The organism is Ochrobactrum sp. XJ1, assembly GCF_024701725.1.
Lineage (GTDB): Bacteria > Pseudomonadota > Alphaproteobacteria > Rhizobiales > Rhizobiaceae > Brucella > Brucella anthropi.
Map to the genome: position 1 here is coordinate 226,568 of NZ_VDGD01000003.1, position 55,764 is coordinate 282,331.

The following is a 55,764-nucleotide window of genomic DNA, read 5'->3' on the forward strand; positions in this document are numbered from 1 at the left end:
TCGGTTATCATATGCCATTTCCGGCACTGGCCTATCTCAAGCGGGAAGGCGAGGGCTATCGCTACGTTGCGGAAACCTATCAGCTGCGCGAGAAATAGGTCGAGGCGGTTTAGTACTAACGCCCACCGGCAACGTCGATGAATGTTCCGGTTACATAGGTGGGGGCGTCGTTGAGCAGCCAGAAAATGGCTTCCGCGACTTCCTCTGCCTTGCCGGCGCGTCCGACAGGCGTACCGGCGCCCAACCTCGCCGCGCGATCCGGATTGCCGCCACTGGCATGGATGTCGGTATCGATCAGGCCTGGACGCACGGCATTGACGCGAATGCCTTTCGGCGCCAGCTCTTTCGACAGGCCAGTGGTCAGCGTATCAAGTGCGCCTTTCGCTCCGGCATAATCTACATATTCAAACGGCGATCCAAGTCGCGATGCCATCGATGACACGATGACGATGGCACTGTCAGGCTGCAAGCGCCGGGCTGCTTCGCGGGCGCTTAGATAGGTGCCGTAAACATTCACGTCGAACATCATTTTCAGACGATCAGCACTCATATCCGCAAGCGGCATGGTCTGAGCAACGATACCGGCATTCAGGACGACGCCTTTCAGCGGACCAAGATCGGCCTCCGCCTTGTCGAACATGGTGATTACGTCCTGTTCTCTGGATATGTCGCCCCGGATCGCAAGCGCTTTCGCACCAAGCTTCGCTGCTTCGGCCACCGTTTGCTGCGCAGCCTGTTCGTTCCCCGCATAGTTCAGAGCCACAGACCAGCCTTGCGCTGCGCTGCGCAGAACGGTAGCGCGACCAATGCCGCGACTGCCACCAGTGATCAGGGCGTTCTTCATACTCTCCTCCATGCAATCATGGCAGAGCTAATCCGATTTGCACGTTGTGTGCAAAGGAAAGATCGTATGAAAATAAAGGTTTGGGGAAGAAAAATGGTCGGAGCGGCGGGATTCGAACCCACGACCCCTTGACCCCCAGTCAAGTGCGCTACCGGGCTGCGCTACGCTCCGAGCCGAGGAAAGCCGTAGATTATAACGACTTGGCACGCAAGGGATAATTTCTCGAAACTGGCAAATTGCACATAACATTCATGCATGGTTCTGAGCATCAGGATCGCGGTGCGAAAAGGATGATGCATGTGCCTGCGAAAGCCGTGCATGCGCCGACAACATCCCAGCGATCGGGGCGTGCTCCTTCGGCAAACCAGATCCATAAAATCGACGCGATGATATAGATGCCACCATAGGCTGCATAAGCGCGACCGGCCACGTTGCTTTCAATCAGGGTGAGCAGATAGGCGAACAATGCGAGGCACACCATGCCGGGTGCCAGCCAAAGCGGTGACTTGTCGAGCTTTAACCATGCCCAGAAAGCGAAGCATCCGGCAATTTCAAAGAGGGCTGCTGCGGCGTATATCGCGAATTGCAAGTTTCTGCTCTCCTGAGCGTTCTCTGAGTTTGAGCGAAAGCTGATACTTGTATTCCAGCCCTGCGCAACCCCAGATGATCCCGAAGAGCAGATAAAAGTGGCGCCAGTGATCGGTGTCGATGACATTGCCGATCAGGACATGCCCGAGATAGGTTGCGTAAGCGACCAGAAGATAAGGCTGCCAGGGGCGATTGCGAAGTACAAGCTTGAAGCCAATCCCGAGTGTCAGGAATGTCAGCGTCAGAAAGGCGATGAAGCCGATCCAGCCATAGTCGAGGACGGCTTTGAGCCAGACATTGTGTGTATCCTCACCGAACATCGGCCCGAACTCGAGCGGCCCGATGCCAAGCGGATGCTGTGTTGCAAGGATCATTCCAAGCCAGTGCCGCGCAAAGCGCCCAAGCCTTGCACTGTCATAGCTCTGTTCGAGACGCGCGCGCTCACGGAAGAAATCGCCGACGCCGGGGATTTGCAGAATAATCAGGATCGCGAGAGTAATTGTTAAAACTGCAAGCAGACCAATCACTATCAGGCGTAACCGAAAACGATTGCTGTTGCTTTGCAGGAAGAGCACGCCAAACAGAACGGCAAAGGAGAGGGGAACCATCGCCCAGGCCGCGCGCGAGAAGGATACCAGAACGCCGAGCGTCAGCAGGCAGCAGAAAGGCAGATAGACGGCCATATCGCGAAAGCCCCCGCGCATGATGCGGTAAAGCGTCCAGGTCAGTGGCAATATAAGGAAAGGTCCGTAGACATTGGGGTCCTGAAATGCGCCCTGCGCACGTCCGTAGCGCGTGAAGATTTCTGCGCCCGGAAAGAGGCTGAGATAACCGGCAATGCCAAGGACGGCAGAAAGCACGCCGACAAGAAGATAGGCGTTGAAGATGGTCTTCAGACGCCGGTGGTCACCTTCGATGACAGCGGCGAAGAATACCGATGTGAAAGCCAGAAACAGCGAGACGGCGATATAAAGCGGTGCTTTCTTGACGTCAGCCATCTGCATGACCGAAATCATGCCGCCGAAATTGAAGACAGCAAGCAGGGCGAGCAGCACAAGACTTGTGCGGGGCAGCCGCAATCCGAACAATAGTGCCAGCGCAATCAGGCCGACCATATAGAGTTCATAAGGCGCAGGCTCGCTCATCACGAAGCCGAGCAGAAAAACGCCGAAGCCGATTGCGATATTGGCGATGAGGCGGTTGAGTGCGCGCTTGCGCGCCACATCTGCCGGCAGCATCAGGGCTGGACGCGAACTACCGTCAAACCGTTGCGCCACGCTGGTCAATAGGCGTTTTCCGTATTGAGAAGTCGCATCGGTGTCAGGAACAGGATTTTCAGATCGAGCCAGAGCGACCAGTTTTCGATATAGTAAAGGTCGAACTCTGTGCGCATGCGGATCTTGTTCTCATTGTCGATTTCGCCGCGCCAGCCATTGATCTGCGCCCAGCCGGTGACCCCCGGCTTCACGCGGTGACGCGCGAAATAGCCATCGACCACCTCATTATAGAGCACATTGTGCGAATGGGCGGCGACTGCATGCGGGCGCGGGCCGACGAGCGACAGGGAACCGGCGAGAACATTGAAGAACTGCGGCAGCTCATCAATCGAGGCTTTGCGAATGAAGCGTCCGACGCGGGTGACGCGAGGGTCGTTCTTGGTAACAGCCTGCTTGGCGGTGGGGTCGCACATCTCAGTGTACATGGACCGGAACTTCCAGACATTGATAACTTCATTATTGAAGCCATGCCGCTTCTGTTTGAAGATCACAGGGCCCTTGCTGTCCAGCTTGATGGCAATCGCCGTGCCGATCATGATCGGCGACAGAAGAACGATGCCAACAATGCTGAAGGCAACGTCGAAGATGCGCTTGGCAACAGAATCCCAATCGTTGATAGGCTTGTCGAAAATATCCAGCATCGGCACCGCGCCGACATAGGAATAGGAGCGCGGGCGGAAGCGCAGGTGGTTGTTGAGCGCTGACAGCCGGATATCGACCGGGAGAACCCATAGCTTCTTGAGTAGTGCCAGCACGCGGGCTTCGGCGCTGATCGGCAGCGATACGATCAGCATGTCGATGTGGGCGATACGGGCAAATTCGATCAGTTCGTTGATATTGCCGAGCTTGGGATAGCCAGCAACGATGGGTGGTGAGCGCTTGTCATCACGGTCATCGAAGATGCCGCAGATACGGATATCGTTGTCAGGCTGCTGTTCGAGCGAGCGGATAAGCGCTTCTGCATTGGGGCCACCGCCGACGATGACAGCGCGGCGCTCCATTGTGCCATTGCGTGCCCAGCGCTTGATTTTCCAGGCGACGAAGATACGGGCAATTAAAAGCAGGACGCAGGCGCTGAGCGCCCAATAAAGGAACCAGCCGCGCGAGAAATCGGACGAAGCTTTCAGCAGAAAACCGGCAATGGCAAGGGTGCCAAGCACGGCTGCCCAACTAATGAAAAGCCGCCGCAGATAGCGACCGGGACTACGCAATATATTGATCTGGTAACCGTCGTTGATTTCCATCAGCAGGACAAAAAGCGCACCGCCCACAACCATGATAAGGGGATAGTAGAAAACCAGATGTGTGCGGATGCCGACATAAAGCAGAAAGCTCAGAATGCCGGAGCAAAACACAAGCCCGAACTCTACCATGCGCATGACGCCGCTCAGCATCAGCGGCGAAAACGTATCGTGCTGATATTGTTCAGCCATCTGGCGCGCCAGTGGGCTAAGCTTCACCGGGCCTTTCGGCTTGGAATCTTGTCCGGACTCCTGCTTGCTGCTGGCTTCTATGGCTTTGCGGCCAAAAGGAGAAAGCGCATCATTATCTCGCACAACATTGCCCCTGATCGTAAAATGACAGCGTAGTAATTAGACCGAGAATCCTAAGCAGAATATAAATGTCGCGTGACAAGCTTTTGACTTAGGTAAACACTCAATTAAATACTCGGTTGAAAGCTGTTACTGTTAGTAACGGCTAAAATAGCATGATCTCCGTCCGTATTGATACAGCATTGGCTGCAGGAGCCGATACGCGCCAGTTGTCGCAAGCCAAGCCAGTGCAAGGCTTGCCTTGTCTAATTATATTGCCTAGGACGGTGATATGAAACCGTTGGAAGATAAAGCTGCGGGCGGCATTTTGCCGTCAAACTGTTCGGCACATGTTGCCGCCAACAGACCAGCTTTGTTTCCGCTCCTGATCGGCACCAGATCAGACGATGTCATGGGGTTGCTGCGCGCCTGACCGCTCAGCGACCCAAAAAATCCTGATGACAGCAATTCACGCTGCGATCTTTCAAGGTCGCATTAACTGTTTGTTTTAAGGCGCTTTATCTAAACCGTTCTAGTGTTTTGGAGGGCGCTCTAGGGTTGATCATGACTATCTGGGCCGAACTGGCTAGAGCGGGCAATCATGCCGGCGATGAAATTTTGTTGCGAAAACGCGATCACATCTATGAAATTCGCTATAACGGCCTGGAATTGATGTCCAACGTCAATTTCCAGTCCGAAACCGTGCTGGCTGAAAGGTCGCTTCGCTTGCACGGACGGAAAGTGTCACATATGCTTATCGGCGGACTTGGCATGGGCTTCACGCTTCGGGCGGCACTTGATTTGCTCGGCCCCGATACGAGGGTAACAGTTTGCGAGCTCGTCCCCGAGATCGTGGAGTGGAACCGGACCCATATCGGTCATCTGGCCAACCATCCATTGAACGATCCGCGTGTCGATGTTCGGGTCGCCGACGTGATGGATGTTCTTAGCGCAGAGCCTGGTCGATATGATGCCATATTGATGGACACGGATAATGGACCGGATTTTACCGTCCGCGATGCCAATGGCGCAATCTATGAAGATGACGGTCTGAGGCTGGTGAAAAGGGCACTGAAGCCTAATGGCATTGCTGCTTTCTGGTCGGCAACCATATCAGACCCATTCGAAGACAAGCTCGACATGCTACCCTGGGAATGGCAACGCGAGGATATTTCGCTCATCGGCGGGCGTGCCGACGCATTCCACTATGTCTATTTTGCGGCGCGTGGCGGGTTTCGGTCACAGTTCGAGCGGTCGGTATCTGCGTCCGAACCCTTCGCTGCGATGGTGGGCTGAGGGAAGTATCCGTCAGTCTTCCGGGATGGCTCGATCCGGATGCGCCTCGTAATAGATTGTCTCGATCGAGTGCGCCATGGATTGCTGGCTGAAGCGCTCGTGCAGCCGGGTCACATCCGGCATCGCGGCTCGAAACGTTGTGAGATCATCTGCAGCGTCCAGCATCCTGTTCGCAAGTGCCTCCTCCTCGGGCTCCACCAGCGCCGAGGAACGAGGTCCGAACACCTCGGGAATGCCGCCGACATTGCTGGCGATGACAGGCTTTCCGGCGGCGAGCGCTTCCAGCACGATATAGGGAAATGCTTCGGCACGCGATGGAACCACCATTATTCGCCCCAAAGCAAAAGATTCTCGCGCAGCCATTCCGGGCAGAAAGCGAATTTGTCCGGAAATTCCCAGTTCGTCGGTCAGGTTGATGAAATCGGGCTTTTCCGCACCATCTCCCACCATCGTCGCCGTGAAAATGCGCTGGTGCTGGTCGCGCAGGCGCGCAAGGGCACGGATCAGGAGGTCTGGTCCCTTCAGTTCACGCATCGTGCCGACAAAGAGAAAATCGCTGGCATCGGGCGCATCGGCAACCGGGATGAACTCGTCCTCGGCCAGGCCGTTATAAACGACGGCGTGGAGGCCATAGGGCCGCCCTACCTTTTCTTCGTAGATACGCTTTTCGAAGTTGGAAACGAACATCACTGCATCGGTCATGGGAGCCAGCATTCTCTCAACCAGAAAGACAGCGCCGCCGCGGCGCGTCTTCCGGTCGAAATGCAGACTACCGCCATGCGGTGAATAGATACGGGCTACGCGAGACCTAAAAACCCGTAAGACTGAGCCGAACAAACGTGCATAGACGCCACCTTTGGCGCCATGTCCGTGCAATATGTCCGGCTGCAATTTCTTGATGATGCGATATGCTTTGTACGCTGCCGCTGCGTCGCCCAGTCCGACATGGCGCTGCATAGCAATGCGATGAAGGCCGAGCGTGAGCTTTGGCCGTAATTCTTCCAGAAGCGCGTCTTCGCGCGGGCCGCCTGTCGTGGCATCGCAGACGATGCCGACTGCGTGGCCTTTTTCCGCCTGCAGGCCCACGAGATCGCGAACATGACGGAAGAGCCCGCCGGTCGGTTCGCGGAAACAGTGGATGATACGCAGTGGGGAGGCATTGGTGTCATCAGCCATCAATCGCCATCAAAACAGACGTTCGCGCACATAGATCGTGTCGCCCGGCAGGATTGGATCGGAAATCAGCACGCGACCAGTCAGAACCTTGCCGTTGAACTGGCGCGTGATGTCGACATTCTCCTGATTGGCGCGTGGGCTGAAACCACCAGCAGCGGCGATTGCCTTTTGCGCGGTCATGCCCGGAACATAGGAATACTGGCCAGCGGCGCCGACTTCACCCATCACAAATATCGGGCGATAGCGGTCGATTTCCGCGCTGACGTCGGGGTCGCGCAGATAACCGCCACGCAACTTCGATGCGATGATGCCTTCGAGCTGCTTGGACGTCTTGCCGCGTGCCGGAATGCTGCCGACGAGCGGGAAGGCGATATAGCCAGCCTGATCGACGCTATAGGTATTTGTGAGGCTCGGCTGCTCGAACACCGTAATACGTATGCGATCACCAGCATCCAGCATGTAAGGCTGGTTCAGCGCCTCGTGGAACGCAGGCGGGGCAGGGCGATAGCTGGAGCAGGCGGAAAGCGTCATGGCGGCAAGGCCGAGCGCCACGAGCAGAGCGTGGCCTTTGCGCTTGTTATGAATTGTCTTCGCCGTCATCTTCCGCCTCGGTTCTTCCGAAAAGCAATATTTCTTACGAACGCAATCGACGCGGTACTGACAGCGCGATTACGAATATCGGTTGCAAGCGTTATCGATTGATTAGGGTTAATGGCTGGTAAAGAAGACGGGGTTCGGCGCAAAAACTTTGTAGCTCGCCAACTGTTGGGAACTTATCCTGCTTAACCCTCTGGTTACCTTGTTCCTTTACCTTCCGGCCAGATTCGGGGGTGCATTACCCCACGCGGGCGAGAGCGATTACGCGCGCAAGCGCACTCGCGAAGTCCATGGAGAATGGGGAATGGCAGAAGTCGATCCGTTATCAAGGGACGCAGATATTGATATCGGCGCGCTGTTCTCCAGCTTGCTCCGTCACTGGCTGTTCATTGTCGTTGGTGCGCTTCTCATGGCGGCAGCAGCGTGGGCCATCTGCCTTCTTCTGACGCCGGACTATCGCGCTGAAGCGCGCATCATGATAGAGGCCCGCGAATCCGTCTATACCCGTCCCAATGGCGAAACAGCAGCTGAGCGGCCTGTCTTCGACGCCGAAGGCGTGAAGAGCCAGGTCGAGGTATTCTCCTCCGGCGATCTTCTCAAGAAAGTTTCCGACGAACTCAAGCTGACCAGCAACGAAGCCTTCACGACGACGGAAGTGAAGCCGTGGACCCGCGTTCTCATCATGCTCGGCATGCGGACCGATCCCGCACGGCTGACCCCGGAAGAGCGCGTTCTACAGAAGCTTCGCAAGAACATGCAGGTTTTTGCTGTGACCGCCTCGCGCGTCGTCGTGGTGCAATATAATTCGGCAAGTCCTGAGACGGCGAAGACCATCGCCAATGCGCTTGCCAATCAATACATCCTGTTTCAGCAGGCCGCGAAGCTGGAGTCGAATGACGATGCCACCGGCTGGCTCGCACCCGAAATTGACGACCTGCGCAACCGCGTCCGCGATGCGGAAAAGAAGGTTGCGGATTATCGTGCTTCGCGCGGGCTTTTGACCGGGCAGAGCAACAGTACGATTGCGACACAACAGCTCTCGGAAGTCTCGACCGAACTGACACGGGTCCGCACCAGCCGCGCTTCCGCAGAAGCAAAGGCGGAAAGCATTCGTAAATCGCTGGCCTCCGGTGCTCCCATCGATACGCTGCCGGATGTAATTGCTTCCGGTATGATGCAGCGCCTTGCGGAAAGACGCATTCAGCTCAACGCCCAGATCGCCGACCTTTCGACGACACTTCTGGAGGGGCATCCCCGCATCAAGGCACTACGCTCGCAGCTTGCCGATCTCGACCAGCAGATCAGGATTGAAGGCCGCAAGCTCGTTGCGAGTCTTGATAATGAAGTCTCAACGGCAAAGCTGCGCGAAGAAGAACTCAATCGTGAACTCAACCGCGTGAAGGCACAGGCGGCGCAAGCGGGCGATCAGGAAGTTGAGTTGCGCGCATTGGAGCGCGAGGCGACGGCACAGCGCCAGCTTCTCGAAACCTATCTGACGCGCTATCGCGAAGCTGCGTCGCGTACCGACCGCAATTATGTGCCGGTTGATGCTCGGGTTTTCTCTTCCGCCGAAGCACCCGCAGTTCCCTATTATCCAATGATATTGCCGATTGTCGGTTCAACCTTTGCGGCTGGCCTGCTTTTGCTGTCGATTTTCGTTCTCTTGCGTGAATTGTTCAGCGGACGTGCGTTCATGACGACGGATGGTCAAAGGGTTGCAGCGGTCGAGGAAATCGAAATGCCGGTTATTGCTGCTGCCGCTGAAGCGGCTGCCGTGCCGCCGTCGAGATTCGAACGGCCTGATAGCGTTTCCGAGGAAACAATTCTGGCGCGACGCCGTTCATGGACTATGCCGTTTGCGGCGAAGCCGCCGGTTTCCGAAACGAGGAAATCCGTGGAGGAGTTTCCCATGATAAAGCAAGGTGAGACCAAGCAACGCGAGATGAGACCACGCAATCCCAATGGTGTGGAGGCTGTTGCCGATCTGCTGTCCGGCGGAAAGCTGAAACGTATCGTGGTCGTGTCTCCAGAAGGCGATAAAGCATCAGCGGGAGCGGTGCGTCTGCTGCGTGAATTTGCCGACCGTGGCAAACGTGCAATTCTCGTGGATATGACCGCGCAAGGGACTGTTGGGCTTGCCATGCTGGACGGTACTCATCTGCCGGGCATTACCGATCTTCTGTCCGGCGAGCGCCGCTTCAATGAGGTCATCCACAGTGACCGGTTCTCGCAGGCTCATGTCGTTCCGCTGGGCGAGGCCGATCCTGAAACCGCCATGCGTTCTGCTGATCGCCTGCCGCTCATTCTGGATGCGCTGGAAACGGTCTATGATTTCGTTGTGGTGGAATGCGGTCCGTCATCTTCGGAGCAGATTCGACGCATTGCCGATGGACCTGCGTCCGTCGTGATGAGTATCGTCGATCCGGATGACAAGGGCGTTGCGCTGGCTGCTCTCGATCTCGATCAGGGTGGTTATGAAGACGTCGTCATTCTGATGGACGAAACCGTCTGATTGCCAAATACGATTCTTGAACAGCGTCTTAGACCTTGTTTCTGAATCAGATTGCTAAGCACCTCTACCTTCTTGCGAACCTGCTGCGCAGTGTCTTGGCAAGGCCCCAAAGACGCGGATTGCGCTTGAGACTTCCGGCAATGGCATTGCGGACTGATTGCAGCGCCGTGAAAAGCTTTCCTTTGGCGGAAAGCGGTACCAGCGTGTCATAGATCGTGAGCTCGATGTCGCACCATTCGCGCTTGTACGGCTCATCACCGATACCGAAACTGTAGATCGAACGGCCTTCGTCGCAACTGCGGCTGATATCCTCGAAGAAGAGAAATTCACCCGGACTGGCGGAAGTCAGTTCGTCTTCTGCGATCGCGGCGAACTCGACGGTAGGGCCTGCATCGCCAAACAGCTTTCCGATGATCGAACGCAGGGTTCCGCCAACTTCAAGAAAGCGCAGCTCATGCAGATTCCGCCCCTTCGCCAATCCTTCGCCGAAGAAAGCTTTGAAGAAATTGCGCACATTCTCATCGGCGAAAGGATCACGGATTCCCATCTTCCGGAAGCGCTGGGCCTTCATCGCAAAATAAAGATCGAGAACCGTGTTTGCTTCCGCTTGGTTCTGAGGCTCAGCAATTCTCCAGCCACCGCTTTCTTCGTAGCGACGACTGTGCTGGCGATGCTTTTTCAGCTTTCGCTTGCGATTGGCGCGATCAAGCACGGCATCGAAGCCACCACCAAGCGAGGCGGCGAGAACCGGATTTGGGTTGGGCGCTTTTCTAAGAGTGAGCAGCGGGTTGGTCACGCCTTGCAGTTCCGATAGCTGGCGTGTCAGTGACAGTGCGTCGATGTCGGGCCGTGCTTTGCGGATTTTCTCGATCAGTTGCCGGACCATCTCGGGTCCGAGGAGGCCGTCATATTCCTTTCGCAGCCACGGGAAATTGCAATTGGCGTGGCTCCCGCCGGGATAGCGCGCAATTTTCGCGCCGCTCTGGCTTACGACTTCCAGCGGCACGAGCAGGATTGGACCATCGCCGTCAAAGAGCCCGATGACGAAACTGTCGGCATTGACGATTGCGCGCCAACTATCGATCCATGCGAACGATTGTGGCGCACCGTGAATAGCCGCGGGATCGCTCCAGAGCCGGCTAATATCGCTGAAATCTGTAAGAATGTATGCTGCAACTTCACCCGCCATCGTCTGCAGCATCCTCAAATGGGATTAATGTTGCTTCTTGCGTGGCGGTTGCGCCATCCACCAGATGATGCCCATGGCTGGCAGAACCCAGAGAATGCCGGTCACGAAGAAATAAAGGAGGTGCACCCATGCGCTCGATTCAGCGAGATGCGCCACGGCGATAATGGTCGCGAACACCGCATAGATGATGACCAGTGAAACCAGCAAAAAAGTACCGATCAGTTTCTTCAGCCGAACGGGCATGGCGCAGTTCTCCTTTTCCCGGCACATCACTAGCGCGTGAGAAGGGGTAGCGAAAGGGCAAAAACGCGGCGGCATGTCGCGTGGTGGCAACTTGTAACGGGTTCGCCTATGCGGCATGTATCCTTCGGCTCAATATTGAAGGGTGAATGGCATGACGGCAGCAACGGCGCAGCGTGTAGGGCAGGGTTCCAGGTCATCGAAAGAGGACCACGACCGTCGCCTTGTGCGTTATTGGCTTTATGCGGTGTTCGTCGTGCTGATTGCCATCGTGATGGTCGGCGGGGCTACCCGCATGACGGGATCAGGTCTGTCGATCACCGAATGGAAGCCCATTCATGGTGTCATTCCGCCGCTTAACCACGCCGAATGGCTGGAGGAGTTCGACAAGTACCGCCAGATTCCGCAATACCAGCAGATCAACAAGGGCATGTCCCTTGAAGCTTTTCAGTCGATCTTCTGGTGGGAGTGGGCGCACCGTATGCTGGCGCGCTTTGTCGGCTTTCTGGTTGCTGTTCCGCTGGCTTTCTTCTGGGTGACAGGGCGTCTCAAGGGCGGCCTCAAATACCGCATGCTGGGCCTGCTTGCACTCGGCGGCCTGCAAGGCGCTATCGGCTGGTGGATGGTCGCTTCCGGTCTCAGTGAGCTGACAAGTGTTAGCCAGTATCGTCTGGCGATCCATCTGACGACAGCCTGTATCATCATCACAGCGGTGTTCTATATTGCGCGCGGGCTTGTCACCTACAGTGAGCGACCGGCAGAAAGGTCGATCCAGCGCTTTGCCGGATGGATCGTGTTTGCCGTACTAGTGCAGATTTATCTGGGTGGTCTGGTGGCCGGGCTTCATGCCGGCCTGACCTATAATACCTGGCCGCTGATGGATGGCGCCGTCATCCCGTCCGACCTGTTCATCCAGTCGCCATGGTGGCGCAACCTGTTCGAAAACCCGAAGACGGTGCAGTTCGTGCACCGCATGTTCGCCTACACGGTTCTGGTTCTGACGGTCCTGCATTCCTTGCAGGTTTGGAAGCAGGCCCCGGGTACGACCCATGCGCGCCGCACTATCGTTCTCGTCGCACTGGTTCTCATGCAGGCTGTCATCGGCATTGCCACGCTTCTGATGAGCGTTCCACTGCATCTGGGCCTGACGCACCAGTTCTTTGCGCTGATCGTGCTGGCTTTCGCGGTTGCGCACTGGCGTGCAACCAAAGGTGCCTATGAAGGATAAACCGTCTGGCGCAGGTGCCTGAGCGCGGAAGCGATCTTCAGTTCCCGCGCTTCGTCTGCGTCATTGCCGTCTTCGCGGTGCCACGCGGCTGAGAGACAGCCATAGGCGAAGGCATAATCCAGAATGTAGGCGGGTTCGCGCCCGATGATCGGCGCGAAATGCTCTGCCATGTGCCGGGCGCGCTCAAGGTCGAGGCAGAGATCATCCCGGTCGAGCGGATTGTAGAATATATTTGCTGCATCGAAGGCGGCATCGCCGACAAGTCCGTGCGGGTCGATGGCGAGCCAGCCGCGTGGTCCCCTGATGATGTTCTCATGGTGAATATCGCCATGTAGCGGAATGGCCTCGTGCGGCGTTGCCAGCAGGTGTTTCGCGACCGCCGTGCCTTCCGCATAGATCGGACTTTCATTCGTCACGGCGAAGAGACCAGAAAAATGCCTGTCCAAGGGTTGTAAGTCAGCCGGTATCGGAGCAGGAGAGGGCGTATGCAGCGCGTTCAGAACCTCGCCGAATATCAGCAGACATTCGGCATCCTTGCCGCGTTTCAGGTGCTCATCAAGGTGATAGTCGCCCGCATGTTCGAGCAACATCGATGTACCATTGAGGTCGTATAATCGCGCCGCACCATGGCCGTTCTGCCAGTCGAGATAATGCGCGCCGCGCAGCTCTTCCATTCCGGCCGGTTTCAACTGCTTGATGACAAAAACCTCGCCTGGATGATCAGTGCGTTCGACCTTCCAGACGAGGCTTGAATGCGTATCCGCCAGAGGCTCGAATGAGCCGATACTCCATTCGATAGGAAATACCGGCTTCTTCATCATCAGACTTTGCCGAGCATGAGATTCATGTTCTGAACGGCTGCGCCCGATGCGCCCTTGCCGAGATTGTCGAGCAGCGCCACCAGATTGACCTCTCCATCGCCTTCAGTGCCGAAGACGAAAAGCTTCATACCGTCCTTGCCGGCAAGCTCTTCCGCATCGACACGCGCCAGACTGGTGCTTTCTTCAAGTGGCACGACTTCGACGATGTCCTGACCGGCATAATGCTCTGTCAGTGCGGCATGAACCTTTGCAAGCGACGGCGTTCCCTCTAGTCCGGTCAGGAACAGAGGGACCTGCACGATCATGCCCTGCGGGAAGCGTCCGACGCTGGGGCTGAAGATCGGGCGGCGATCCAGACGGCCATGCAATTGCAGTTCCGGCACGTGCTTGTGCTTGAGCGGCAGGCCGTAGAGGAAATTGTTTGCAGCAAGATGCTCCGGATGGTTCTTGTCTTCCATCTGCGCGATCATCTGTTTGCCGCCGCCCGTATAGCCCGAAACGGCGTTGACGCTGACGGTATAGTCGGCAGGCAGCAGGCCCGCATCGCGCAGCGGGCGGACAAGCGCGATTGCACCCGTCGGATAGCAACCCGGATTGGCGACCAGGCGGGCGCCGGCGATACGTTCACGCTGGCCCTTGGCCAGTTCGGCGAAACCATAGGCCCAGTCCGGGTGCACGCGATGAGCAGTCGAAGTATCAATGATGCGGGTCGAATTGTGGCCTTCGAGCAGGGAAACCGCTTCCTTGGAAGCATCGTCCGGCAGGCACAGGATCGCAATATCGGCTGCGCGCAGATAGTCGGCGCGCAAGTCCTTGTTGCGCCGCTCGGCTTCCGGAATGGAGATCACTTCAAGATCGTCGCGTTCGGCCAGACGGGTGCGGATCTGCAAGCCAGTGGTGCCGTGTTCGCCATCGATGAAGATTTTCGGTTTCATGCATTTTGCCTTTGAATTCAGAAAGTTACGACAATATTCGGAATCAGTTTTCGAGCTGCTTGAATCAATTTATGAACAAGCGGCTCATCGTCGTTCTTTCTTCTCAGCCAGAAGGCCCAGATAATACATTGCGATCGTCGCTCCCGCGATTGCTGTTATATCGGCATGGTCATAGGCCGGTGCAACCTCGACCACATCTGCGCCCACAAAGTCAAGAGCCGTCAGCTTGCGCAGGACAGACAGCATTTTTGCAGACGACGGTCCGCCTGCGACCGGTGTACCGGTTCCTGGTGCGAAGGCCGGATCAAGGCAGTCGATGTCGAAGGTCAGATATGTCTTCCTGCCATCGGTGCGTTTCAGGATTTCATCGGCAATCGCTGCGGCCGGCATGTCCTCGACCTCATGGCCATAAATGATCTTGATGCCGCAATCTTCTGGCGCGTGCGTGCGGATACCGATCTGGATCGAGTGAGCGGGATCGATAATGCCATCGCGCACCGCGCGGGCCACGAAAGAGCCGTGATCGATGCGCTTGCCATCGTCGAACCACGTATCCTGATGCGCGTCGAATTGAACGAGTGCCAGCGGACCATATTTCGCGGCATGGGCCTTGAGCAGCGGCCATGTGATGAAATGATCGCCGCCAAGCGTTAGCAGAAACGCATCCGATTTCAGGATTTTTGTCGCTTCGCGTTCAATAGTGGCAGGGGTCTTGGTGTGATTGCCATAGTCGAGCAGGCAGTCGCCGTAGTCGATGACGGAGAGATTCTCGAAAAGGTCGCGCTCGAACGGGTATTGCGGATCATTGTCGAAGATCGCCGACGCCCGCCGGATCGCCTGCGGACCGAAACGTGCGCCGGGCCTATTGGATACGGCTGCATCGAACGGAATACCCCAGACAACGGCGTCTGCGCCCTTCAGCGACTTCGTGTACATACGCCGCATGAACGACAATACACCGGCGTGGGTCGGGTCCGTTGCTGCGCTTGTCAGGCTGCGGGCAGTAATCGCGTGGTCGATAGTCTTTGAAGGCATGGCTGTTACCTGGATAAGGTTAGATTTCTATAGCGGTTTCATTCGCTTTTGGCATCAAATCCATAAGCACGCTCTACGCGACCGATACGCACGCGATAGGTTTCATACCACTTCTGGCGCCCGAGCTTCTGCGCCACCAGATGGTCCACTTCGCGCTTCCATGCATGGATGCTGGCTTCGTCTGCCCAAAAAGAATTGGTGATGCCGAAGCCTTCCGCGTCACGCGCGCTTTCAATGCCGAGATAGCCCGGCTGCTTCGCTGCAAGTTCTCCCATCTGAACCGCCATCTCGCCATAGCCATCATCCTCGCCGATGATACGCTGCGAAGCGAAGGTGACGATCAGATAAGGAGGCTCCGGTGTGACCGCAAAGCGGCTTGGTGCTGCAGACGAGGACATGGGCTTATCCGTTCGTGAAAGTGGTCGGAGAGGTTTCAGCTTTTTTATACTCATGACGACTATCGAACCGGCTTGCAACTGTGATGAAGCTGCACTGCCGCCCACAATGTTGAGGGCACATATCGGCGATTGAGGCGCGGGAATTCATCGGCGCTAATAGCCCTCTTTCAAAGAGGGACATTATGCGAAGAACTTTACTTACTATTTCGGTCATTGTTGCTTGTTCTGCTTCTCTTGCGGATTGTGCAACGGATCAGCGTACGGCCAGATTTCAGCTGGAGCAGCAGAATGTAAGCGCAATCAACTGGATGCAGCAGTCAGGCGAGTATGATGCGCTGGCCTATCAGACGTTCAACGGTGCGCGTCAGGCTTTCGATGCAGCAAAACCGACAAAGGGAAGGCGGAAGGCTGTGATCGTCGATCTCGATGAGACCATGATCGATAATACCGCCTATGCCGGATGGCGAGTCAAACAAAGCGTGCCCTACACGGAGAAGACATGGGCGCGCTGGATGGCTGCCGAACAGGCAGGTCCAATTGCAGGTGCCGTGGAGTTTGCCAGACATGTCAACGCGAATGGCGGCACGATGTTCTATGTCACGAACCGCGATGCGAAGTCATTTGAGCCAACGGCAGCAAACATAAGAAAACTGGGGTTCCCCGGCGTATCTGCGAAAACACTTTTGTTGAATGGCGGTCAGTCCAACAAGCAGAGCCGTTTCGATGCCGTCAAAGCAGATGGCTTTGATGTTGTCGTTTACGTCGGTGACAATCTCAACGACTTTGGAGCTGCGACCTATCACAAGAACAATCAGCAGCGACGCACATTCGTAGAAGCCAATCGCGAAGCCTTCGGGACGAAGTTCTTCATGCTACCCAATCCGAGCTATGGCGACTGGGTTTCCGGGCTGGCACCCGATTATTACAAACAATCGCCTGAAAAACAGCTTGAGATCAACCGCAAGTCCATCCGCAGTTGGGGCGGCTGAAATCCGGCATTGAATGAAACAAAAAAGCGGACCCGAAGGTCCGCTTTTCCGTAAGCTCTGAAGCGATAGATACTAGCGCTTGGAGAACTGGCCCTAAGCGCATTAGCGCTTGGAGAACTGGAACGAACGGCGAGCCTTGGCCTTACCGTACTTCTTACGTTCAACAACGCGGCTATCGCGGGTCAGGAAGCCACCCTTCTTGAGAACCGTGCGCAGGCCCGGTTCGTAGTAGGTGAGGGCCTTGGAGATGCCGTGACGAACAGCACCGGCCTGACCGGAGAGACCGCCACCGGCAACGGTGGCAACGATGTCGAACTGACCAGCGCGATTCGAAGCAACGATCGGCTGCTGCAGGATCATCTGCAGGACCGGACGTGCGAAATACTTTTCGAATTCCTTGTCGTTGACGGTGATCTTGCCGGTGCCCGGCTTGACCCATACGCGTGCAACGGCGTCCTTACGCTTGCCGGTGGCATAAGCGCGGCCCTGTGCGTCCAGCTTCTGGATATGAACCGGAGCGGCAGCTTCGGTCTTGGCAACAGTGCCGAGTTCTTCGAGCGAGTTGAGCTGCTCAGCCATGATTATGCATTCCCTTTGTTCTTGCGGTTCAGCGCGGCGACGTCGAGGACTTCCGGCTGCTGAGCTTCCTGCTGATGGTTCGGGCCTGCATAGACGCGCAGGTTCTTCATCTGGCGACGGCCGAGCGGACCGCGCGGGATCATACGCTCAATGGCCTTTTCGACGACGCGTTCCGGGAAACGGCCTTCGAGAATCTGGCGAGCAGTGCGCTCCTTGATGCCGCCCGGATGACCGGTGTGCCAGTAATAGACCTTGTCGGTGTACTTCTTGCCGGTCAGAACAACCTTGTCGGCATTGATGATTACGACATTGTCGCCATCGTCAACGTGCGGGGTGAAGGTTGCTTTGTGCTTGCCGCGCAGGCGATTGGCGACGATGGTGGCGAGACGGCCGAGCACGAGGCCTTCGGCGTCGATCAGCACCCACTTCTTCACCACTTCAGCCGGCTTCTGAGAGAAAGTTGCCATTGAAGTCTTCCTTGACTTAATCCCCGATCTTGAAAATCAGGGCTTTTTTTGTTGCTTGTGTTGGATCGTGTCCAACCCGAACGAGCGGGCAAAAGATAACTTCTGCTCAACTCACTGGCGGGTCGATACACAATGTCCGAGTGGGCGTCAAGTCTTATATTCAGAGCTTTGTTTTAAAAATACAGTAAAATCAATGTGTTAAATGTTTGGTATTATAATACCATATATTTTTTTGAATGCTTTATCGCGGCGGGATCGAGTAAGTTGCCGTTGCATGGGCCACCAGCTCGCCCCTTGTACCATCGGTCAGGCTGATATCGAGCACTGCAAGCCGTTTGCCGAGTTTCAGGAGGTGTGCGACGGCCTCGACCGTGCCGGGAGAGGGTTTACGCAGAAAGTTGATGTTCAGGTTCGTTGTCACGGCCAGTGCCACCGGGCCAATATGGGCCAGTATGGCTGCATAGGCCGTCACATCGGCGAGTGCAAAAAGCGAAGGGCCGGACACAGTACCGCCGGGGCGCAAATGTTGTTCATCGGCATTAAGCTGCATGGTTGCGGAACCGTCACCAATTGCCGTGATCTCGAAAGCGTTGCCAAGTTGCGGAAACTCGCGCTTCAAGAATGCGCGCAGCTCTTCAATGTTCATGACAGGGCTCAACGACCGGCTTGCCACCATGGCGGCATTCCGCTCCTGCGCGGTATTGATATTCATGCGCTCCTCCCAAATTTATTTATCAATAAAGGGAGCGCCACCCTTCATGCAAGCGCTCGCTCCAGCGACCGAAGAGGATAAAATGCAAAACCCTTCCGACGATCAGATCCGCGAGATCCTCCGTTCCGTCAAAACGATTGCGCTTCTTGGCGCATCACCGAAGCCGGAGCGCCCGAGCAATGGCGTGATGGAATTCCTGCTTTCCAAGGGATACCGCGTGATTCCGGTCAATCCGGGGCAGGTGGGAAAACACATTCATGGCCAGCGCGTCGTGGCGCGTCTGGCTGATATCAAAGAGCCGGTCGATATGGTGGATGTCTTCCGTGAGCCTTATTCGCTGCCAGGTATCGTGGAGGAAGTCCTTGCAATGAAGCACCGCCCGAAGATCTTTTGGACGCAGATGGGTGTCGTGCACCAAGAGGCTGGAAATCGTGCCAGCGAAGCAGGTTTGACCGTCATCATGGACCGCTGTCCGGCAATCGAATATCCCCGCCTGATCGGTTGATGAGAGCTTTCGGATTTAATTTCTGCGAATCCAGTATTTGGCGGAAAATCCTCCTTTGCTTTCCTCGCTGTACAGCCTAGGTTCCAGACCTGTTTGGGGTTTGGGACACAGGAGGAAATGATGTCGAAACGCTCTCCCGGAATTGAAACACTTGCCGTTCACGCAGGGGCAAAGCCCGATCCGACGACAGGTGCCCGCGCAACGCCGATCTATCAGACGACCTCATTCGTATTTGAAGATGCGGACCACGCAGCTTCATTATTCGGCCTGCAGGCGTTCGGCAATATCTATACGCGCATCACAAACCCGACGACCGCAGTTCTGGAAGAGCGCATTGCCGCACTCGAAGGCGGTACGGCGGCTGTAGCGACTGCATCCGGTCACTCAGCGCAGTTGCTTGTTTTCCATACGCTGCTTCAACCGGGTGACAATTTCGTCGCCGCGCGCCAGCTTTACGGCGGATCGATCAATCAGTTCGGTCAGTCGTTCAAGTCCTTCGGCTGGCAGGTCCGCTGGGCCGATGCCACCAACCCGACCGATTTTGCAAAGCAGATCGACAGCAAGACACGTGCCATCTTTATCGAAAGCTTCGCCAATCCGGGCGGCATCGTGGTGGACATCGAGGCTATCGCCGAAATTGCGCACAGAAACGGCCTGCCACTGATCGTGGACAACACGCTTGCATCGCCTTATCTGGTGCGCCCGATCGAACATGGTGCGGATATCGTCGTTCACTCGCTGACCAAGTTTATCGGTGGTCATGGCAATTCCATGGGCGGCATTCTGGTCGATGGCGGTACATTCGACTGGGCGAAGTCCGGCAATTATCCGCTTCTGACCGAACCGCGTCCGGATTATGCGGGTCTGGAACTGCACAAGACCTTTGGCAATATTTCCTTTGCAATCGCTGCCCGAGTGCTGGGTCTGCGCGATTTCGGCCCGGCGATTTCGCCGTTCAACGCCTTCCAGATTCTCACCGGCGCGGAAACCCTGCCGCTGCGCATGCAGCGTCACAGCGACAATGCTCTGAAGGTCGCATCCTGGCTGCATGGCCACGAGAAAGTGTCGTGGGTAAATTATGCCGGGCTGCCGCATGATAAATTTCATGCGCTCCAGCAGAAATATGCGCCGAAGGGTGCCGGTTCGGTGTTTACCTTCGGTCTCAAGGGCGGTTACGACGCGGGCGTAAAGTTCGTAGACAGCCTCGACCTGTTCTCGCTGCTGGCCAATATTGGCGACACGCGCTCGCTGGTCATCCACCCGGCATCCACCACCCACCGTCAGCTGAGTGATGAGCAGAAGGTGGCGGCTGGCGCTGGCCCGGACGTGGTGCGCCTGTCTATCGGTATCGAGGATGCGGACGATATCATTGCCGATATTGAGCAGGCGCTGGCAAAGGTCTGATCCATGAGCCGGTTTCTCGATTTCGACCTGACCGGCATCGAACCGGAGGAAGGCGCGCCGCTACTGGAGCGCATTATTTCCGGTGCCCCGAAATTCCGCACGTGGAATTTGGAGGAGAATGCCGAGGGCACACTCTTTGCAGGCATATGGGAGAGTACGCCCGGAAAATGGCGCATCGAATATGATGAATGGGAGTTCTGTCACATCCTGTCCGGCCGGTCGGTCATCAGCGAAGAGGGCGGCGAAAGCCGCGAAGTCGTTGCAGGCGACAGTTTTGTCATCCGACCGGGGTTCAAGGGAAGCTGGGAAGTCATCGAGACCACCCGCAAGGAATATGTCATCAAGCTCTGACATTGGTTCCTTCTATGCAAAACACCCGCCGCATTTCGGCGGGTGTTTTTGTTTCAGTTATGCGGACCACGCCTGATCGGCTGGATAACTGGCAGATTGCCCGGATTCGGACGACCTGCACCATCGTTGCCTGATGGCGGACGGTCCGGCCGCGGTGGACGCGGACGATCCGGTCTGTTGGTGTCAGGACGACGTGGACGGTCCCGGTCGCGATAACGATAATAATCACGGTCACGATAGTAGCGTGAATCTCTATAGTAGCGTGGATAACGTGGGTAGTTCCGATAATAGCCGCCACTATTGTAAACGACTCCCGTGCCGACATATCCACCGCGAACATAGTACGGATCATTATAACCTGAGCCGTAATAACCCTCGGAGACACAACCGCTGAGCGTCAGACTGGCAGCGCCGATGCCGAGCGCCAGTAAAATGGATTTCAATGACATGTTCGCTACTCCCGAAAAGCCGGGGCCAGCGCTGGAATACGCAATAACCACGCGGCGAACCACTATTTAGAGGGATTATGCGCGTTTCTATCTGAAGCCCATAATCAATAAAGATTGCAGAGCGTTAGCTTGGTTAGCTGTGATCAAACCTCCGCATAAGGCCGTGAAATATGTTCCACACATACTTAGTAAACGCGTGGGGATTTCAAAAGTTGCTGTTGAGAAGGCAGAACGTCTCCGCAAAAAGCAAAACCGCCCCGAAGGGCGGTGGCATTATTGTCGCGTTTGCAGAGCCTATTAGCTGCCGCCAGCACCACCAATAGCGGTCGCAATGGCAGTGAACTGGGTGCGGATGGTGGTGCCGAGAGACGTCGTTGCGCCGATGATGACGACAGCAATCAAAGCCGCTATGAGGCCGTATTCGATGGCGGTAGCGCCGGATTCGCTTTTACGAAAGCGTGCAATAAGCTTGGTCATGTGTTGCTCCTGAGATCATTCTTGCTTGTTTAGTGGTCTCTGTGACCTGAGAGCAAACTACCCGGCAAATATGTGCACCCTCTTAAGTTGCATGGTAAACGGAAGGTGAGTATCGCATATGATTAATAAAGTGCTGAATTAAAAACGAAAACTGCAACAGCGTCGTACGCTGTATTTAAGCGATGTCGAATATAAATCTTCAGGCAAGGAAAAGCCCCGCTTACGCGAGGCTCTCTTTTTCTTGGAAGCTGCGATCTGCCTTACTGCGGCAGCTGGGCGCCAGCCTGCTTAACGGCATCAGCCATGGTCTGGCAGAGCTTCTCCTCGGAGACATTCTGTGCTTTTGCGCTGGTGGCAATATCCTGTTCCATGCCCATCGCAGAGACCTTACCCTGCTTACCGGTTGCTTCGGCAGCGTCGGCCTTGGTGGTGTCAGATGGGGCGGGGATCAGCGCAATCATTTTTGTCTGGATTTCGATGGCGCCGCCATCGGTATAACCCTTTTCCTGGCAGTACTGGAGTACGCCAAGCTGGTTGCGAGCTGCGTTATAGGCCATCTCCATCTGTTCAGGCGTTGCCTGTGCAAAAGCCATCGTAAGATTTGCACCGAGGAAAAGACCGGTCAAAGAAACACGTACCAGATTGCGCATGATAATTCATCTCCATGAGTCAAATACACGCTGAGATAGAGCGAATTTTCCGGCGAAGGGAACTCAAGAAAAATTAATTAGTGAAATGAAATATAACGAAAATAGTTTCTGTCCAGAGCGACATAAACGTCATAAATATTTCAATATAGCGATATGCACGAAATTATCTCACAGGTTGTACCAGATTGGCGATGAGCCGGAATGCACCGGGCACAAGCTTGTCGAGCTGATGATGCAGGACGAGGCTCGTATGCGTATGGCGGCCTTTACCGATACTGGCTGAAACAAGCGCGCCGAAGAGCGGCTGTTCTCCCTCATCATGCATGGAAAGCAGCGGCTGATAGTCGTCATCCCATGCGGAAGCGAAATAAAGCCCACGTTCCTTGTGCCATCCATTCCAATCACGTTCGCTGATAGTATTGGGGCCGACGAGCAAGGGATGCTCTGGATAGAGAACTGTAACTGCGGCATGGGGATTCGTAACGCGCCAGCGCAATGACGGGGAACCGATGGCTAATTTTCGCGGTGGTGTCCGATCTGGATGCCAGCCATCGGATGGACGATGATAGAGCGTCACCAGATGTCCGCCATTCTCGACGAATCGATGCAGATTGTCCGTTGCTGCGGCGAGATCAGCGTGTAGGCCGAAGGCGAATATACCGACCACGATGGTGGTGAATTGCGAAAGATCACCGGAAAGATGGCGTGCTTCGACATCGGTGACATCAAATCCCATGCGTTTCAGCCAAAGACCAACATTGTCTGCCCCAGCGCCGATATAGCCGATACGCGCATCAGGCAATTTCACGTCGAGTGCCAATACAGGCAGCACGGCAGGCTCACGCCAGACGGTTTTACCGTTATGCGGGTAGCTGGCTACCTGCGTCTGCCATGCAAGACGTCCGTTGATCGTGGCCTGTAGCGCAGTCAAGCCGGGCTCTGGATCGAAAGACCCGTGTAGAACAGCATCCTGCCCGATTACGCCGACGCTCCAACCGTTTTGCGCTGTGAATGTGACTTGGCCGGTCTCGCCATCGACCACAAGCCGGATCGGCGAGGGATACTGCTTGCCCGATATGATGACTGCTGGCGGATCAATCCTTAACGAGGCAGATGGAACAATGGCAAGCGGCTCTTCGAGATCGAAGCTGCACGCAGCCAGGTGACCGTCAAATTGCGCCTTTAACCGGATATAGGCCTGTCCGTTGCCACCGAGTGACCGCCACGCCGGTTCAAAAAGCGGGGAAAGTGCTGCGTCTTTTGCCAGTGACACAGCCAGAATTTCCCTCTCGGGCGTCATATACTCGCAAGCGGTCGAACAGCTTTCTGGCAATATGGGTTCGGCTGTTATTGCGACGGCCGTCGCTCCGGGCCCGTATTCGACAACAAGGCGGGTTTCTCCACCTGTAGGCAATATGGCTTGTTCCAGATAAGCCAGCTCGAACAAAGACGCTGCTTCGATCAGGGCAGCGTCGATTTCCTGCAGCTTGCGTTTCAGCCTGTGCCCGTGCTGCACGAGGAAACCTTGCGGTGCTCTGGTCAGTACAGTTTTCAGGCTTTTTGCAGCACCGGTAAGATTTTTGACAATGGTTTTGCGCTCAGGAAAAGCCGCAATAGTCCGCTCGACAGACAAATGAGCGTCAAGAAGCTGCTTCCGGGTTTCAAGTATCAGTCCATCGACCTCAGCCAGTGTTGCGAGAGATTCCGGAATACCTTCAAGAATTGTTGTTTCAGCACAGCTTTCCGGCAGTTTCAGATGCAGCGGCCATTCGCTCTTGGGCGTTTCCGGCCAGCGCCCCATGCCTTGCGTGGCGTGACAGGCACGCGACCATTCACCGATACGGTCGTAATCGGCACCGGTCGCAGCGTCGCGACCCGCCGCGTGAACGGTCAATGTCGTATCGGGCGGAGGAAGCTCGTCATCATAGGTGTCGCCGCCGCCTGACCAGGCAGGGAGATAGAATTTTGCCACTTGCCACGGCATCAATCCCTCGGCAAAATGTTCGGGATCGGCGGCGAGCCGTATGGCCGTTTCCGCCGCCCGCGTCATGGCGCGGTGGTGGCCATGCTGGCCGGGAACATCGAGAAAGGTCGGCAGCACGATATCCGGGCGCTCGGTGCGATAGGCGCGTACGAGCCGCTCGACGGTTTTCTTCTCACCCCAGTGGGCAAAGGTACCGTCACCATCCTTGGAGAAACCGAAGTCGTGGACGGAATCGTCTGGACCATGGCCGAGCCAATGCACGTCGCAATCGAGAATGCGCGCTGCTTCTTCCATCTCACGGCTGCGGATCACGCCGAGCGCACCACCGCGTTCCGGGCCAAGCGCATTTTGCCCGCCTTCGCCGCGTGTCGAACAGGCGATCACCACCCGTATGCCAAGTCCGAACCGCAAATAGGCCATCAGGCCGCTCTGCTCATCGTCAGGGTGCGCACCCGTATGCATCAGCGTGACGGTCGAGCGCAGCCTGCTTAGAGCGCGATGCAGACGGACGAGGGCAGGAGACGACTTCTGGCGCTCGATGCGCTGAAGGGCGGTGAGCATGGTCAGATTTCCGAATTGGTATCAAGCTTCGGCGTCATGGCCTCGAACATCGGTAGTGATGCAGCGCCCAGGGCGGCGGTGAACTGTCCCGTCTGCCCTCGAATGACTCGTGGCAACGCACGGGCGCGGCGGCTGGCAACCGAAATCGGCAGACCACCCATATGCCAGATCAGGTCGTCGATGATCGCATCGGGCAACATGCCACCCAGAATGATCGTCTCGGGATCGAGAATGTTTTCGATCATGGCAATCATCGGCGCCAGATGATCGGCAGCTTCCTGTACCCAGCCCATCAGAACTGGGTTGCGGTTTCCATGCAGCTTTTCCAGCGCGTCGAAATCGGTGTCCTCAATCCCTGCTGCGTGAAGCTTTTCCCGCAAGGTATGAAGGGAGGCATAGGTTTCGAGGCAGCCCTTCTGGCCGCAGGCGCAGCTGCGCCCATTAGGCGTGATGACGATATGACCGATTTCACCGGCATTGCCGAAAGCGCCGCGAAACGGTGCGCCGTCCTGAATCATGCCAAGCCCGATACCGGCACCGAAATAAATCATGGCGAAATTGGAAATCGCGTGTCCCGCGCCGAACAGGCGTTCGCCGACGGCGGCGGCATTCGCGTCGTTTTCGACCAGAACGGATTCGCCGCAGGCTTCGCTCAGAACCGCCGCTGCATCGATCCCGGACCAGCCGGGCAGCGTGGTCGGGCCGACAGAACTCATGCCTTCAATGTCAAACGGACCCGGCATCACGACGCCTATGCCGAGCAGGCGCGCGGGAAACGAAGTCTTCACCGCATCGACTTCTTTTCGCAATTGTGTGGAGAGCCTGTCGGGGCTGACATCCTGAATGGGGCGCACATGCTGCGTGCGCGGCTTGCCGGAAAGATCAAGCACCGTCGTCACCATATGCGTCGAACCCATTTCCACACCGATGGTCATCGCACCTTCGGGGTTGACGGCAAACTGGATCGGCGGCTGGCCGCGCCCCGTTTTCAGTCGCCCCAGCTGCATGAGCAGATTCTCTGAAACCAGCTCATCCACGATATTGGCGATGGCCTGTGCGGTCAGATGCGTAAGGCGGGCGATATGCATCCGGCCGAGAGGACCGTGGCGGCGCACGACATCAAGCACTACACGTCGGTTATGGTCACGAATTCGCTCGGGATTCTTGCCCAGAGTGACCGCAAGCGACCCGCCTTGTACGGCGGCAGGCGTATTGGCCCGCCCGTCTTCGGATTGCCCATCTGATTTCGATGTCATGGTCCCTCCTGTCTCCCGTCAAAACAGATAACGCGAGCCGCTTTTAACAGCAATATATTAATTCAACTAAATTATCTTATTGACAAAACGCTCGCAACATTGAACCGTAAGGGCAGGGTGGTGAAGAACCGCCTTGGCTCATGTCGGGGAAGTGGGTTCCTGCATGGGAAAAAATGGGCGCTGCGCATCATCTGCGCGGCATGTGGTGGAATATGCGGATTGTGCGAAGCACTGCCGCAGCCGTGCCTGGCGACCGCATTCGAACCGGTGGGCGGGGCATTAGGGAGGTTTAAATGCGTAAGCTGTTATTGGCAGGTTTGGTTGCGGGGCTCAGCACCTTTGCGATCAATGCCGCTCAGGCTGTCGAAATCGAATATTGGCAGTATGTCTTCGAGACACGCGTCAAGGCGATGGACAAGCTGATCGAGAATTTCGAGAAGGCCAATCCGGACATCAAGGTCAAGCAGGTCACGTTCCCGTACGACGACTATCAGACGCGCGTAATCGCAGCGAAGATGGCGGGCAAGAGCCCGGACGTGATGCAGCTTTTCTACGGCTGGCTGGACAAGTTCGTGGCTGGCGGCATTCTGCAGCCGCTGCCGCAGGACACGTTCCCGCATGACAAGATTGAGAGCGAATTCTTCCCGATTGTTTCGGCGATGAAGCGCGGCGATGAATATTACGGTCTGCCGACCGCTGTGCGCTCGCTGGCCCTGTTCTACAACAAGAAGCTCTTCACCGACGCTGGCCTCGACCCGAACAATCCGCCCAAGACGCTGGATGAAATGGTCGAAGCTGCCAAGAAGACGACGAAGCGCGACGCTTCCGGCAATCTTCTGGCCGAAGGCATCACACTCGATATGCCGGGACAGGACCAGCATTGGTGGCGTGAGGTTCTGGTGCGCCAGTTCGGCGGTCAGCCTTATACCGACAATGACCGCAAGGTTGCTTACAACGACGCCGCCGGTGAAAAGGCGCTTGCCTTCTATACTGGCCTCCAGACCGAACATAAGGTCGGCGAAGTCAAGTTCATGGATGAAGGTCAGGCCGCTTTCCGCGCTGGCATGGCGGCCATGACCATCGACGGCACCTTCCGTCTCGGTTCTTTCCGCACCATCAAGGACTTCGAATGGGGTGTGACCGAGCTTCCGGCCAATGCCGAAGGCGTGCGTTCCAACTATGCGAGCTACTTCGCCAACGGCATTAGCGCCAAGGCAAGCGGCGAGAAACTGGAAGCTGCCAAGAAGTTCCTGAACTACATCTCCTCGCCGGAAGCCATGGAAATCTGGTTGAAGGATGTGGGCGAACTGCCTGCGCGCCGTTCGGCAGCCTTGACGGAAACGAACCTTGCCGATCCGATCTACGGCCCGTTCCTGAAGGGTCTGGAATATGCGCACACGACCATGTTCGTGGACGAGCTGAAGCAGCGCCAGATCGCTGTCGATATGGCCAATCGCGTTATTCTCGAAAAGCAGCCGGTCAAGGAATCCCTCGATCAGGCAGCCAAGGCCGAGCAGGATGTGCTCGACGCAGCCAAGTAAGGCAAACGCGAAAGATGAAGCGGCTCCCGCTGCTTCATCTTCTCCTGCCTGTTGACGGCACGGCTAATCCGTAGCCGAAGGATACTAAAACATGACAATCACTGTAGAAGCCGGGACGGCTGAAACAGGCGGCTTGGGGAAGGGGCCTTCGGGCAACCGCCTGACGGACCGTCTTTCCATGCGCACAAGACGGTTGATCTGGGTGTGGAGCTTTCTGGCTCTCCCGATACTGTTCTATTCGGTCATCCGCTTTTACCCGACGATAGAGGCTTTCTGGCTCTCTCTCACCGACTGGGACCTGATGAACCCACCGAAGTTCATCGGCTTCGCCAATTACCAGAAGCTCTTCGCTGATCCGGAATTCTGGAAAGTGTTCAAGAACACTTTCACCTATCTGCTAGTCGGCACGCCGATAAGCCTCGTGGTGGCGTTTACAATCGCCTATTTTCTGGATCGCGTGCGCATCATGCACGGCTTTATCCGTGCACTCTATTTCCTGCCTTATCTCACCACGGCAGCGGCCATGGCATGGGTCTGGCGCTGGTTCTATCAGCCCGCACCCATCGGCTTCATCAACAATATTCTGAGTGCAGTGGGGCTCCCGCAGCAGGGGTTCCTGCGCTCGGTCGATCAGGGTCTCTATGCCATCATGGCGACGTCCATCTGGGCCGGTCTTGGCTTCCAGATCATTATCTTCATGGCTGGCCTGCGCGCTGTTCCCAACACTTTTTATGAAGCCGCACGCATTGATGGCCTCGGCGAATGGGCGATCCTGCGCAAGATCACGATCCCGCTTCTGAAGCCCACCACGGTGTTCCTCGTCGTCTTCTCGTCCATCGGTTTCCTGCGCATCTTCGATCAGGTCTACAACATGACTACGAACGATCCCGGCGGACCGCTCGGCTCCACCAAGCCGCTGGTGCTGATGATCTATCAGACGGCCTTCTCCTCCTATGCGATGGGTTATGCGGCCGCGCAAACCGTCGTTCTGTTCACCATCCTGCTTTGCGTCTCGCTGTTGCAGCTCTGGATCCTGAGGGAAAAGAAATGACAGCGTCCGCTCAAAACAAACCGCTCCCGTTCCAGAATCTGCGGCCCGGCCGCATCCTGACATGGACGTTGCTACTCATCGGCGGCCTCATCATGGTCACACCACTGGCCTTCATGTTCTCCACCTCGCTCAAGACGGCAGGTCAGGTCTACGACCTGCGCCTGATCCCGGCAGAGCCGACATTGCAGAACTATGTCACTATCCTTGCTGATGGGCGCTTCCTGCGCTGGTTCCTGAATTCCATGATCGTTGCGGTCGTGGTCACCTTGTCGAATGTCTTCTTCGACAGTCTTGTCGGCTATACGCTGGCGAAATTCCAGTTCCGCGGTCGCTATTTCATCTTCCTCGCCATCCTGTCCACGCTGATGATCCCCACCGAAATGCTGGTGATCCCATGGTATCTGATGTCGAGCAAGCTCGGCTGGCTGGACAGCTACTGGGGTATCATGTTCCCCGGCATGATGACTGCCTTTGGCACGTTCCTCATGAAGCAATTCTTCGAAGGCGTTCCCAACGACTTTCTGGAAGCTGCCCGCGTCGACGGCCTCAACGAATTCCAGATCTGGTGGAAAGTTGCCATGCCGCTGGTGAGGCCAGCACTCTCGGCGCTCGCGATCTTCACCTTCCTCGGCAACTGGACCGCATTCTTCTGGCCGCTGATTGTTGCGACCAGCCCGGAGCTTTACACGCTGCCGGTCGGGCTTTCGAGCTTCGCCGTCGAGCAATCCATCCAGTGGGAAATGATCATGACCGGCGCGGCAATCGCCACGCTTCCCACGCTCGTCGTCTTTCTTCTTCTCCAGCGTTACATCGTGCGCGGTGTCATGCTTGCTGGCCTCAAGGGTTGAACCATGTCCGATCTCGATCCACGGCTGTCCGATAAAAGCGTCTTCCCCGATCCGGTTTACAAGGAAACCGTGCTTCGCCCGCTTTTTGACGGCGCCAAGACCCATCATGTCGACGGCTTCCGCCGCATCGACCGCGCCCATCTCGTTATGCTGACCGAAACCGGCATTCTCGACCGTGCGCAGGCAGCGGCCATTGCGGGTGCGCTGGAAGCTATCGACAAGGAAATCGATCCTTCGAAGCTCACTTATACGGGTGAGGTGGAAGACTTTTTCTTCCTCATCGAGAAGGAGCTGAAGGCGCGCATTGGTGCCGACACCGCCGGTCGTCTTCACACGGCGCGCTCACGCAATGATATTGACCACACGCTGTTCAAGCTTGGTCTGAAGGATCGTATCGATACGCTGATGACGCAGGCGCGCAATGTGCTTGATGCGATGATTGCTGCTGCCGAGCGTGAAAAGGAGACACTGATCGTCGCCTATACGCATGGTCAGCCTGCGCAGCCATCGACCTTCGGTCACTATCTTTCGGCGGCAGTCGAGGTTCTCATCCGGGATATGGAACGGATGGAAGCCGCGCGCGCCATCGTCAACCTGTCACCCATGGGGGCGGCGGCCATCACCACCTCAGGCTTCCCGATCGATCGCGCACGAGTGGCGAGCATGTTGGGCTTTGCTGCCCCCTTGCCGAATTCCTACAGCTGCATTGCAGCGGTGGATTACATCACCTCGACCTATTCGGCGTTGGAGCTGATGTTCGTGCATCTGGGACGCCTCATCCAGGACTTCCAGTTCTGGACCAGTTTCGAGGTCGGCCAGATTTACGTGCCGAATGCCTTCGTGCAGATTTCATCAATCATGCCGCAAAAGCGCAATCCGGTTCCGATCGAACATATGCGCCATCTGGCGAGCCAGACCATGGGCCGTGCCCGCACCGTTCTGGACGTCATGCACAATACGCCGTTCACCGACATGAATGACAGTGAGGGCGAGACGCAGCAGATGGGCTACGAGGCATTCGCCTCCGCTGGTCGCGTGCTTGATCTTCTGGCCGCATTCATCGGCGCGATCCGTATCGATCCGGCCCGTGTGGCAGAAAATATCCGTCGCTCCTGCATCACGATCACCGAACTGGCGGATTCGCTGGTGCGCATCGAAGGTCTTTCGTTCCGGCAGGCGCATGAAATCGCAGCCAGGGTTGCGCGCGCTGTCGTCGCCATGGGCGGCGGTCTGGAGAAGGATGGGTTTGAACCTTTCCTTGACGCTTTCCGCGAGTCCGCCGGGCGCGAGCCATCCTTCGGGCGCGAAAAGTTTGAGGAACTGGTCTCCCCGCAACATTTCGTGGCCGTGCGTGACCGTCTCGGCGGTCCGGCACCGACAGCGATGAATGCAGCACTTGCACGGCATAAGGCGGAAGCTGATCGCTTCAAAGCAGTCGCTTTCGACCATGCAGCCGCTGAAGCAAAGGCTGCCCGCGAACTCAATGAAAAATTCAGTGCACTTGTGGAGGCACGCTGATGGCAACCATCGAACTTGAAAAGCTGGTCAAGCGTTATGGCAAGGTCGAGGCGGTCCGGGCAATCGATCTCCAGATCAAGGACGGCGAGTTCGTCGTTTTTGTCGGCCCATCCGGCTGTGGCAAGTCCACGACTTTGCGCATGATCGCAGGGCTTGAGGATATTTCCGGCGGCCACCTGAAGATCGGTGGCGAGGTCGTTAATGAACGGGATCCAAAGCAACGCAACATCGCCATGGTGTTCCAGAATTATGCGATTTATCCGCATATGACCGTGCGTCAGAACATCGGTTTTGGGCTTTACACGTCGAAACTGTCCAAGGCCGAGAAGGACAAGCGCATCGAGGAAACCGGCAAGGCGCTTGGGCTGGAACCCTATCTCGACCGTCGACCGGCAGCATTGTCCGGTGGTCAGCGCCAGCGCGTCGCTATCGGTCGCGCCATGGTGCGCAATCCGTCTGCTTTTCTTTTCGATGAGCCGCTGTCAAACCTCGACGCTCAGCTTCGCGCGCAGATGCGCATCGAAATCAAACGCTTGCATCAGCGTCTCAAGACGACGACCGTTTACGTGACACATGACCAGGTTGAAGCCATGACCATGGCCGACCGTATCGTTGTCATGCGTGACGGTCGCATTCTCCAGACCGGAACGCCGACCGAGCTTTATGAAAATCCGACCGATGCTTTTACGGCGCGCTTCATCGGCAGCCCGTCGATGAACCTGATTGCGGGTCGCCGCAATGGATCAGGCGTGGAACTTGCACCTGATGGCGACATTCTGGTCGGCGTCCGCCCGCATGATCTGAAAGTTGAGGAAGGCACACCCGATGCCCTTTCGCTCACGGGCACTGTGACGGCCGTTGAGCCTCTCGGCGCCGAAACGCTGGTTCATTTGGACGTTAACGGCGTCTCGGTGATTGCAACTGCTCCGGGGAAGATCATTCCCGCAACGGGCGGCACGCTTTCCGTGTCCGCGCCTGCCGGAAGCCTGTATCTCTTCGATGCCAAGACCGAGAAAAGTCTGGGCCGCCTATGATGCTGCAACAATTCAAACGGCATTTCAAGTCTCCGGCTGTCCTCAGTATCGGGCGGATTTACTGCGACCTTATCTTCACCGGGCTACAATCACTGCCGCAGCCCGGACGAGAGGTTTTTGCCGAAAACATGAAGATGGCGGCAGGTGGAGGGGCCTTCATTTCGGCTGCCCATCTTGCCCATGCGGGCAGGGCGGTGGCGCTGGTCGCACGTCTCGGCTTTGACGGCCTGTCACGCGGGCTTGAACCGGACCTGAAGATCGACGGTGTCGATCTGCGCTTTCTGGAACGTGCCGACGATGCCGGACCGCAGGTGACGGTGGCAAGCGTGATCGGCAACGACCGCGCATTCCTCTCGCGCCGTGCCGGTTCGGCGCTGCCTTCGACGCTCGAAGCCGCGTTGCAATGGAAGGATGCGGGGCATCTGCACATTGCTGAATTCGCAACGCTGCACGAAATCCCCGAGCTCGTACAGCAGGCAAAGGCGGCAGGCCTTTCAGTCTCGCTCGACCCAAGCTGGGATGAAACGCTGATCTACGATCCGGGTTTGCTCGCGGCCTGTGAGGGCGTCGATATATTCCTTCCCAACCGCGAGGAAGCGCAGGCCATCACTGGCCACAACGATCCGGCAAAGGCGCTCAATGCGCTTGCGAAGCACTTTCCAATCGTGGCTCTCAAGGGCGGTGGAGAAGGGGCGTGGCTGTGTACCGCCGATGCGGACCTTCATATGGCGGCAAAGGACGTGCCGGTTATCGATACGACCGGGGCAGGCGATGCTTTTAATGCCGGCTTCATCGATGCGTGGCTCGAAGGGCAGGATTCTCACCGAGCACTTGCTGCCGGTATCGAATATGGAAGCCTTGCCGTGCAGGCAGCCGGCGGTGCATCCATCTTGCGTTCGCCCGAACGACTGGCTGGATAATATCCAAGGCGGCGGCTGAATGTTCGCCGCTCCCACAACTTGCTTCTCCGGCAAATGTCGGCGTCAGACGTGTACGCTTTGCCGATATTGTAGCGCCTTTCGGGTGGCCGAGCTTCACTTTGGCTTCTCTATCGAGGGAAGCATGGAAGGGACGATAGAAAAACACAAGAAAGACGTCGAAGGCTGATTTTTGCACTTGCGCTTGTCGCGCGAATTGCCTAAACGGCTCTCACAGCGACTGGCCAGACACTTGGCGAAACAGTCGGGCGATTAGCTCAGTTGGTAGAGCGCTTCGTTTACACCGAAGATGTCGGGAGTTCGAGTCTCTCATCGCCCACCATTTTTTCATAATGATATCAATTATTTAGATGGTCGCCTCGGCGGCCTTTGTTTTTACCGCCACGAAAAACGTTTCCTCGCAATTGTCGTCGCCGGTGGCATTTGCGACGTCGGCTTTGAAATTTTCAAAGAGGCATCCCGAGTAGCCTGCAACTCATATCAAGTCAGCAAAATCAGGACGATTTGAATTTGTAACCTATAGGTGACATGGCACCGCTCCATCTCGAAAATTGCCAACGAAAAAGGCCGCCGAAGCAGCCCTATTTTTTATGTCGAATTGCAATGAAATCCTGCTGTGCGATTACAATGTTTTGTTGCTTTTACGCTGCCAACAGGACGAGACCATCTTCATATTTACGAGCCAGCTGAATCAGATCACCGAGCGTCGCGGCACGGTCATCCAGACGCCAAAGGCGTTCGTTTATCTGATTGACGCGGTGCCCTTTATCCCGAAGCAGCGCGATCATCTGCTCTTGGGCGACCGGGATATCTTTCATCCCATACCTGGGAGCATCAAGCACGATAGCAGCGGCAGCGCCTCTGTGTCTACGAACGACTTCGCGCCAATCTTGTTCTCGTTCCGCATTTCTGGCTTCTCTGGCGGCATATCGTTGAACAGCGACGGCCTGTGAATGTGTGATCTGCACCGCATCTGGTAGCGCTGCAACCAGAACGCCATCATCCAATTTAAAAACGATATCCGTGAGATCCAGATTCTGCGCTGCTATTCGGCAGTGGTTGCCCAGAAAGTTCAATGTGTGGACTTCTGAAAAGCGGATTTGGTCTGCGCTTCCGAAAACTTCGATGCTTTCACGAAAATCTCCTTCTCCCAATAAGGGATCACAAGTGGAAAATTCCAGTTCTGAATGGCCTAATTTAACGGGAGCACGTCAGTCGCCAAACTGCACAGCAATCCCGAATTCCTTGCTGATGTTCAGGCCGCGCGCAAGGAATTGGAATCAGCGAACAGGCCGTCTGTCGATTGCACTGTTGAGGAGCAGGCGCTCTCAGAGCAAATGCAATGACAACCCTTTCCCTCAACTGATGACCGAAGCGGAATTTCGGGGGGGGGGGGAATGCGTCACTATAGATTTTTCGCGATTGCGCTGACTGTTTTGATTGGCAGTCAGCATATGGCCTTCGCCGCTGATATTCCGTTCGCATCCACTGTCTCAGAGCCTGTAAGTCAAGAAGTCAAACCGGATGGATGGCGCTTTAGTGCAAGCCCATATTTCTGTGCAGCTGGTATCGGTGGCACTGCGGGCCAATTTGGATTGCCACCTGCAAAAATGAAATCTGATTTCGGGAGCCTCTTCAAAGAACTCGACTTCTCGTTCATGGGTGTCATTGAAGGGCATTATGATCGCTATAGTCTTGGCCTGACCCCATAGGGTGGTCCGGTTTCAATCTTAGTTCATGATCGGCCTTGGGGCTATTGCCTGGGCAGATGACGGTGCTGCTCCGCTTGCTGGCGCAGGCCAGATGATGGCCTCGGGTGCCGGTGGCTTGTATCCAAGCGACGAGTGTGGCCTCTCGGTGTTGTAGTACCGCCGCCAGGCTTCGATGATGATCTTGGCCTCGGCGAGGCTGTAGAAGATCTCACCGTCGAGCAGTTCGTCGCGGAGCTTCGAGTTGAAGCTCTCGCAGTAGCCGTTCTCCCAAGGGCTTCCAGGTTCGATGAACGCTGTCTTTGCGCCGACGGCTACGATCCACTCCCGTACAGCCTTGGCGATGAACTCCGGGCCGTTGTCGGAACGGACATGGCCGGGCACACCACGCAGGATGAACAGGTCCGACAGGGCGTCGATGACGTCGGTCGAGTTGAGCTTGCGATCGATGCGGATTGCAAGGCATTCCCTGGTGAACTCGTCGATGATGTTGAGCATGCGGAATCTCCTGCCATCGTGGGTCCGACCCTCGACGAAGTCATAGGACCAGACATGGTTTGGATGCTCGGGTCGAAGCCGGATGCACGATCCGTCATTCAACCAGAGCCGCCCCTTCTTCGGTTGCTTCTGGGGAACCTTCAGCCCCTCCCGCCGCCAGATCCGTTCGACACGCTTGGCGTTCACCGTCCAGCCTTCAGACCGCAGCATCGCCGTGATCCTGCGATAGCCATAACGGCCATAGCGGGAAGCGAGCCGGATGATGTCGGAGGTCAACGCCTCTTCATCGGGCCGGCCTTGCGGCTTTTTGCGCTGGGTCGAACGATGCTGGCCGAGAACCTTGCAGGCAAACCGCTCCGACACGGAGAACTTCGCCATGACACGATCGACGCAACGGCGACGGCGAGCGGGGCTCAGAAGTTTCCCGAGGCAGCCTCTTTCAGGATCAGCTTCTCGAGTGTCAGGTCCGAGACCGCCTTGCGCAGCCGGTCATTCTCTTTCTCGAGCTCCTTCAGCCGCTTCACCTGGTCACCCTTCAGGCCACCGAACTCCTTGCGCCACCGGTAATACGTAAACTGCGTCACGCCGATCAAACGGACCGCTTCTCCGACAGAACGACCTTGCGACAACAGAACATCGACTTGGCGCAGCTTCGCCACGATCTCTTCGGGTTTGTGCTACTTCTGGGGCATTCCAACGTCCTCCTACGGCTCAATAGCCTACTTCAGGGAGGACCACTTTTCAGGGGGCAGACCATTGCTCAATCGGGGCCGTAGCGTCAATGTCGGCGGTTTCCGGCGCTTTAAGTTGCGCAACGGGTTGCTCTGAGCCTGATGTGACAAGTGCCCAAAATTGGGTGTTACCTGTCCGGTACTTGCGATTTTGAAATTTCATGGGGAATATGTCTTGTGTCTTCCCCTAATACAGCTAATCATCGACAGCAGTTTATTTGATACGGAAGAAGAAATTCAATCATTGCTATGAGGAGGTGAAAATCCATGACCTCGATAAAGCAGTATATGATTCAGTTTGCGTTGATGCTGGGCCTTTTCTCTCTGGGCTCTATTGATGTTTCCCGTGCACAATTTCTCGATGCTTTCAAAGCCCGAAATACAATAACGGCTGATGCCATTACCCGGACGCCGGTCGGAACCCGTGTGGTGCTCACCGGTTCGATCAAAAGCAATGTCAGGAGGGCTCAGTATGTTTTTCAGGATCGCACTGGACGAACGAGAGTTCGGATCGAAAGAGAAGTCTGGCGCGGAAGAGAAATAAACACCAAGAACAAAATTGAAATTCGGGGTCGTGTCGAAAACGACGTCAGGGGAAGGTTCATCGACGTATATTACTTCAAGATAGTCGAATAGTTGGTTTGAATAACTGATTCAATCGGGAGTTGCCATGTTTAGACTGGGTGGAAAATATCAGCATTTCATTCACGGTGACAGCTGCAGTTGTTCCAACCCCATGTTGCAACAGGTTTCCCGGCGTCTGGACCGATTATCGCGAAGACATTTTCTTGCAGGAGCGGCGGCGACAGCAGCGGCAACGATGATCGCGGATCGCTCTTTCGCACAGTCTCCTAAAATTCTCCTGACGCGGGCGCGGCTTTTCGACGGCAAGGCGGACACTCTGAAATCCGGTGTGCAGGTTCTGGTCGAGGGCAATCGCATCGCTGCTGTCGATACGACAAACAGTGCTCCGCCCGAAGGCGCGACGGTCATCGACTGCGGCGACCGCGTGCTGATGCCGGGCCTGATCGACGCGCACTGGCACGCCGTTTATGCCGCGGTGCCGCTGCCGGTGCTTCTGGAGGGAGATCTGGGTATAATTTTCGCAGCGTCTACGGCAGAAGCAGAACGCACACTTCTGCGCGGCTTTACGACGGTGCGCGATATGGGCGGGCCGACTTTCTCGTTCAAGCGCGCGATCGATACGGGGATCATCTCCGGCCCGCGCATCTTTCCCGCAGGTGCGATGATAACGACGACCGGCGGTCATGGTGATCTGAGGCTGCCAACGGAAATTCCGCGCGACGGAGGCAAACTCAGCACTGGTGAATTGATGGGGGCTTCAGCAATCGTCGATGATGCAGGCAGCTTGAAGCTTCGTGTGCGCGAGCAGCTGTTGCAGGGCGCCTCTCAGATCAAGATCGTTGCTGGCGGCGGTGTGTCCTCGCCGCGCAGTCCGCTCGACATGTCGACATTCAGTGAGGACGAAATTCGCGCGGCGGTCGATGTGGCAAAGGACTGGAACACCTATGTCACGGTCCATGCCTATGCGTCGAATACGGTCCAGCGGTCCATCAGAGCTGGTGTTGCATGTGTCGAACATGCGCACCTGATGGATGAGGAAACCGCGCGCATGTTTGCGGAAAAGAATGTCTGGTTGAGCATGCAGCCTTTTCTGACGATGGAGGATGCGGCGTCACAGACAGGGCCAGGCGCCGAACGGATTCAGCAGCTTTTCGCAGGCACGCCAAGGATCTACGAGTTCGCGCGCAAATACGGGATAAACACCGCCTGGGGTTCAGATGTTCTGTTCTCACCGGCATTGACCCCGCGCCAGAATTTCATGCTGACTCATTTGAGCCAGTGGTATTCAAATGCGGAAGTGCTTCGTGCGGCTACATCGGTCAATGCGGAATTGCTCGCCCTTTCCAATCTGCGCAATCCTTATCCCGGCAAGCTCGGCCTCGTAGAACCGGGCGCTTTCGCCGATCTTCTGGTTCTGAACGAAAATCCGCTCGATGATATTCATGTACTTGAAAAGCCGGAACAGACGCTGGCGGTCGTCATGAAAGACGGTCAAATTCACAAGAATACCCTGAAATCATGAGTTGATTTCTTGGCTGGGGATGGGGATGTTTTATGCTGAAGGCTGGCAATGCAACCCTGATCCTGATTGCAGGATGCGTCCTGATTGCATTGCTCCATTACGGCGGCGCGGTATTTGCGCCGGTCGTTTTTGCATTGTTTATCATTATGCTCGTCTGGCCGGTCCAGCGCAGACTTTCATCGCTCATGTCGCGCTATCTTACATTGGTGATCACTTTTCTTCTGGTGGTTTTCCTTCTGCTCGGTTTTGGCTGGCTGCTCGCGTGGACAGTCGGGCAGGTCGGTCGCCGCATATTGATCGATGCAGTTCGGTATCAGCTCCTCTATGAGCAGCTTAAAATCTGGCTTGAGGGGCATGGTATCGCGGCTTCAGTTCTCTGGTCGGAGAATTTCAGCGTAAGCTGGACTTTGCGGATGCTTCAATCGATAGGAAGCCGCCTCAACAATACATTCAGTTTCTGGCTCGTGGCTCTGGTCTATGTCCTGTTGGGACTTGCCGAAACCGAAGAGTTTCGCGCGCGGATCAAGCAGCTGAAAAATCAGGAGGCTGCAAATTCATTCCTGCGTGCCAGCCAGTCAGCCGCTACAAAAATCCGGTTCTATATGCTGCTTAGGGCTTTGATGAGCCTTGCGACTGGTTCGTTTGTCTGGCTTCTGACCCGTTTGATCGGATTGCCGTTTGCCGAAACCTGGGGATTTGTCGCGTTCATTCTGAACTTCATCCCTTTCCTCGGACCGCTGGTCGCCACGCTTTTTATTACAGCGTTTGCCTTCACGCACTTTGCCAACTGGCAATGGGTGCTCGCGGTCTTTGTCGGTTTGAATATCATACAATCTGTCATCGGAAGCGTGATAGAGCCTCGATTGACGGGAAAGACAATTTCCCTGTCACCATTTGCAACGCTCTTTTCTGTGTTCGCCTGGGGCTCGCTCTGGGGTGTCTTCGGAGCCTTTATCGGCGTTCCGATCACGATCGTTGCCCTGACTTTCTGCGCGCAATATTCCGCTACCAGCTGGTTTGCCGAAATATTCGGCTTTTCCCGCGAATAACGTTGAAAGCTTTACGATGGAAGAACCAGTAATCGGGTCTCAAGCGGGTGCCTTGACCTTTCAAGATGCAGCCTATGTAATATCTGGGAATGGGCATAATCAAAATGGGAAGGATATTTCTATGAGAATGATCCTGTACAGCGTCTTGACGATGGCCGTAATTGGCGCCACCGCGAGCGGGTGCACAACCGACGAAAGAAGAACAGCCGGCTATGGTGTTGGCGGTGCCGCGATTGGCGGGCTTGCCGGAGCTGCCATTGGAGGTGACACGCGTGGCGCGCTCACCGGCGCAGCCATCGGTGCAGCCGCAGGTACGCTCGTAGGCGTCGCACAGACCCGTAATGGCGTTCAGTACTGCCGCTATCGCGATCAGCACGGCCGTATTTACGAAGCACGTTGCCGCTAGAGCATGTCTCCCGCAAACAGGAACCGGTTTCGGGATAGAGACTTGCGGTCCTGATACGGCTGTGCCGCATCTATGCATTGGATATCTGGAGCGTCTCTCGATCTGATTGTATCAGATAGGCGCTCCAAAAGTTTGTTTTCATGACATTTTCCCGAACCTGTTCATCCGCTTCGGGACTTTTTATGCCTGTCGCCAATCATGAAACCGGCGAACAGGTTCGGCTTGTGAGTTGTGGTTCTTTGTTACTTTGGAGGGGACATGAAGCTGCATTCGATCGGGGCTATTCTTGCATTCACTGCCATTTTTACGATTGGAACCGTTGCCGAGACGGTTCCGGCTTTCAGCCAGAGCTATTCGGTTACCGTGGGCGTCCGGATCAACAACGGACACAGGATACGGTGTTCCGAAGGTGTCCGATTGTTGAGAATGCGCGGTTTCCGCAATGTTCGCGCACTCGATTGCCGCGGGAGTCATTTTCTGTATCGGGCTGATCGGTCTCGTAGAACTTACGATGTAACGGTTCGGGCCAGAGACGGCAGAATTACCAATGTTCGCACGGTGAGATGGCGTCGCTGATCCATGAGATGTCTTCATTTCAGGCTTGTCGAGGAAAAGGAGCACGGTTGTGTCAGAACTGGTTGTTATTGGATTTGATACGGTAGGAGAGGCGGATGCTGTTCTTTTGAAGCTCAATCAGCTTCAGAAGGAATATCTCGTCGATCTTGAGGACGCCGTGATTGTTGTCAGGGATGAACAGGGCAAGGTTCATCTCAAGCAGAAATATAATCTGCCCGCCATGGGCGCTGGATCGGGGCTGCTTTCCGGAGCGATCTGGGGCGGACTGGTAGGGCTTATTTTCCTCAATCCGCTTGCCGGGATGGCGCTTGGTGGCGCAGTCGGGGCAGGCGCCGGAGCCTTGTCGGGCTCGCTCGCCGATTACGGCATCGATGACAAGTTCATCGTGTCTCTTGGCGAAACCATCCCGGAGAACTCGTCCGCCTTGTTCGTTCTCCTGCGCAAAATCCAGTGGGATAGGGTCATGGCCGATTTCCCTGACCTGCGCGGCAGGGTCCTGAAAACGTCCTTGTCTCTAGAACAGGAACAGCGTCTCAAGGAAGCGCTCGAAGGAGCGTTGCCAAAAACCTCATAATATGGCGTTGCCTGAGAAGCGACAATGCGAGACCATCGCGACAACGTGGCCGTTTTGCCTCGATTATCGAGCGAGGGCATGATTTGAAGCAGATTTTCATCCTCGCATTTGTTCTGCTTGTCGCAGTGGGGTGCGCTGGAAACAGGGCTGTCACTGGTCTGGGAATGGATGTGTCTGACCAGACCCTTTCCAAAGTGGTGGTTCCGTTTACGGTTGCGACCGTACGCGAGCGAATAGACGACCCCAGTATCGCCTATTCGCGCGACAGGTCTGAAGTACTGAACTTCTCGACAATTGACGTGCACATCCCGGAAAAGCACCGTCCGGGAAATGTAGAGACTGCGTCGGGCAAACCTGATCCCCGAAGGAATTTCATAGCCTCAAACTATGCACCGTTGCCTGATCGACAAGCCATGATCCAGGAGTTGAACCGGCGTCTTGCAAGCCGCCCGGCGGCACAGCGTGAGATATTCGTTTTCGTCCACGGCTATAACAACAACTTTGCCGAGGGACTTTTCCGCAATGCGCAGATTGTCCACGACTATGATGTCTCCTCGGTGCCTGTTCATTTTTCATGGGCGTCCGCTGCGGCATTTACGCGATATCTCTATGATCGCGACAGTGCGATCATCGCGCGTAGGGGACTGGCTGAAACACTCGAACTTGCAGCACAGACAAAAGCCAACGGCATCGTCATTGTCGGCCATTCGATGGGCGCTGTCGTCGTTATGGAAGCCTTGCGGACATTGTCTGCAGATAAACGCCTTAACGTGTTGAAGCGCATCAAGGGTGTGCTGCTTGCGGCTCCCGATCTCGATCCCGATCTTTTCCGCAGCCAGATTGATGATATCGACTATTTGCCTCAGCCTTTCACGATTGTCGTATCCCGGCGTGATCGGGCTCTCGATATCTCGCGCAGACTGGCAGGTGGGGCGCCGCGGGTCGGTAGCGGCTTTGATATAGCTTTCCTGCAGAACAAGAATATTCAGGTTCTTGATATTTCTCAGGTTGATAGCGGTGGTCATAGTCTGTTTGCCAGCTCGAACACGCTGATCAAGTTTCTGGGTTCGGGCTATCTGCTGCGCCGACTTATTACAGATGAATATGCAGGCATGGATGATACTTTCATCGCCGCCGGGCAGGGTACATTCGAACAGGCCTCGCTGGCCCTTCATCTGCCTGCACGTGTGATCGATCGCCTGGGTTCACGGTAGGGGCACCACACCGTGACAGTGGACCCTCAATGATAAACTAGGTTAAGCTTCTTGTGCGGCTCACGACTGAACAAGTTGATGGTGCATCACTCAAGTCTATAATTGAACTTGTCTATAGTGATCCAGCGAGTTAATCTGCCTGAATATTTCATCCTGCCTTGGTTTTATTGTTCGGTATCGATAACGCATCGTAGTTCCCTGAGAACATAGAGGTGGCAATCGTCGATGAGCACGGGTTGGCATGCCGAGCTTGAACTGCGGTTCGAGCATAATCGCGAAGTGACGCGGCTCATGCGGCGACGCCATGTGGGGCCACTTGCGGTGCAACAACCGTTCTATCCTGAAAAGGATGGCAGTGCGCACGTCTATCTTCTTCATCCACCCGGTGGCGTGGCTGGTGACGATGTCCTTGATATTTCTTGTTTTTTAGGACGTGGCGCCAGAACCGTTCTAACGACGCCCGGCGCTACCAAATTCTATCGCAGCGAGAGGGGCCAGAGTACCCAGACGACCAGGATCGATGTGGGTGAGGGCGGCATATGCGAATATCTCCCGCAGGAAACAATCGTTTTTGGTGGCGCAAAGGCTTCCATAGGCACGAAAGTATTCCTGAGTGGAGATGCGGTCTATCTGGGGTGGGACATTATCAGTCTTGGACGGCCGGCCTGTCAGGAAAGTTTCGACACTGGCGAAGTCCGTCAAAGGATCGAAATATTCAGGGATGGCAAGCCGATCTGGTTCGAGCAGTTTCGCCTTCATGGCGCCGACCCGGCGCTGAATGCCGCTTTTGCCTTCTGCGCAAAACCGATTGTCGCGACGATGGTTTATGCCGGTCCGGCAGATGAAAGCGCGCTTCACGCTATTCGCGAAGCGGTCGGCGATGCAGCCAGAAATCTGTTCTCGGTGTCGCGGCTCGAGCGGGTGATCGTCTGTCGCTATCTCGGCGGGCGCATGTCGGAAGCCAAGACACTGTTTCGAAAAGCCTGGGAAGTTCTGCGCGAAACCGGACTGGGGAAACCGGCAGCTGCGCCACGCATCTGGGCAACATAACTCACTTTGGAGAGGGCCTACAAATGGAACTATTGCCACGTGAAAAGGACAAACTTCTGATCTTCACCGCAGCATTGGTTGCGGAGCGACGGAGAGCCCGAGGGGTGAAACTTAACTACCCGGAAGTCGTGGCTTACATCTCCGCCGAAATTCTGGAGGGGGCCCGTGACGGCAAGACAGTTGCGGAACTCATGTCCTACGGTGCCACGCTTCTCACCCGCGATGAGGTGATGGAGGGTGTGCCTGAAATGATCCACGACATTCAGGTGGAAGCCACCTTTCCTGACGGCACCAAGCTTGTGACCGTTCACAACCCAATTCCGTAGAGCATTCCCTAAATCTTCGGAAACGCTCTGAGTTTTTGTTTTTATGCGCATCTTGTCCGAAACGTTTCACGTCTTTCGGGATGCGTCTCAGGAGACGATCATGATACCGGGTGAATATTTCATCGAAGACGGGTCGATCGACCTCAACAATGGTCGCGAAACGCGCACCATCGCCGTGGAGAACACGGGCGACAGGCCGATACAGGTTGGATCGCATTATCATTTCTATGAAACGAACGAGGCGCTAGCCTTCGACCGGGAGCGGACGAGAGGTTTCCGGCTCAATATTCCGGCCGGTACTGCGGTGCGGTTCGAGCCGGGACAGGACCGAGAAGTCGAACTGGTGGCGCTGGATGGCAACCGGGAAGTCTATGGCTTCAACGCAAAAATCGACGGAAAACTCTAGGAGGGACAGATGGGAAGGATCTCAAGACAGGCCTATGCCGAACTGTATGGCCCGACCAAGGGTGACCGTTTGCGTCTGGCCGATACAGAGCTCATCATCGAGGTCGAGGAAGATCGCTGCATCTACGGCGAAGAAGTAACCTTCGGCGGCGGCAAGGTCATTCGCGACGGTATGGGGCAGGGGCAACGACCCTCGTCCGAAACCGCCGATCTGGTCATCACCAATGTCATCATTCTCGACTATTGGGGCATCATCAAAGCTGATGTCGGCATCAAGGAAGGTCGTATCTCAGGGATCGGCAAGGCCGGTAATCCCGATATTCAGCCCGGCGTCGACATTATCGTCGGACCTGCGACCGACGTCATTGCAGGCGAAGGCAAGATTCTCACCGCTGGCGGTATCGACACCCATATTCACTTCATTGCGCCGCAACAGGCCGAAGAAGCTCTGGCTAGCGGTACAACGACTTTGGTTGGCGGCGGAACGGGGCCGACGGTCGGCACGCTAGCAACCACGGTTACACCGGGGCCATGGGCTATCCATCGCATGCTTGAGGCTGTCGAAGCGCTTCCAATCAATGTGGGACTGCTCGGCAAAGGCAATGCAAGCAAGCCGGAACCGCTTCGCGAGCAGATCAGAGCCGGTGCTGTCGGCCTGAAGCTGCATGAGGACTGGGGAACCACGCCAGCCGCCATCGATAATTGCCTGAACGTTGCCGATGAGGAAGACATTCAGGTCGCTATCCATACGGATACGCTGAACGAGAGCGGGTTCGTCAAGGATACCTTTGCTGCCATGAAAGGCCGAACCATCCACAGTTTCCATACGGAAGGGGCCGGTGGCGGCCATGCGCCGGATATCATCACAGCGGCGGGCGAAGAAAATATCCTGCCGTCCTCAACCAATCCGACCCGCCCCTACACCATCAACACGGTCGATGAACATCTCGATATGCTGATGGTCTGTCACCATCTCAGTCCGAAAATCCCCGAGGACGTGGCATTCGCGGAATCCCGCATCCGGCGCGAAACCATCGCCGCCGAAGACATTCTCCATGATCTGGGCGTGTTTTCGATGATGTCGTCGGATTCTCAAGCCATGGGCCGTATCGGTGAAACGACGCTGCGTTGCTGGCAAACTGCCCACAAGATGAAGGTGCAGCGAGGTCCGCTGAGCCAGGACAGCAGCCGGAATGACAATTTCCGCGCCAAACGTTATGTCGCCAAATATACGATCAATCCCGCAATCACACACGGGTTTGCCCATGAGATCGGCTCAATCGAAGTCGGAAAACGGGCCGATCTGGTATTGTGGAAGCCGGAATTCTTCGGCGTGAAACCGAGCCTCGTCATGATCGGTGGCATGATTGCGATTGCACCGATGGGCGACCCAAACGCATCGATCTCGACGCCCCAGCCGGTTCATTATCGGCCAATGTATGGGGTATTGGGCCGGGCGCTTGGTTCCACCGGCGTCACCTTCGTCTCGAAAGCGGCGCTGGATGACGGCATCGGCGAGAAACTGAAACTCAGCAAGCAACTGGTTGCGGTGAAGGGCATCCGGACGATCCGCAAGAAGGACATGATCCATAACGGGCTTACACCCAAACTGGAGGTTGATCCGCAGAGCTATCAGGTGCGGGTGGACGGTGAATTGATCACGTGCGAACCGGCTGACGTTCTGCCGATGGCGCAGCGTTATTTTCTGTTTTAGAGCATGTCTCCCGAAAGTGGGAACCGGTTTCGGGAGACATACGTAAAAACAAAGAGATAGAGTTTTTCCGGTGATTCAATCAAAACAGAAAATGCTCTAGTCAGCGGAAAATAGATCACGAAGGACGGGGAATAAATCCATGCAGCTCAATGCCTTGCAGGATCACCCTTCTCTGGGGTTTGTTGATTGGACGCTGCGCGGTATCGGGCAGGTGGTGTTCCAGAACAATCCTCTGTCGGGGCTGGTCATTTTGTTCGCCATTCTGGTCAATTCCTGGATTTATGCTTTCATCTGCGTGCTTGGCGTTGTTGCCAGCACGCTGACGGCAATCATCCTCAAGGCTGACAAGGGGCTGGTCCGGGATGGCTTGTTCGGGTTCAACGGCGCTCTGGTCGCCCTTGCGCTGATTGCGTTTACCAGTGCGGATTTCCGCAGTGGCGCCCTGCCGTCGCCTGCCATGACGATCTATCTCATCTGTGGCGCTGCTTTCTCCACCATGGCTTTCGCCAGTATCGCCACACTGCTAGGGCCGCACAAGGTGGCACCCCTGACAATGCCATTCGTACTCGTCGGCTGGCTCTTTCTGTTCGCGATACTCAAGTTCGACGCCATAGATGCCGGTCCGATGGCAAAGCCGGTTTCGCCGGAACAGTTTTCCTACGCCGTCCCTTATGTGCTTCCGACCTGGTACATGGGCATCGGCACTGCCATCGGGCAGATATTTTTTCAGGATAACTGGATCACCGGTTACATCATCCTTGCCGGTATCGCGATCCATTCGCGAGTAAGCGCATTGATGGGGCTTCTGGGAGCCGTAACCGGAGCTGTGGTTGCCGCCGCCTTCGGTGGTCCGGAAGGCGCCATTCGCGATGGGCTCTTCGGTTATAACGCGGCTCTGACGGCAATTGCGCTCGGCGGTTTCTTCCTTGTTTTCAGCTGGAGCAGTTTTCTTTACGCAATCTTCGGCGCCATCGTGGCGACATGGCTTTGGGCTTCGGTCGCCATATTCCTGAAGCCGATCGGAATGCCGGTGCTGACCTCGACATTCGTGCTCGTCACCTGGGTCATGCTGATCGGTCAGTATGCTTTCAAGGCGCTGGTGCCGGTCGCGCCGGCTGATGCGACTTCGGCAGAGGACAATCTCAAGCGATACCGTGAAACGCTTCACTCACGACCGGAATAGGCGGCTATATTGTGTCTCGTGCCAGGCACTGGCCATGGCCAGCGCGGGAGCCGTATTACCGATTTCGTCGTCATTCAGCGTCCGGGCCTTTTCGACGGCCCGTTCAATCTTCGCTGCTCCGGCGATAAGTATCCTCTGGCCCGCCGTATGGCCAAGCGGGACGAGACGGATTGCAGCCATGATCTGGCTTTCAACCACACTCCACATGAGACCGCGCAGCGCATCGACAGGCTCGATATTCCAGTGACATGCTGCAATGGAGAAAGCTGCGGGATAGGTGGCTCGCTGTTCCGAAGCGAAACTACGGGCCCGTTCGACACCAAGTTCCGACAGTAGAGTGAGCAGGGATTCGCCCATGCGGCGATCTTCAAGCTCAAGTTCGCTGCTTTCGCGACTTGCTCCAAGCCAGTCATTCAGGCGGCAGAATTCGGCGTCATCGTTTCGCATCAAAGCCGAAATCATGCGCCAGAAAATCGCGCCATCAAGCGCAGCGTAACTGTGTTCAAGAAGGCCGAAAACCCACCCGGCACAACTTTCCTCGTTCGTCACTGTTCCCGTATGCACGGCCCATTCGAGGCCGCGCGAATAGGAAAACGCGCCAACTGGCTGGCTGGGACTGACAAGCCGCATGAGATGCAGCATAGGCAGCGCCGGAGAATGCATAGGCATTTCCGGCACTGACCCATCATGTTCAATATCAGCTTCAGCGTGTCTCTTCGAATGATCCAGCAAGATGATGCTCACATCACCCGGCCATAAGGTAGAGTCCGCTCAGGGTAGCAAAGCCGCCAGCTATTCGCATCACTATCTGTCCCGTGCGCCCCTGCAGCAGGCGACCTGCTGCAAGACCGACACCAATGCCTGCCGCGTGGAGCAATGCCGTCGCAAGAGCAAACCCGGCGCCATAGGAAAGAAACGCAGCGCTGCCGATTTCTCCGCCATGAGCATAGCCATGGAAGAATGCAAAGAAGCCGACGATAAGTGCCGCCGTCAGGGTCGATGCGCGGAATGCCATGGCGACAAGGAGGCCAAGCACTATCACTGACGCAAGGATGACCGGTTCGACATAGGGGAGTGATACTCCGCCAAGCGCTGCCACGAATCCCAGAAGCATGACACCGACAAAGCTCAAGGGAACGACGACGAGTGCGCGTCCACCAAGCATTGAAGCCCAAAGACCGACGGCAACCATTGCAAGTATGTGATCGGCACCGGAGAGGGGATGTGTAAACCCTGCGGCGAACGAACCGTGCTCTGCGGGATTGAGATGCGCGAATGCAGGGCTCGCCATCAAGGAGAGCAGGACGGCAATCAGGAGAGAAGTCCTTTTCATTTCAACTTCCTTTCAACAACAATGGCCATGCTCAGAAGGAACCAAACATTGATCCCAGCACGAAAACCGCGACGAGCGAGATGATCACACCGACAATCACGGTCATGACCATGTCGAAATAGCTCGATGCGTGGGTCTGTTTGCTGATCTGTAGAAGTAGCAGCACCGTTCCATTATGCGGCAGCGCATCCAGCGTACCGGCGCTGATGACGGTCAGGCGGTGCATGAGTTCTGGATTGATCCCGTACTGGATCGCGAGCCGCATATACTCTTCACCCAGCGCATTGAGCGCGATGGCCATGCCGCCGGATGCCGTTCCGGTGAGGGCTGCGAGCGCGTTCATGGCGACGACCAGCGACACAAGCGGGCCGCCCGGTACTTCAAGCACTGCGTCGCGAACCACCGCAAAAGCAGGCATTGCCGCCACGACTGCGCCAAAGCCGACGAGGCTTGCAATGGTGAGGATCGGCAGAACTGAGGAGTTGGCGCCTGCGTCGAGGCTTTCCCGGATTGCCCGCAGTCGCCCGAAATTGACTGCTATCAGGGTCAGGATAGCCGCTGCCAGTGCGATCAGAACTGCCCACAGGCCGATCGAGGAGCCAACATCGATTCCCCATGGTTCCTGTTCCAGAAACGAGAAATCGATACGGGGCAGGATGATGAGCGCCATCAGGAAATTGACGACGATGACCACAAGCAGGGGCAGAACCGCAAAGAAAAACGGCGGCTGATTGTCGGGACGTGCGCCGTGTTCGAATTCGGCCGGATCGAAATCGCCCGACAATGTTGATTGTTCTCTAACTTTCTCTGTGATTTCGAGATCGCCAGTGTCGTCGACATAGTTTTCGCCTGCGGCCCGCGCCTTAGCTTCGGCGCGCTGCAGCCACCACATGCCGAAGGCCAGTGTGATGATGGATGCGATGATCCCAAGCCCCGGTGCCGCAAAGGTCGTGGTTTCAAAATAGGGCATCGGAATAGCATTGTTCGTGGAGGGCGTGCCCGGCATTGCCGACATGGTGAAAGTAAAAGCACCAAGCCCGATGGCGGCTGGCATCAGCCGCGCAGGAATATTGGCCGCCTTGAACATTTCACGTGCCATGGGAACCAGCACGAAAAAGGCGACAAACACGCTGACACCACCATAGGTGACGACTGCCGATGCAAGCACGACGGAAAGCATGGTGCGTTTTACGCCCAGTTTCTCAGTCAGATACTTCGCGATGGACGTGATGGAGCCGCTATCGTCCATCAACTTTCCAAAAATGCCACCGAGCAGAAAGAGTGGAAACCATCGGCCGACGAAACTGGCCGTCCCGCCCATGAAGGTCGATGTCCAGTTCGCCAGAAGAGGTTCACCGGAAATGAGCGCGGCGAGCAGTGCTGCTACAGGAGAAAGCAGAAGCACACTCCAGCCGCGATAGGCAAACCACATGAGTAGAGCTAGTCCGAGCAGTATTCCAAGCAAACCCATGCTATCTGACCCCTCAGTCGATGTAGGAAAGAATGCGTACGGAATTTACTGATGAAACTACTTTAGATGAAATAATTCAAGTACTATAATAAAATATGATGAGGCTGATGTGAGAAGACTTCCTAACCTCCCCAAATAATGTCTATACTGCCATCTGTTTACTACAATGGCTTTGGTTGCGTCACTCAAGTGTAACGCCAATTAAAATATCGTGATCGCTTTCAGCTTTGTGGCTTCCGCGCGATTTCTCGCCTGGTCGTCCGAGGCATAAAGAGGACTGCATGCCGGACGTCGTAATCCCATCCATCATGGTCAATCTCGGTCTGGCACTCCTGCTCGGTTCTGCAATCGGGCTGGAACGTCAGATCAAACAACGTCATTCCGGTCTCGCCACACATGGCCTCGTGGCGCTGGGCGCGGCAGCCTATGCTTCTCTACCCTACGCTCTTGGACTTGAAGGCGATCTCAGAATGGGCTCGCAAGTCGTTACGGGGATTGGCTTTCTCGGTGCCGGGCTGATTATCAAGGATGGCGCAAGCATCAAGGGACTGAGTACTGCAGCTACGATCTGGAGCACGGGGGCAGTTGGCGTTCTTACCGGTTATGGACTGTGGCTTCTTGCCGTGGAGACGGCATTTTTCATTGTCTGCCTCAATGTTTCGCTGCCAAAAATTGCGGTTCTCGTGAACCGCTATTCCTTTGTCGAGCCGGAAATCGAACAATTCTATCTTGTGAAGTTCCGATGTCCTGCGGAAAGCGAGATTTCTGTGAGGGCGTTGCTAATCCAGACACTAGATCTGAAGAAGCTCCGGTTCCACGCGATCCGAAGCCACCACATAGAAGGCAGCGATGAAGTCGAGGTCGAGGCGACGCTATTCGCCGGCAAGGAAGACGATCGTCTGGTCGAAGGGCTGGTAGCGCAACTCTGCTTGCGTTCCAGCATCACGTCTACAAGCTGGTTGAAACTGGAAGATGGCGATTGGTCGGTAGCCCACTAAATTTGTTGCCTTCGGGCTGTACTATTATATCGAAACATGCACATACTTTCGCATTCGCAGTAACGCATCCCTTTTAACATAGAGGGGTCTATAATGGACGTTCAGCAACTGCAGGTATTGGAACGCAAAACTGTCGAACAGAGAAAATGGAAAGGTTTTCTCGGGATCGGCGCTTTGCTTATGGCGGGCGGAATACTTTGCCTGTTCTTGCCTGTGTTCTCTGAATTCGCAGCCAGCACGATGTTTGGCCTCGTCCTTGTGGCTATCGGCGTCGTCAAGATAATCCAGTCGCTCTGGGTCAAAAGCTGGGCGGGCTTTGTCTGGCAGGAACTGTCCGGAGCAGTGGAGCTTGTCGGCGGGATCATGATCTATCTGAACCCGCTCAAGGGTGCTCTTGCCATCACGCTGTTGATTGCCATCGTGGTGTTTGTACATGGTTTCCTTCAGCTGGCGCTATCCTGGAAAATCAAACCGGCAAGCGGCTGGTGGTGGTTTACGCTTTCCGGCCTGATCGCCTGGACTGCCAGCGCGGCACTGGTGGTAAAATGGCCCTGGACGCGTGACCTGCCATCAGGATCGATTGCGGGAATTGCACTGCTGATCGCTGGTGTCGCCTATATCGGAATAGCCTTGAGTACCCGAAATGCGTGAGTGATCGGTCGATTTCCGACCGGAGGGAGGACACGCAATTGAAGAAGACTCTCGTTCGTCGTTCTGTGAACGCTGCCTTTGTAGCCGTGTTGTCGCCTTTGCTTCTGCAGCCAAGTCTGGCTCAGCAAGCTCCAACTGGCGCGGCGCCTCCCGTGATCGTGCGCCAGGTGGAACTGGCACCTGCGACCGCACCGCTTCGTTTCAACGGGCAGGTCGAGGCGATTGAAGCTGTTGATATTCAGGCGCGGATCACCGGTTTCCTGAAGGAAAAGACGTTCGAACAGGGGGCTGCGGTCAAGGCAGGCGATCTCCTCTTTGAAATTGAGCCAGACCAGATGCAGGCGGCAGTTATGTCTGCTGAGGCACAGGTTGCACGTGCCGAAGCTGCCCAGAATGCCGCGCGGCAATCATTGTCGCGAACGCGGACGCTCGCCAACCGCAACACCGCTTCGCAAGCTTCCCTCGACGATGCACAGGCAGCGTTTGATATCGCGACTGCGGATGTGCGGAACGCAGAAGCTGCGCTCAACAATGCGCGGCTCAATCTCTCCTATACGCAGGTCAGATCACCAATCAACGGGACAATAGGGCGCTCGCTCTTTACCGTCGGCAACCTCGTTGGCCCGGGCATGGGACCGCTCGCCCGCATTGTGCAGCTTGATCCCGTGCGTGTTGTGTTTTCGATCACGGACCGCGCTCTGATCGCTATTCGCCAGAAGGAAGCAGGAGGCGGGACGGTCAATCCCGAAAGCTTCAAGCTGACTTTGATGCTGGCCAACGGTACGCAATATGGCGAGCGGGGAAACATCCAGTTCATCGACAATGAAGTGAGCACGCAGACCGGCACAGTGGCGGTGCGCGCCCTGTTCGCTAATCCCAACCATATTCTGGTTCCGGGGCAGGTGGTTGCCGTCAATCTGCTGGATGAAACGGTTGGTGAGTTGCCGATAGTTCCCATGTCTTCCGTGTTGCAGGACCGGCAGGGCAAATATGTCTATGTTCTCAACGAGGGTAATACGGTTTCCCGGCGTGCGATCGTGACCGGCACGCGTATCGACAATGGCTGGTCGGTTACAGATGGCCTCAAGGCTGGTGAAACGATTGTCGTCGAGGGCTTGCAACGCATCGCCGATGGGCAGGCCGTATCCCCGCGTGATCCGATCTCCGGTACTGCAGGGGTGGGGCAATGATTTCTGAAGTCTTCATACGACGAACCCGCCTCGCAATCGTCATCTCGATCATCATTTCCATCGCCGGTGCGATTGCGATCTTTTCATTGCCCATCCAGCAATATCCGCAGATTACGCCGCCGACAGTGAACGTATCGGCAGTCTATCCCGGTGCGAGTGCGGAGGTAATTGCCGATGTTGTCGGTGGCCCGCTGGAAACGGCAATCAATGGCGTGGATGGCATGATGTATATGTCATCGACCAGCTCCAACGCCGGGCAGTATTCGCTGTCGGTCACTTTTGAAGTCGGGACTGATCCCGAACTGGCGCAGATCAATGTTCAAAACCGGGCGCAACTGGCGATTTCCCGACTGCCCGCGGCAGTGGCACAGCAAGGCGTGTCGGTCCGTTCCCGTTCGCCCGATTTCGTGCTGGGCATTGCATTCTATTCGCCGGACGATAGCCTCAACGCGCTTGAGATCACCAATTTCACCACGACTACAATTGTCGATGCAATCTCGCGCGTGCCCGGCGTCGGCGAAGCGAGTGTTGTGGGCGCATCCGAATATTCGATGCGCGTCTGGCTCAACCCGCAAAGAATGGATGCGCTGGGCATAACCGTCGATGAAGTGTCGGCGGCGATCCAGCGTCAGAATATTCAGGCAACGCTGGGGCAGGCGGGCGCGCCGCCGATGCGGGTGGGCACCGAACTACAATATACGCTGGTGGCACAAGGGCGGCTTCGCGATACGGATGAATTTGGAGGCATTGTTATCCGCACCGGGGCGGACGGAGCAAAAGTGTTTCTGCGCGACATTGCACGTCTTGAACTTGGCGCACGTAACTATGCGTCGCGCGCAAGTTTTGCCGGTCATGAGTCGGCCATGCTGCAGATCAACCAGTCGCCCGATGCCAATGCGATCCAGACCGCGACTGCCGTGCAGGCAGAGCTTGAACGTCTGTCTTCCAGATTTCCTTCGGGACTGCAATATCATGTCGTCTACGATGCGACCCGGTTTGTCGAGGCCAGCCTGCAACTGACTGCGCGAACATTGTTCGAAGCTTTCGTGATCGTGCTCGTGGTTACATTCATCTTTCTGCAGGACTGGCGGGCGACGCTCATTTCAGCGCTTGCCATTCCGGCCTCGATGCTGGGTGCGGTCGCGGTGCTGCTCGCCGTTGGCTATTCGCTGAACATGATTTCCCTGCTGGCGCTTGTCCTCGCCATCGGGCTTGTGGTGGACGACGCAATTCTGGTCGTGGAAAACGTCAAGCACGTGCTGGATGATACGCCCGATATTTCGGTCATCGAGGCCACGCGCAAGGCGATGCACCAGATCACCGGGCCGATCATTTCCACAACGCTTGTTCTGCTGGCGGTGGTCACGCCCACGGCGTTTCTGGAAGGCATTGGCGGGCAGCTCTACCGGCAATTCGCAGTCACGATCTCGTCGGCGCTGATCCTTTCGTCATTCGTGGCCCTGACGCTCAGTCCGGCACTTGCAGCGCTTTTGCTCAAGCGCGGTCAGGGGGGCTACAAGCGCGGCCCTCTGGCCTGGTTTTCAAGCTTCATGGAGAAAACCCGCAACGGCTACGGCAAGATCGTCGGCTTTCTGGTGAAATATTGGATAGTGCCGGTTGCCGGCATCGTCGCCTGTTTCGCGTTGGCCTATTTCGTTTTCGTCAATCTTCCCGCGACGTTTTTGCCCGACGAGGATCAGGGCGCGCTCTTTGTCGACATCCAGCTGCCAAGTGCGGCCTCGCTCGACCGCACAAACCTGATTGTCGAAAATGTGCGTAAGGTTCTGAGCGAGACCGAAGGCGTTCAGGATGTCATAACGGTTGCCGGGTTCAGCATCCTGCAGTCGACCAGCACGCCCAACGGCGCCATGGCGGTTGCCGCCCTTACCCCATGGGAAGATCGTGAGACGGAGGCGCTGCAGCTCAACAACATCATCAACACCTTGCGCGCGCAGTTCTCGCAGGTGCCGGGCGCAAATATCTCGGTATTTGCACCGCCTGCAATTGCGGGCATCGGTGCTGTTGGCGGTCTTGATTTCCGTCTGCAGGCCTTGCAGGGCCAGCCTCCGCAGGAAATAGCGCAGGTGACCAGCGCTTTGCTCGGTTACTTCAACCGGCGACCGGAAATCGGTGGTGCGGCAACCACGTTCAACGCGAATGTGCCGCAGATCTATGTCGATGTGGATCGGGCCCGCGCGGAAGCCCTTGGCCTTAGTGTGTCGGATATTTACGCCTCTATCGGTGCGAATTTCGGCTCGCGCTATGTCAATGATTTCACGCTGAATGGCCGTGTGTTTCAGGTCAATCTTCAGGCCGATTCCGATTTCCGCGCGCATAGCGAGGATATTCTGAAACTCCACGTCAGGAGCCGGAACGGAACCATGGTGCCATTGCGGAGCGTGGTGTCGTTGACCACGGTATTGGCGCCTTTCGTCATCACCCGCTACAACCTCTCGGTTTCGGCGCAGGTGAATGCTGTCCCGGCTCCCGGTTCCAGTAGCGGGCAGGCCATGGCGGCCATGGAGCAAGTCGCTTCGGAAGCTCTCCCGGATGGCTATGGTTACGAGTGGTCGGGACTGTCTTTCCAGGAAAGCAGAAGCAGCGGTCAGGAGGTAATCGTCTTCGCGCTTGCCTTTCTCTTCGCCTATCTCTTCCTTGTTGCCCAATATGAAAGCTGGGCATTGCCAGCGGTGGTTATCCTTTCGCTGGGTGCTGCGCTGCTCGGGGCTGTTGCCGCTCTTACATTCTTCGGACTGCAGAACAGCCTCTATGTCCAGATCGCGATGGTGTTGCTGATCGGGCTGGCGGCAAAGAATGCGATCCTGATCGTGGAGTTCGCCAAGGAAAAACGCGAGGCCGGCCTGACAGCCGCAGAAGCGGCCCGTACAGGAGCCGAGCAGCGTTTCCGCGCCGTCATGATGACGGCCGTATCGTTCATCCTTGGTATTCTTCCCCTTATCCTGTCTTCGGGCGCGGGCGCCGGTGCACGTCAGGCTGTCGGTGTGACGATCTTCGGCGGAATGCTTGCCGCGACTACGATTGGGTTGATTCTCACCCCCGGTCTCTACTTCGTCATCCAGCGTCTGAGCGAGCGTCTCGGACGGCAAACGGATGAGAAAAAGGATACCGCATCTGAAACAGTACATGAGTGAAGCCTCACGGAGTCTTCGACCTATTGTCCGATACTGGGGAACTGAATGACCGAGACAAAATCACAGAGCATCGACCGGCGCGATTTCATGCTCGCATCCATTGCGGCAGCAGGGTCCGTTGCGCTCGCATCCGGGCAGGCACAGGCCCAGACGGGTGATGCAAAACCGGATACCGACGGCAAGGGCTCAGGCACGATCTATACCGGTGATGTCATAGACGGTAAGCGCGTGATTTCCTTTCTCGATATTTCCGATCTGGAAGCGGGCAAGCGGCACAATTTCTATTTCCAGGGCGTGCAGATGCCGACGGGCCAGCATTGGCATGTTTCGGTCACGGTGATGAGGGGCAAGTCGCCCGGCAAGCGGATCGGATTGATCAGTGGCGTGCACGGCGACGAAATGAGCCCGGTGCACACATTGCACACCATCGTGAATCAGCTCGACC

Annotated in this window: 57 protein-coding genes and 2 tRNA genes (2 of these 59 only partly in view); 33 read left to right on the forward strand and 26 right to left on the reverse strand. The window is 56.2% G+C overall.

All coding sequences use genetic code 11. The annotated features are described in order from the left end of the window. Positions 1-98 carry the final stretch of an MBL fold metallo-hydrolase gene (locus FG152_RS06590; RefSeq protein WP_498985543.1) on the forward strand. It extends 898 nt beyond the left edge of the window, so 98 of the gene's 996 nt are visible here — the last part of the coding sequence; its start codon lies off the left edge, out of view; it ends in the stop codon at positions 96-98. 17 nt (positions 99-115) lie between these two features. On the opposite strand, the gene FG152_RS06595 is transcribed toward FG152_RS06590, so the two are convergent. From FG152_RS06595 to FG152_RS06615, 5 genes are all read right to left on the reverse strand, one after another. Next, positions 116-844, reverse strand: a complete 729-nt coding sequence (locus FG152_RS06595; protein WP_213507259.1) for an SDR family oxidoreductase — start codon at positions 842-844, stop codon at positions 116-118. A gap of 94 nt (positions 845-938) precedes the next feature. Further along, positions 939-1,015 (reverse strand) — tRNA-Pro (locus tag FG152_RS06600). Between the two features lie 97 nt (positions 1,016-1,112). Then, positions 1,113-1,433 (reverse strand): YnfA family protein, encoded by a 321-nt coding sequence (locus FG152_RS06605; RefSeq protein ID WP_006466505.1) that lies wholly within the window; start codon positions 1,431-1,433, stop codon positions 1,113-1,115. After that, on the reverse strand, positions 1,396-2,718 hold the full coding sequence (locus FG152_RS06610; protein WP_498985546.1) for an O-antigen ligase family protein: 1,323 nt from the start codon (positions 2,716-2,718) through the stop codon (positions 1,396-1,398). The genes FG152_RS06605 and FG152_RS06610 overlap by 38 nt, the downstream gene beginning before the upstream one ends. Further along, on the reverse strand, positions 2,715-4,265 hold the full coding sequence (locus FG152_RS06615; RefSeq protein ID WP_029925111.1) for an undecaprenyl-phosphate glucose phosphotransferase: 1,551 nt from the start codon (positions 4,263-4,265) through the stop codon (positions 2,715-2,717). The genes FG152_RS06610 and FG152_RS06615 overlap by 4 nt, the downstream gene beginning before the upstream one ends. Before the next feature lie 268 nt (positions 4,266-4,533). On the opposite strand from FG152_RS06615, the gene FG152_RS06620 reads away from it, so the two are divergent. Continuing rightward, positions 4,534-4,674, forward strand: coding sequence for a hypothetical protein (locus tag FG152_RS06620; protein ID WP_155243290.1), 141 nt, complete (start codon positions 4,534-4,536; stop codon positions 4,672-4,674). A 131-nt stretch (positions 4,675-4,805) separates the two neighbouring features. Then, positions 4,806-5,537 (forward strand): spermidine synthase, encoded by a 732-nt coding sequence (locus tag FG152_RS06625; RefSeq protein WP_279721900.1) that lies wholly within the window; start codon positions 4,806-4,808, stop codon positions 5,535-5,537. Between the two features lie 12 nt (positions 5,538-5,549). Here the strand turns inward: FG152_RS06625 and FG152_RS06630 are convergent, their stop codons facing one another. Continuing rightward, positions 5,550-6,713 (reverse strand): glycosyltransferase family 4 protein, encoded by a 1,164-nt coding sequence (locus FG152_RS06630; protein ID WP_213507253.1) that lies wholly within the window; start codon positions 6,711-6,713, stop codon positions 5,550-5,552. Between the two features lie 9 nt (positions 6,714-6,722). Continuing rightward, positions 6,723-7,313, reverse strand: coding sequence for a polysaccharide biosynthesis/export family protein (locus FG152_RS06635; RefSeq protein ID WP_010661112.1), 591 nt, complete (start codon positions 7,311-7,313; stop codon positions 6,723-6,725). Between the two features lie 301 nt (positions 7,314-7,614). Here FG152_RS06635 and FG152_RS06640 point away from each other — a divergent pair, with 301 nt between their 5' ends. Next, positions 7,615-9,822, forward strand: a complete 2,208-nt coding sequence (locus FG152_RS06640) for a GumC family protein (protein WP_498985550.1) — start codon at positions 7,615-7,617, stop codon at positions 9,820-9,822. Between the two features lie 64 nt (positions 9,823-9,886). Here the strand turns inward: FG152_RS06640 and FG152_RS06645 are convergent, their stop codons facing one another. Then, complete coding sequence (locus FG152_RS06645; protein WP_498985551.1) at positions 9,887-11,011, reverse strand: GNAT family N-acetyltransferase; 1,125 nt, start codon at positions 11,009-11,011, stop codon at positions 9,887-9,889. A gap of 24 nt (positions 11,012-11,035) precedes the next feature. Continuing rightward, entirely contained in the window at positions 11,036-11,254 is a 219-nt protein-coding gene (locus FG152_RS06650; protein WP_010661115.1) for a DUF2842 domain-containing protein, read from the reverse strand. 151 nt (positions 11,255-11,405) lie between these two features. Here FG152_RS06650 and FG152_RS06655 point away from each other — a divergent pair, with 151 nt between their 5' ends. Next, entirely contained in the window at positions 11,406-12,479 is a 1,074-nt protein-coding gene (locus FG152_RS06655) for a COX15/CtaA family protein (RefSeq protein ID WP_279721904.1), read from the forward strand. Here FG152_RS06655 and FG152_RS06660 read toward each other — a convergent pair. The 4 genes from FG152_RS06660 to FG152_RS06675 all read right to left on the reverse strand — a co-directional run bounded on the left by FG152_RS06660 (position 12,467) and on the right by FG152_RS06675 (position 15,668). Continuing rightward, positions 12,467-13,300 (reverse strand): aminoglycoside phosphotransferase family protein, encoded by an 834-nt coding sequence (locus FG152_RS06660; protein ID WP_498985553.1) that lies wholly within the window; start codon positions 13,298-13,300, stop codon positions 12,467-12,469. The two genes, FG152_RS06655 and FG152_RS06660, sit on opposite strands and share 13 nt — an antisense overlap. Then, positions 13,300-14,235: an N-acetyl-gamma-glutamyl-phosphate reductase gene (argC, locus tag FG152_RS06665; protein WP_036588466.1), complete on the reverse strand. Its 936-nt coding sequence runs from the start codon at positions 14,233-14,235 to the stop codon at positions 13,300-13,302. The genes FG152_RS06660 and argC overlap by 1 nt, the downstream gene beginning before the upstream one ends. Before the next feature lie 84 nt (positions 14,236-14,319). Next, positions 14,320-15,270 carry an agmatinase gene (gene speB, locus FG152_RS06670; protein ID WP_029925090.1) on the reverse strand — a complete coding sequence of 317 codons (951 nt, stop codon included), beginning with the start codon at positions 15,268-15,270 and terminating at the stop codon, positions 14,320-14,322. Positions 15,271-15,308: 38 nt separating this feature from the next. Next, entirely contained in the window at positions 15,309-15,668 is a 360-nt protein-coding gene (locus FG152_RS06675) for an antibiotic biosynthesis monooxygenase family protein (RefSeq protein WP_029925081.1), read from the reverse strand. A 182-nt stretch (positions 15,669-15,850) separates the two neighbouring features. Here FG152_RS06675 and FG152_RS06680 point away from each other — a divergent pair, with 182 nt between their 5' ends. Next, entirely contained in the window at positions 15,851-16,657 is an 807-nt protein-coding gene (locus tag FG152_RS06680; protein ID WP_279721906.1) for a 5'-nucleotidase, lipoprotein e(P4) family, read from the forward strand. A 102-nt stretch (positions 16,658-16,759) separates the two neighbouring features. On the opposite strand, the gene rpsI is transcribed toward FG152_RS06680, so the two are convergent. From rpsI to FG152_RS06695, 3 genes are all read right to left on the reverse strand, one after another. After that, entirely contained in the window at positions 16,760-17,236 is a 477-nt protein-coding gene (gene rpsI, locus FG152_RS06685; RefSeq protein ID WP_279721907.1) for a 30S ribosomal protein S9, read from the reverse strand. Between the two features lie 2 nt (positions 17,237-17,238). Continuing rightward, positions 17,239-17,703 carry a 50S ribosomal protein L13 gene (rplM, locus tag FG152_RS06690; RefSeq protein ID WP_010661122.1) on the reverse strand — a complete coding sequence of 155 codons (465 nt, stop codon included), beginning with the start codon at positions 17,701-17,703 and terminating at the stop codon, positions 17,239-17,241. Between the two features lie 241 nt (positions 17,704-17,944). After that, complete coding sequence (locus FG152_RS06695) at positions 17,945-18,415, reverse strand: PaaI family thioesterase (protein WP_498985555.1); 471 nt, start codon at positions 18,413-18,415, stop codon at positions 17,945-17,947. 46 nt (positions 18,416-18,461) lie between these two features. Here FG152_RS06695 and FG152_RS06700 point away from each other — a divergent pair, with 46 nt between their 5' ends. The 3 genes from FG152_RS06700 to FG152_RS06710 all read left to right on the forward strand — a co-directional run bounded on the left by FG152_RS06700 (position 18,462) and on the right by FG152_RS06710 (position 20,675). Next, the gene (locus FG152_RS06700; RefSeq protein ID WP_424945427.1) at positions 18,462-18,920 is read left to right on the forward strand and encodes a CoA-binding protein; all 459 of its coding nucleotides are present in this window, start codon (positions 18,462-18,464) and stop codon (positions 18,918-18,920) included. 120 nt (positions 18,921-19,040) lie between these two features. Then, positions 19,041-20,324, forward strand: coding sequence for an O-acetylhomoserine aminocarboxypropyltransferase (locus FG152_RS06705; protein WP_010661125.1), 1,284 nt, complete (start codon positions 19,041-19,043; stop codon positions 20,322-20,324). A 3-nt stretch (positions 20,325-20,327) separates the two neighbouring features. Next, entirely contained in the window at positions 20,328-20,675 is a 348-nt protein-coding gene (locus tag FG152_RS06710) for a cupin domain-containing protein (protein ID WP_279721910.1), read from the forward strand. A 53-nt stretch (positions 20,676-20,728) separates the two neighbouring features. Here the strand turns inward: FG152_RS06710 and FG152_RS06715 are convergent, their stop codons facing one another. From FG152_RS06715 to FG152_RS06735, 5 genes are all read right to left on the reverse strand, one after another. Next, positions 20,729-21,124 (reverse strand): hypothetical protein, encoded by a 396-nt coding sequence (locus tag FG152_RS06715; protein ID WP_012092315.1) that lies wholly within the window; start codon positions 21,122-21,124, stop codon positions 20,729-20,731. Between the two features lie 297 nt (positions 21,125-21,421). Then, complete coding sequence (locus FG152_RS06720; protein WP_029925062.1) at positions 21,422-21,601, reverse strand: Flp family type IVb pilin; 180 nt, start codon at positions 21,599-21,601, stop codon at positions 21,422-21,424. A gap of 260 nt (positions 21,602-21,861) precedes the next feature. Further along, entirely contained in the window at positions 21,862-22,251 is a 390-nt protein-coding gene (locus FG152_RS06725; RefSeq protein ID WP_010661129.1) for a pore-forming ESAT-6 family protein, read from the reverse strand. Between the two features lie 163 nt (positions 22,252-22,414). Then, positions 22,415-24,796: a PIG-L family deacetylase gene (locus FG152_RS06730; RefSeq protein WP_498985558.1), complete on the reverse strand. Its 2,382-nt coding sequence runs from the start codon at positions 24,794-24,796 to the stop codon at positions 22,415-22,417. A 2-nt stretch (positions 24,797-24,798) separates the two neighbouring features. After that, positions 24,799-26,052 carry an ROK family protein gene (locus FG152_RS06735; protein WP_029925059.1) on the reverse strand — a complete coding sequence of 418 codons (1,254 nt, stop codon included), beginning with the start codon at positions 26,050-26,052 and terminating at the stop codon, positions 24,799-24,801. A 293-nt stretch (positions 26,053-26,345) separates the two neighbouring features. On the opposite strand from FG152_RS06735, the gene FG152_RS06740 reads away from it, so the two are divergent. From FG152_RS06740 to FG152_RS06770, 7 genes are all read left to right on the forward strand, one after another. Further along, positions 26,346-27,593 (forward strand): sugar ABC transporter substrate-binding protein, encoded by a 1,248-nt coding sequence (locus FG152_RS06740; protein ID WP_010661132.1) that lies wholly within the window; start codon positions 26,346-26,348, stop codon positions 27,591-27,593. Between the two features lie 178 nt (positions 27,594-27,771). Beyond that, positions 27,772-28,644 carry a carbohydrate ABC transporter permease gene (locus tag FG152_RS06745; RefSeq protein WP_036564035.1) on the forward strand — a complete coding sequence of 291 codons (873 nt, stop codon included), beginning with the start codon at positions 27,772-27,774 and terminating at the stop codon, positions 28,642-28,644. After that, on the forward strand, positions 28,641-29,492 hold the full coding sequence (locus tag FG152_RS06750) for a carbohydrate ABC transporter permease (RefSeq protein WP_498985560.1): 852 nt from the start codon (positions 28,641-28,643) through the stop codon (positions 29,490-29,492). Before FG152_RS06745 ends, FG152_RS06750 begins: the two co-directional genes overlap by 4 nt. A gap of 3 nt (positions 29,493-29,495) precedes the next feature. Further along, entirely contained in the window at positions 29,496-31,010 is a 1,515-nt protein-coding gene (argH, locus tag FG152_RS06755) for an argininosuccinate lyase (protein ID WP_498985562.1), read from the forward strand. Continuing rightward, a complete protein-coding gene (locus FG152_RS06760; protein WP_498985564.1) occupies positions 31,010-32,044 on the forward strand; it encodes an ABC transporter ATP-binding protein in 1,035 nt (344 codons plus the stop codon). The genes argH and FG152_RS06760 overlap by 1 nt, the downstream gene beginning before the upstream one ends. After that, on the forward strand, positions 32,041-32,964 hold the full coding sequence (locus tag FG152_RS06765) for a carbohydrate kinase family protein (protein ID WP_279721913.1): 924 nt from the start codon (positions 32,041-32,043) through the stop codon (positions 32,962-32,964). The genes FG152_RS06760 and FG152_RS06765 overlap by 4 nt, the downstream gene beginning before the upstream one ends. A 264-nt stretch (positions 32,965-33,228) precedes the next feature. Beyond that, positions 33,229-33,304, forward strand: a tRNA-Val gene (locus FG152_RS06770). A gap of 319 nt (positions 33,305-33,623) precedes the next feature. Here the strand turns inward: FG152_RS06770 and FG152_RS06775 are convergent. Continuing rightward, positions 33,624-34,136, reverse strand: a complete 513-nt coding sequence (locus FG152_RS06775; protein ID WP_279721819.1) for a hypothetical protein — start codon at positions 34,134-34,136, stop codon at positions 33,624-33,626. A gap of 243 nt (positions 34,137-34,379) precedes the next feature. Here FG152_RS06775 and FG152_RS06780 point away from each other — a divergent pair, with 243 nt between their 5' ends. After that, positions 34,380-34,694 (forward strand): hypothetical protein, encoded by a 315-nt coding sequence (locus FG152_RS06780; RefSeq protein ID WP_498985567.1) that lies wholly within the window; start codon positions 34,380-34,382, stop codon positions 34,692-34,694. A gap of 18 nt (positions 34,695-34,712) precedes the next feature. On the opposite strand, the gene FG152_RS06785 is transcribed toward FG152_RS06780, so the two are convergent. After that, positions 34,713-35,851, reverse strand: a protein-coding gene (locus FG152_RS06785; RefSeq protein ID WP_498985732.1) for an IS3 family transposase whose coding sequence is annotated in 2 segments (ribosomal slippage) — positions 34,713-35,617 and positions 35,617-35,851 — 1,140 coding nt in all. Because the reading frame shifts where the segments join, the coding sequence is not laid out codon by codon here. Between the two features lie 336 nt (positions 35,852-36,187). Between FG152_RS06785 and FG152_RS06790 the strand changes: the two genes are divergently transcribed. The 11 genes from FG152_RS06790 (at position 36,188) to FG152_RS06840 (ending at position 46,524) form a co-directional block, all read left to right on the forward strand. Further along, positions 36,188-36,556 carry a NirD/YgiW/YdeI family stress tolerance protein gene (locus FG152_RS06790; RefSeq protein ID WP_029925038.1) on the forward strand — a complete coding sequence of 123 codons (369 nt, stop codon included), beginning with the start codon at positions 36,188-36,190 and terminating at the stop codon, positions 36,554-36,556. Between the two features lie 34 nt (positions 36,557-36,590). Further along, positions 36,591-38,027, forward strand: coding sequence for a metal-dependent hydrolase family protein (locus tag FG152_RS06795; RefSeq protein WP_498985569.1), 1,437 nt, complete (start codon positions 36,591-36,593; stop codon positions 38,025-38,027). A 32-nt stretch (positions 38,028-38,059) separates the two neighbouring features. Beyond that, complete coding sequence (locus FG152_RS06800) at positions 38,060-39,076, forward strand: AI-2E family transporter (protein WP_433761965.1); 1,017 nt, start codon at positions 38,060-38,062, stop codon at positions 39,074-39,076. Between the two features lie 121 nt (positions 39,077-39,197). Continuing rightward, complete coding sequence (locus FG152_RS06805) at positions 39,198-39,482, forward strand: YMGG-like glycine zipper-containing protein (RefSeq protein ID WP_012092279.1); 285 nt, start codon at positions 39,198-39,200, stop codon at positions 39,480-39,482. A 625-nt stretch (positions 39,483-40,107) separates the two neighbouring features. After that, a complete protein-coding gene (locus tag FG152_RS06810) occupies positions 40,108-40,632 on the forward strand; it encodes a DUF1269 domain-containing protein (protein WP_036583755.1) in 525 nt (174 codons plus the stop codon). A gap of 164 nt (positions 40,633-40,796) precedes the next feature. After that, on the forward strand, positions 40,797-41,846 hold the full coding sequence (locus tag FG152_RS06815) for an alpha/beta hydrolase (protein WP_155243319.1): 1,050 nt from the start codon (positions 40,797-40,799) through the stop codon (positions 41,844-41,846). A 225-nt stretch (positions 41,847-42,071) separates the two neighbouring features. Further along, positions 42,072-42,896, forward strand: a complete 825-nt coding sequence (locus tag FG152_RS06820) for an urease accessory protein UreD (protein WP_010661151.1) — start codon at positions 42,072-42,074, stop codon at positions 42,894-42,896. 23 nt (positions 42,897-42,919) lie between these two features. After that, complete coding sequence (gene ureA, locus FG152_RS06825; RefSeq protein ID WP_010661152.1) at positions 42,920-43,222, forward strand: urease subunit gamma; 303 nt, start codon at positions 42,920-42,922, stop codon at positions 43,220-43,222. A 100-nt stretch (positions 43,223-43,322) separates the two neighbouring features. After that, positions 43,323-43,628: an urease subunit beta gene (locus tag FG152_RS06830; RefSeq protein WP_010661153.1), complete on the forward strand. Its 306-nt coding sequence runs from the start codon at positions 43,323-43,325 to the stop codon at positions 43,626-43,628. Between the two features lie 9 nt (positions 43,629-43,637). After that, positions 43,638-45,341: an urease subunit alpha gene (gene ureC / locus FG152_RS06835; protein WP_036583749.1), complete on the forward strand. Its 1,704-nt coding sequence runs from the start codon at positions 43,638-43,640 to the stop codon at positions 45,339-45,341. A gap of 139 nt (positions 45,342-45,480) precedes the next feature. Continuing rightward, on the forward strand, positions 45,481-46,524 hold the full coding sequence (locus FG152_RS06840; protein ID WP_036586868.1) for an urea transporter: 1,044 nt from the start codon (positions 45,481-45,483) through the stop codon (positions 46,522-46,524). Here the strand turns inward: FG152_RS06840 and FG152_RS06845 are convergent. The 3 genes from FG152_RS06845 to FG152_RS06855 form a co-directional block, all read right to left on the reverse strand. Next, a complete protein-coding gene (locus FG152_RS06845; protein ID WP_247644257.1) occupies positions 46,510-47,193 on the reverse strand; it encodes an urease accessory protein UreF in 684 nt (227 codons plus the stop codon). The genes FG152_RS06840 and FG152_RS06845 overlap by 15 nt on opposite strands. A 76-nt stretch (positions 47,194-47,269) precedes the next feature. Further along, entirely contained in the window at positions 47,270-47,857 is a 588-nt protein-coding gene (locus tag FG152_RS06850) for a HupE/UreJ family protein (protein ID WP_010661157.1), read from the reverse strand. Positions 47,858-47,888: 31 nt separating this feature from the next. Then, the gene (locus tag FG152_RS06855; protein WP_010661158.1) at positions 47,889-49,328 is read right to left on the reverse strand and encodes a GntP family permease; all 1,440 of its coding nucleotides are present in this window, start codon (positions 49,326-49,328) and stop codon (positions 47,889-47,891) included. Positions 49,329-49,609: 281 nt separating this feature from the next. Between FG152_RS06855 and FG152_RS06860 the strand changes: the two genes are divergently transcribed. The 5 genes from FG152_RS06860 to FG152_RS06880 form a co-directional block, all read left to right on the forward strand. Further along, complete coding sequence (locus FG152_RS06860; protein ID WP_010661159.1) at positions 49,610-50,326, forward strand: MgtC/SapB family protein; 717 nt, start codon at positions 49,610-49,612, stop codon at positions 50,324-50,326. Positions 50,327-50,419: 93 nt separating this feature from the next. After that, positions 50,420-50,977, forward strand: a complete 558-nt coding sequence (locus tag FG152_RS06865) for an HdeD family acid-resistance protein (RefSeq protein WP_010661160.1) — start codon at positions 50,420-50,422, stop codon at positions 50,975-50,977. Between the two features lie 38 nt (positions 50,978-51,015). Continuing rightward, the gene (locus tag FG152_RS06870) at positions 51,016-52,167 is read left to right on the forward strand and encodes an efflux RND transporter periplasmic adaptor subunit (protein ID WP_036586866.1); all 1,152 of its coding nucleotides are present in this window, start codon (positions 51,016-51,018) and stop codon (positions 52,165-52,167) included. After that, positions 52,164-55,319, forward strand: coding sequence for an efflux RND transporter permease subunit (locus FG152_RS06875; protein WP_029925029.1), 3,156 nt, complete (start codon positions 52,164-52,166; stop codon positions 55,317-55,319). Before FG152_RS06870 ends, FG152_RS06875 begins: the two co-directional genes overlap by 4 nt. 45 nt (positions 55,320-55,364) lie before the next feature. Further along, on the forward strand, positions 55,365-55,764 hold the 5' portion of the coding sequence (locus tag FG152_RS06880; protein ID WP_498985578.1) for a succinylglutamate desuccinylase/aspartoacylase family protein. The gene runs 791 nt beyond the window's last position; the window shows 400 of its 1,191 coding nt (coding positions 1-400); it begins with the start codon at positions 55,365-55,367; its stop codon lies off the right edge, out of view.

What these genes read in the sequence shown, in the direction of transcription:
- FG152_RS06595 (WP_213507259.1), bottom strand. Translation starts at nt 844, where the DNA reads ATGAAGAACGCCCTGATCACTGGTGGCAGTCGCGGCATTGGTCGCGCT.
- FG152_RS06620 (WP_155243290.1), top strand. Translation starts at nt 4,534, where the DNA reads ATGAAACCGTTGGAAGATAAAGCTGCGGGCGGCATTTTGCCGTCAAAC.
- FG152_RS06625 (WP_279721900.1), top strand. Translation starts at nt 4,806, where the DNA reads ATGACTATCTGGGCCGAACTGGCTAGAGCGGGCAATCATGCCGGCGAT.
- FG152_RS06630 (WP_213507253.1), bottom strand. Translation starts at nt 6,713, where the DNA reads ATGGCTGATGACACCAATGCCTCCCCACTGCGTATCATCCACTGTTTC.
- FG152_RS06635 (WP_010661112.1), bottom strand. Translation starts at nt 7,313, where the DNA reads ATGACGGCGAAGACAATTCATAACAAGCGCAAAGGCCACGCTCTGCTC.
- FG152_RS06640 (WP_498985550.1), top strand. Translation starts at nt 7,615, where the DNA reads ATGGCAGAAGTCGATCCGTTATCAAGGGACGCAGATATTGATATCGGC.
- FG152_RS06645 (WP_498985551.1), bottom strand. Translation starts at nt 11,011, where the DNA reads ATGGCGGGTGAAGTTGCAGCATACATTCTTACAGATTTCAGCGATATT.
- FG152_RS06650 (WP_010661115.1), bottom strand. Translation starts at nt 11,254, where the DNA reads ATGCCCGTTCGGCTGAAGAAACTGATCGGTACTTTTTTGCTGGTTTCA.
- FG152_RS06655 (WP_279721904.1), top strand. Translation starts at nt 11,406, where the DNA reads ATGACGGCAGCAACGGCGCAGCGTGTAGGGCAGGGTTCCAGGTCATCG.
- FG152_RS06660 (WP_498985553.1), bottom strand. Translation starts at nt 13,300, where the DNA reads ATGATGAAGAAGCCGGTATTTCCTATCGAATGGAGTATCGGCTCATTC.
- argC (WP_036588466.1), bottom strand. Translation starts at nt 14,235, where the DNA reads ATGAAACCGAAAATCTTCATCGATGGCGAACACGGCACCACTGGCTTG.
- speB (WP_029925090.1), bottom strand. Translation starts at nt 15,270, where the DNA reads ATGCCTTCAAAGACTATCGACCACGCGATTACTGCCCGCAGCCTGACA.
- FG152_RS06675 (WP_029925081.1), bottom strand. Translation starts at nt 15,668, where the DNA reads ATGTCCTCGTCTGCAGCACCAAGCCGCTTTGCGGTCACACCGGAGCCT.
- FG152_RS06680 (WP_279721906.1), top strand. Translation starts at nt 15,851, where the DNA reads ATGCGAAGAACTTTACTTACTATTTCGGTCATTGTTGCTTGTTCTGCT.
- rpsI (WP_279721907.1), bottom strand. Translation starts at nt 17,236, where the DNA reads ATGGCTGAGCAGCTCAACTCGCTCGAAGAACTCGGCACTGTTGCCAAG.
- rplM (WP_010661122.1), bottom strand. Translation starts at nt 17,703, where the DNA reads ATGGCAACTTTCTCTCAGAAGCCGGCTGAAGTGGTGAAGAAGTGGGTG.
- FG152_RS06695 (WP_498985555.1), bottom strand. Translation starts at nt 18,415, where the DNA reads ATGAATATCAATACCGCGCAGGAGCGGAATGCCGCCATGGTGGCAAGC.
- FG152_RS06700 (WP_424945427.1), top strand. Translation starts at nt 18,462, where the DNA reads ATGCAAGCGCTCGCTCCAGCGACCGAAGAGGATAAAATGCAAAACCCT.
- FG152_RS06705 (WP_010661125.1), top strand. Translation starts at nt 19,041, where the DNA reads ATGTCGAAACGCTCTCCCGGAATTGAAACACTTGCCGTTCACGCAGGG.
- FG152_RS06710 (WP_279721910.1), top strand. Translation starts at nt 20,328, where the DNA reads ATGAGCCGGTTTCTCGATTTCGACCTGACCGGCATCGAACCGGAGGAA.
- FG152_RS06715 (WP_012092315.1), bottom strand. Translation starts at nt 21,124, where the DNA reads ATGTCATTGAAATCCATTTTACTGGCGCTCGGCATCGGCGCTGCCAGT.
- FG152_RS06720 (WP_029925062.1), bottom strand. Translation starts at nt 21,601, where the DNA reads ATGACCAAGCTTATTGCACGCTTTCGTAAAAGCGAATCCGGCGCTACC.
- FG152_RS06725 (WP_010661129.1), bottom strand. Translation starts at nt 22,251, where the DNA reads ATGCGCAATCTGGTACGTGTTTCTTTGACCGGTCTTTTCCTCGGTGCA.
- FG152_RS06730 (WP_498985558.1), bottom strand. Translation starts at nt 24,796, where the DNA reads ATGCTCACCGCCCTTCAGCGCATCGAGCGCCAGAAGTCGTCTCCTGCC.
- FG152_RS06735 (WP_029925059.1), bottom strand. Translation starts at nt 26,052, where the DNA reads ATGACATCGAAATCAGATGGGCAATCCGAAGACGGGCGGGCCAATACG.
- FG152_RS06740 (WP_010661132.1), top strand. Translation starts at nt 26,346, where the DNA reads ATGCGTAAGCTGTTATTGGCAGGTTTGGTTGCGGGGCTCAGCACCTTT.
- FG152_RS06745 (WP_036564035.1), top strand. Translation starts at nt 27,772, where the DNA reads ATGCGCACAAGACGGTTGATCTGGGTGTGGAGCTTTCTGGCTCTCCCG.
- FG152_RS06750 (WP_498985560.1), top strand. Translation starts at nt 28,641, where the DNA reads ATGACAGCGTCCGCTCAAAACAAACCGCTCCCGTTCCAGAATCTGCGG.
- argH (WP_498985562.1), top strand. Translation starts at nt 29,496, where the DNA reads ATGTCCGATCTCGATCCACGGCTGTCCGATAAAAGCGTCTTCCCCGAT.
- FG152_RS06760 (WP_498985564.1), top strand. Translation starts at nt 31,010, where the DNA reads ATGGCAACCATCGAACTTGAAAAGCTGGTCAAGCGTTATGGCAAGGTC.
- FG152_RS06765 (WP_279721913.1), top strand. Translation starts at nt 32,041, where the DNA reads ATGATGCTGCAACAATTCAAACGGCATTTCAAGTCTCCGGCTGTCCTC.
- FG152_RS06780 (WP_498985567.1), top strand. Translation starts at nt 34,380, where the DNA reads ATGCGTCACTATAGATTTTTCGCGATTGCGCTGACTGTTTTGATTGGC.
- FG152_RS06790 (WP_029925038.1), top strand. Translation starts at nt 36,188, where the DNA reads ATGACCTCGATAAAGCAGTATATGATTCAGTTTGCGTTGATGCTGGGC.
- FG152_RS06795 (WP_498985569.1), top strand. Translation starts at nt 36,591, where the DNA reads ATGTTTAGACTGGGTGGAAAATATCAGCATTTCATTCACGGTGACAGC.
- FG152_RS06800 (WP_433761965.1), top strand. Translation starts at nt 38,060, where the DNA reads ATGCTGAAGGCTGGCAATGCAACCCTGATCCTGATTGCAGGATGCGTC.
- FG152_RS06805 (WP_012092279.1), top strand. Translation starts at nt 39,198, where the DNA reads ATGAGAATGATCCTGTACAGCGTCTTGACGATGGCCGTAATTGGCGCC.
- FG152_RS06815 (WP_155243319.1), top strand. Translation starts at nt 40,797, where the DNA reads ATGGATGTGTCTGACCAGACCCTTTCCAAAGTGGTGGTTCCGTTTACG.
- FG152_RS06820 (WP_010661151.1), top strand. Translation starts at nt 42,072, where the DNA reads ATGAGCACGGGTTGGCATGCCGAGCTTGAACTGCGGTTCGAGCATAAT.
- ureA (WP_010661152.1), top strand. Translation starts at nt 42,920, where the DNA reads ATGGAACTATTGCCACGTGAAAAGGACAAACTTCTGATCTTCACCGCA.
- FG152_RS06830 (WP_010661153.1), top strand. Translation starts at nt 43,323, where the DNA reads ATGATACCGGGTGAATATTTCATCGAAGACGGGTCGATCGACCTCAAC.
- ureC (WP_036583749.1), top strand. Translation starts at nt 43,638, where the DNA reads ATGGGAAGGATCTCAAGACAGGCCTATGCCGAACTGTATGGCCCGACC.
- FG152_RS06840 (WP_036586868.1), top strand. Translation starts at nt 45,481, where the DNA reads ATGCAGCTCAATGCCTTGCAGGATCACCCTTCTCTGGGGTTTGTTGAT.
- FG152_RS06845 (WP_247644257.1), bottom strand. Translation starts at nt 47,193, where the DNA reads ATGCCTATGCATTCTCCGGCGCTGCCTATGCTGCATCTCATGCGGCTT.
- FG152_RS06850 (WP_010661157.1), bottom strand. Translation starts at nt 47,857, where the DNA reads ATGAAAAGGACTTCTCTCCTGATTGCCGTCCTGCTCTCCTTGATGGCG.
- FG152_RS06855 (WP_010661158.1), bottom strand. Translation starts at nt 49,328, where the DNA reads ATGGGTTTGCTTGGAATACTGCTCGGACTAGCTCTACTCATGTGGTTT.
- FG152_RS06860 (WP_010661159.1), top strand. Translation starts at nt 49,610, where the DNA reads ATGCCGGACGTCGTAATCCCATCCATCATGGTCAATCTCGGTCTGGCA.
- FG152_RS06865 (WP_010661160.1), top strand. Translation starts at nt 50,420, where the DNA reads ATGGACGTTCAGCAACTGCAGGTATTGGAACGCAAAACTGTCGAACAG.
- FG152_RS06875 (WP_029925029.1), top strand. Translation starts at nt 52,164, where the DNA reads ATGATTTCTGAAGTCTTCATACGACGAACCCGCCTCGCAATCGTCATC.